The sequence below is a fragment of the Shinella zoogloeoides genome, assembly GCF_033705735.1.
Taxonomy (GTDB): Bacteria; Pseudomonadota; Alphaproteobacteria; order Rhizobiales; family Rhizobiaceae; genus Shinella; species Shinella zoogloeoides_A.
Genome location: NZ_CP131130.1, coordinates 594577 through 650993 on the forward strand (window position 1 = coordinate 594577; position 56417 = coordinate 650993).

Sequence of the window (56417 nt, forward strand, 5' to 3'; positions counted from 1 at the left end):
CACGCCGCAGCTCGGGGACCTGCGCTTCTTCCAGCCGCAATCCGGCTGGTACTGGATCGTCGAGCCGATCGGCGGGGCGCTGGAGGGCGAGGCACTGACCTCCTCCTCTCTCGGCACCGGCAGCATCCCGATCCCCGATACCGACAGCATCCCCTTCGACACGCGCTACGAGCGCTTCTACACCACGGTCGATTCCTTCGGGAACGAGGTGGAGGTGGGCGAGACGGAAGTGGTGCTCGACGACGAGGGGCGCACGGCGCGCTTTCGCGTCGTCGGCAATCGCGACGTGCTGGAAGCGGACATCAACGATTTCTCCGGCAGCCTCTATCTGGCGCTCGCCGGCTTCGGCGTCGGCAGCCTTCTCCTCAACGCGGCGGCGATCCTCATCGGCCTGAAGCCCCTCGACCGCGCCCGCAAGGCGCTGGAAAAGATTCGGGCCGGCGAGAGCGAACAGCTCGACGGCGATTTCCCGAGGGAAATCCTGCCCCTGGCGAGCGAGGTGAACGCGCTGATCGACAGCAACCGGCGCATCGTCGAGCGCGCCCGCATGCAGGTCGGCAATCTCGCCCATTCGCTGAAGACACCGATCGCCGTGCTGCTCAACGAATCGCGCCTCATCGCCGCGCCGCAGGGCGACCTCGTGAAGACGCAGGCCGAGGCCATGCAGGGACAGGTGCAGTCCTACCTCAACCGCGCCCGCATCGCCGCCCAGCGCGAATCGGTGCTGGCGCGCACGGAGGCGCTCCCGGTGCTGGAGCGGCTGGTGCGCGTGATGCGGCGGCTGAATGCCGAGATCCAGTTCCCGCTGGCGGTCGATCCGCCCGGCCTCGTCCTGGCCATGGAGCAGCAGGACGTCGAGGAAACCGTGGGCAATCTCCTCGAAAACGCGGCGCGCTATGCCCGCACGGCGGTTGCCGTCCGCGTCACCCCGGCGCCGGCCGATGTGCGCGGCAACGACGACGGGCGCAAGGGCTGGATCGTGATCGAGGTGGAGGACGACGGTCCGGGCCTCGAACCCGACCAGATTCGCGAGGCGATGAAGCGGGGAAAGCGGCTCGACGAAAGCAAGCCGGGCACCGGCCTCGGCCTTTCCATCGTCAGCGAGATCACCTCGGAATACCAGGGGACCTTCGGGCTTTCGCGCGGGGCGGGCGGCGGGCTGCTGGCGCGGCTCGTTCTGCCGGCTGTCACAAAGGATGTTGCCTGAGGCGGCGGACAATGCAACAAGGAAAGGGCTCGCGACGATGAGGATCGCGGATGTGGATGGTTATGGCGCGGCTTGCCGCCCCTTGCGTGTAGAGAGACGGTCCCAGCGGATGAAGACGGGTTTGCGCGGCGCCTTTTTCCCCCTGCTTCTGGCAACAGTGACGGTTTCGGGATGCACCACCACATCAGGCGGCAAGGGTATGGCCGGCGGTGTGCTGCCGTCCGGCTCGCGTGGCGCCGCCGTCTATATCACCGCGCTTCAGGGCGGTCTCGTGAGCCGCAATGCGGCGACGCAGCTCTCCAAGGCCGACATGCAGCGGGCGCTTGAGGCGGAATACCGCGCGCTCGAGGCGGCCCCCGGTGGCCAGCCTGTCGTCTGGCAGGGCAAGGGCGTCAGCGGCTCGGTCGTCGCGGCCGCGCCCTATCAGGTCGGCTCGCAGAACTGCCGCCAGTACAGCCATACGCTGACGGTCGAGGGGCGCGACACCACGACCCGCGGGGCCGCCTGCCGCAATGCCGACGGCGCCTGGACGCCGCTTTCCTGAACGCCCGGACCTGAACAGGCATAAACTTGCGGCGAAACGCCTCAATTTTGCGTCATTGCGCTGGGGGGAATTGGAAACGCACCGGTGTTCCAGTATTTGAACGGTCATGTTCTTCTGGATTCTCGTCGCCATCCTGACGGCCGCTGTCGCCGTCGTCCTGCTCCTGCCGCTGCTGCGCCATCCCGCGGAGGCGGCGGACGATGCCGGCTATGACGTCGAGGTCTATCGCGACCAGCTCGAGGAATTGAAGCGCGACGAGGCGACGGGCCTCATCGGCGTCGGCGAGGCCGAACTTGCCCGCGCGGAGGTCGCGCGCCGGCTGATCGCCGCCCGCAAGGCCGAAGCGAAGGAGCGGGCGCATCCCGCAAGCCGCCGCAACCGGCTGGCGCAGGCTTTCGTCATCGTGCTCCTGCCCGCCATCGGGCTCTGTCTCTACATCGCGACCGGCCGGCCGGACCTTCCGGCCCAGCCGCTCGCCGAACGCCTCGCCAATCCCGGCAACGACATCGGCATCCTCGTCGCCAAGGCGGAGAACCATCTGGCCCGCAATCCCGAGGACGGGGAGGGCTGGGACCTGCTTGCGCCGATCTATTACCGCAGCGGCAGGATGGAGGATGCGGCGAACGCCTTCTCCGAGGCGATCCGCCTGCTCGGCGAAACGCCCGACCGGCTCGACGGCTATGCGGAGACGCTGATCGCCCTTGCGAACGGCATCGTCACCGCGGATGCGCGCAAGCATCTCGAAGCATCGCTGAAGCTCAATGCCGACAATCCCCGCGCCCGCTACTATCTCGCGCTGGCGCTGGAGCAGGAAGGCAAGCGCGAGGAGGCCCGCGCGGCCTTCGAGGCGATGGCGAAGCAAGCGCCGGCCGATGCGCCCTGGCTGCCGCTCGTCAACAAGCATATCGCCGCGACCGCGACGGGTGAGGGCGGCGGCACGGCCGGCCAGCCGGGCAACCCGACGGCAGAGGACGTTGCCGCCGCCGAGGACATGTCGGCGGGCGACCGCCGGCAGATGATCGGCGGCATGGTCGAGGGCCTTGCGGCGAAGCTTCAGGAAAATCCCGACAATTTCGAAGGGTGGATGCGCATCATCCGTTCCTATGTTGTGCTGGATCAAAGGCCGAAGGCCGAGGCGGCGCTAATGACGGCGCTGAAAACCTTCCCGGCGGACAGCGAGAACGGAAGACAGCTTCTCGCGCTGGCGCGGGAACTGTCGATTTCGGTTGAGGGCAGCGGACAATGACACGCAAACAGAAACGTCTGGCGGTGATCGGTGGCGGCGTCGCCTTCCTCGTCGCGGCAGTGCTGCTGGTCATGTTCGCCTTCAGCCAGTCGATCGCCTATTTCTACGTGCCGGGCGACCTCGCCAAGGCGAACCTCGCGCCGGGCACCCGCATCCGCCTCGGCGGCCTCGTGGAGGCCGGCACGGTCAAGCGCGGCGAGGGCTCCACCATAACCTTCACGGTGACCGACACGCTCGCCAACGTGCCGGTGACCTATACCGGCATCCTGCCGGACCTCTTCCGAGAGGGGCAGGGGGTCGTCGCCGAGGGGGCCTTCGGCACGGATGGACTTTTCGTCGCCGACACGGTTCTCGCCAAGCATGACGAGACCTATATGCCCAAGGATGTGGCCGACCGCCTGAAGGCGCAGGGCGTCGAGCTTTCCGGTAAGGAAACGATCAAATGATCATCGAGCTTGGACATTATGCTCTCGTGCTGGCGCTGGCGACGGTCGTCGTCCAGTTCGTCCTGCCGCTGGTCGGTACGCTTCGCAACGACCGCTCGCTGATGGCCGTGGCTCCTGCCGCGGCCCTTGCCGGCTTCATGCTCGTGCTCTTCTCCTTCTCGGTGCTGACCTTCGCCTATGTCGTCTCCGACTTCTCGGTCGCCAACGTCTTCGAGAACTCGCATTCGCTGAAGCCGATGATCTACAAGATCTCCGGTGTCTGGGGGAACCACGAGGGCTCGATGATGCTCTGGCTCCTCATCCTCTCCTTCTTCAGCGCGATGGTCGCAACCTTCGGCGCCAACCTGCCGGAGCGGCTGCGCGCCAACGTGCTGGCGGTGCAGGGGCTGATCTCGGTGGCCTTCGCCCTCTTCATCCTGCTGACGTCCAATCCGTTCCTGCGCCTTTCGCCGGCGCCGCCCGAAGGGCGGGACCTCAATCCGGTGCTGCAGGACATCGGCCTCGCCATCCATCCGCCGCTGCTCTATCTCGGCTATGTCGGCTTTTCCGTCTGCTTCTCCTTCGCCATTGCGGCGCTGATCGACGGGCGCATCGATGCGGCCTGGGCGCGCTGGGTGCGGCCCTGGGCGCTCGCCGCCTGGTCCTTCCTCACGGCGGGCATCGCCATGGGCTCCTACTGGGCCTATTACGAGCTCGGCTGGGGCGGCTGGTGGTTCTGGGACCCGGTGGAGAACGCTTCCTTCATCCCGTGGCTCGCCGGCACGGCGCTGCTGCATTCCGCGCTCGTCATGGAAAAGCGCGAGGCGCTGAAGATCTGGACCGTGCTGCTCGCGATCCTCACCTTCTCCATGTCGCTGCTCGGCACCTTCCTCGTGCGCTCGGGCGTGCTGACCTCGGTGCATGCTTTCGCGACCGATCCGACGCGCGGCGTTTTCATCCTCGGCATCCTCGTCTTCTTCATCGGCGGGGCGCTGTCGCTCTTCGCCTTCCGCGCCGCGACGCTCAAGGCCGGCGGCCTCTTCGCGCCGATCTCGCGCGAGGGCGCGCTCGTCCTCAACAATCTTATCCTGACGACAGCGGCGGCGACGGTGCTGACCGGCACGCTCTATCCGCTCGTGCTGGAAGCGCTGACGGGCGAGAAAATCTCCGTCGGCCCGCCCTTCTTCAACCTCACCTTCGGCCTTCTGATGCTGCCGCTGCTGCTGGCCGTGCCCTTCGGGCCGCTGCTCGCCTGGAAGCGGGGCGATATTCTCGCCGCCGGCCAGCGCCTCTTCGCGGCGGTCGGCATCGGCCTCGTCGTGGCGGCGGCTGTCGTCTATGCGCATGACGGCGGCCCGGTGCTCGCCTATTTCGGCCTCGCCATCGGCTTCTACATGATCGCGGGCGCGATCACCGATCTGTGGCTGCGCGCCGGCATCGGCAAGGTGGCCGGCAATGTCGCCTTCCGCCGCTTCATCGGCCTGCCGGGCTCGGCTTTCGGCACGGCGCTCGCGCATATCGGCATCGGCGTCACGGTCGTCGGCATCATCGCGGTCACCGCCTTCGAGACCGAGCACGTGGTGGAGATGAAGCCCGGCGCGCAGGTCGAGGCCGGCGGCTACACCCTGACCTTCGACGGCATGCGCCGCGGGCAGGGGCCGAATTATACGGAAGAAGCCGGCCACTTCACCGTAGCGCGCGGCGGCGTGATCGTCACCGAGATCTGGTCGTCGAAGCGCCTCTACATGGCGCGCCGCATGCCGACGACGGAAGCGGGTATCCGTACCTTCGGCTTCAGCCAGCTCTATGTCTCGCTCGGCGACGCCATGGCCGACGGCGGCATCGTCGTGCGCGTCTGGTGGAAGCCGATGATCCTGTGCATCTGGATCGGCGCGCTGATCATGATGGCGGGCGGCGCGGTCTCGCTCTGCGACCGGCGCCTGCGCGTCGGCGCGCCGCAGAAGGCCCGCAAGGTGAAACCCGTGCTGGAGGCGGCGGAATGATGCGCCGCCTGCTCATCGCCGCTCTCTTCCTGCTTTCGGCCTTCCCGGCCTTCGCCGTCAATCCGGACGAGGTTCTCTCCGATCCGGCGCTGGAGGCACGCGCTCGAGCCCTTTCGGCCGAACTGCGCTGCATGGTCTGCCAGAACCAGTCGATCGACGATTCCAATGCGGAACTAGCCCGCGACCTTCGCCTCCTCGTGCGCGAGCGGCTGAAGAACGGTGACAGCGATGAGGCGGTGATCGACTATGTGGTCTCCCGCTACGGCGAATTCGTGCTGCTTAGCCCGCGTGTGCGCGGCGAGACGCTGCTGCTGTGGGGCGCGCCGCTGGTGCTCTTCCTCGCCGGCGCGACCGCGATGATCCTCTTCGTGCGCCGGCGCAGCGGCCAGCCGACGGGCACGCCGCTTTCCGAAGCGGAAAAGTCCGAGCTCGAACGCGCCCTGAAAAACGACTAGCCGAATTCCCAACATTACGAAAAATTCATGCGGCGGATAGTGCCATGTAATGTGCGCCGGCCTATCTCTTTCCCATCGGCTGCCGGGCGCAGCCATGAGAGAAGAGAAAAAAGGTGCAAAGAATGTCCAAGATCTCCGCATTCCGTCCTGGCCTCAAGACCGTGCTGCAGACGACCACCGTCGCCGGGCTTGCGGCCGTCATGCTTGCGACCGGCATTCCCGCGCGCGTCACCGAAAGCCACGCCGAGGCCGTCGCCGTCCAGGCGCCCCAGGTCGCGAGCTTCGCGGATGTCGTTTCGGCCGTCTCCCCCGCAGTGGTTTCCGTCCGCGTCCAGTCCGATGTGAAGCAGGCCAATGACGAGAGCAATTTCAGCTTCAACTTCGGCGGCCGCGGCTTCGACGATCTTCCCGACGATCACCCGCTGAAGCGCTTCTTCCGTGAATTCGGCGGTCAGGACCAGTTCCATGGCGATCGCGGTCCGGATCGCCGCTTCGGCGACCGTCGCGGCCCGAACCGCAAGCCGCATCTGCGCCCGACCGCGCAGGGTTCCGGCTTCTTCATCTCCGAAGACGGCTATATCGTCACCAACAACCACGTCGTCAGCGACGGCTCGGCCTTCACGGTCGTCATGAACGACGGCACCGAACTCAACGCGACGCTCGTCGGCAAGGACAGCCGCACCGACCTCGCCGTGCTGAAGGTCGCCGAGAAGGACAAGCGCAAGTTCACCTATGTCAGCTTCGCCGATGATAACCAGATCCGCGTCGGCGACTGGGTCGTCGCCGTCGGCAATCCGTTCGGCCTCGGCGGCACGGTGACGGCCGGCATCATCTCGGCCCGCGGCCGCGACATCGGCTCCGGCCCCTATGACGACTACCTCCAGGTGGACGCCGCCGTGAACCGCGGCAATTCGGGCGGCCCGACCTTCAACCTCTCCGGCCAGGTCGTCGGCATCAACACCGCAATCTTCTCGCCCTCGGGCGGCAATGTCGGCATCGCCTTCGCCATCCCGGCTTCCGTCGCCAAGGGCGTCGTCGCCGACCTGATGAAGGACGGCAAGGTCGACCGGGGCTGGCTCGGCGTGCAGATCCAGCCGGTAAGCCGCGACATCGCCGACTCGCTCGGCCTTGCCGATGCCGCCGGTGCCCTCGTCGTCGAGCCGCAGGCCGACTCCCCCGGCGCCAAGGCCGGCATCAAGAAGGGCGACGTGATCACCGCGCTCGACGGTGAACCCGTCAAGGACCCGCGTGACCTTGCCCGCCGCGTCGCCGACATCGCGCCCGGCAAGAAGGTCGATATCTCGGTCTGGCGCGATGGCAAGTCGCAGAATGTGTCGGTCGAGATCGGCACGCTGGCCGGCGAGCAGATCCAGGCCTCGGCGACGCCCGACGAAGCGGCTCCGGCCGAGGAGAACAGCGAGCAGGCGCTCGCCGATCTCGGCATTTCGGTGACGCCGGGCGACGACGGCCTGACGGTCTCCACCGTCGATCCGGACTCCGACGCCAGCGACCGGGGCCTCAAGGAAGGCGACCGCATCACCTCCGTCAACAACCAGACGGTCAAGTCGGCCGACGACGTGATGAAAGTGATCGAGGGCGCCCGCAAGGACGGCCGCACCAAGGCGCTGTTCCAGATCGAGACCAAGGACGGCAGCCGCTTCCTGGCGCTGCCGATCGATCAGGGCTGACCGGCTCCGTTGTTCCCTGCCCACGGCGCCGCGAGATCGAAAGGTTTCGCGGCGCTGCCGTATGGGGGGCGGCTTCTAGCCAAGACCCTCCGAACATGCTGTAAGGTCCCTACGATGAAGATATTGATTGTTGAAGACGATCTGGAGGCGGCGGCCTATCTCTCGAAGGCCTTTCGCGAGGCGGGCATCGTGCTCGATCATGCCAGCGATGGCGAAAGTGGGCTCTTCCTTGCCACCGAGAACACCTATGACGTCCTCGTCATCGATCGCATGCTGCCGCGCCGCGATGGCCTGTCGTTGATCTCGGAGCTGCGCCGCCGCAATATCCACACGCCGGTGCTTATCCTCTCGGCCCTCGGCCAGGTCGACGACCGCGTGACGGGTCTTCGCGCCGGCGGCGACGATTACCTTCCCAAGCCCTATGCCTTCAGCGAGCTTCTGGCGCGCATCGAGGTGCTGGGCCGCCGCAAGGGCACGCCCGAGCAGGACATGGTCTACCGCGTCGGCGATCTCGAGCTCGACCGGCTCTCCCACACCGTCAAGCGCGCCGGCAAGGAAATCCTCCTCCAGCCGCGTGAATTCCGCCTGCTCGAATATCTCATGAAGAATGCCGGGCAGGTGGTGACGCGCACCATGCTGCTCGAAAATGTCTGGGACTATCATTTCGACCCGCAGACCAACGTCATCGACGTCCATGTCTCGCGGCTGCGCTCGAAGATCGAGAAGGACTTCGACCAACCGCTGCTGCGCACGGTGCGCGGCGCCGGATACATGATGAAGGACGAGGCGGCAGGCTGACCCCATGAACCGCATGCTCGGCAGGCTGACCGCCCTCTACCGCACCACCGCCGTGCGCCTCTCCGCCGTCTATCTGCTGCTCTTCGCCGCCTGCGCGGCCTTCCTCGTCTTCTACGTTTCCTCCATGTCGGAGGGGCTGCTCCAGCAGCAGATGCGCGAGGCGGTGGCGCAGGAGGCCGACCAGATCGAGCGGATCTTCGACAACAACGGCATGAACGGCCTCTTGCGCACGCTGGAGCGCCGCTCCCGCCAGCCCGGCGCGAACCTCTACATCATCGCCAGCCCCACCGGCGAGGTGCTGGCCGGCAATGTCGCCTCCCTCCAGCCCGGCGTGCTCGACACCGAGGGCTGGACGGAGATGCCGTTCCGCTACCAGCGCTACCAGGAGGAGGCGCGCGGCAACAGCCGGCCGATGGCCTATGCGCAGGTGATCGTGCTCTCCAACGGCCTTCGCGTGCTGGTCGGCCGCGATCTTGGCGAGCCGGAGAATTTTCGTGTGCTGGTGCGCCAGGCGCTGATGGTGGCGCTCGGCGTCATGGGCGTCGGCGCGCTCGCCATCTGGTACCTGATCGGCCGCAACGCGCTGAAGCGCATGGACCGCATGTCAGACGCCAGCCAGCGCATCATGGCCGGCGACCTCTCGCAGCGCCTGCCGACCAGCGGCTCCGGCGACGAGTTCGACCGCCTGTCGGAATCGCTGAACACCATGCTGGGTCGCATCGAGAAGCTGAACGAGGGCCTGAAGCAGGTCTCCGACAACATCGCGCACGATCTCAAGACCCCGCTGACGCGCCTGCGCAACAAGGCGGAGGCCGCGCTTGCCGGCGGCGAAGCGGCGGAACATCGTACGGCGCTGGAGGAGATGATCGGCGAATCCGACCAGCTCATCCGCACCTTCAACGCGCTCCTGATGATCTCCCGCGTCGAGGCCGGCCAGGCGCCCGCCGAGATGAGCGCCGTCGATATCAGCGAGATCGCCCATGACAGCGCCGAGCTCTACGAGCCCGTCGCGGAGGATTGCGGCCTGCGGCTCGTCACCGAGATTGCCGACGGCATCGAGGTCAAGGGCAATCGCGAGCTGATCGGCCAAGCGCTCGGCAATCTCATCGACAATGCCGTCAAATATGCCGAGGGCAGCGAGGGCGAACCGGAGATTCGCGTCTCGCTCGCGCGGCGCGAGGGCGACGTCGTCCTTTCCGTTGCCGACAGCGGCCCCGGCGTGCCGGACGACAAGCGCGACGACGTGGTGCAGCGCTTCGTGCGCCTCGACGCGAGCCGCTCCAAGCCGGGCACCGGCCTCGGCCTCTCGCTTGTCGGCGCCGTGATGGAGATGCATCACGGCCGGCTGGAGCTCGACGCGACCCATCCCGAGCGGGAAAACAATCGGGGGCTGACCGTCAGGATGGTTTTCCCCATCCTCCCGGACTGATACACCTCCTCGAAACGGCGAGGAGACATCATGAGCGTGACGGAAGCGACGCGGTTTTCCGATCTTTCGGCATCCCCCATCCGGCCCCTGAGCCAAACGGAAGTCAAATCGGTCCTGTCCGACCTCAAGGATTGGGGCAGGGAACACGCCGGCATTGCGAAGCTTCTTGCCGAGGATGGCCCGCTCAAGGATTTCATCGTCGCGGCCTTCACGCTCTCGCCCTATCTGCGCGATACCGCCCGTATCGATCCGGCCCTTCTCGTCCGCGCGCTGGAGGAGCCGATCCTTCCCGCCATCGAGGCCGCCGTCGCCCGCACCCGCAAGGCGTGGGAGCCGGGGGAGGGCGGCGAGGTGACGGAAGCGATGCTGATGACGCGGCTGCGCGTCGCCAAGCGCGAGGTCGCCTTCCTGACGGCGCTCGCCGATCTTGCCCGCATCTTCGACGCCCGCAAGACCACGGCGCTCCTGACCGGGCTTGCGGAAGCGGCGACATCGGCGGCCATCGACCATCTCCTTCTTTCGGCGCATGCGAGCGGCAAGCTGAAGCTGCCTGATCCCGCCCGCCCGAGCGAGAAGTCCGGCCTCATCGTGCTCGGCATGGGCAAGCTCGGCGCGGCCGAGCTCAACTATTCCTCGGATATCGACCTCGTCGTCTTCTTCGATCCGATGGCGGACGTGGCGGTCGATCCGAGCGAGGCGGTCGAGACCTTTTCGCGCCTCGTGCGCCGGCTGATCCGCATCATGCAGGAGCGCACGGCCGACGGCTATGTCTTCCGCACGGACCTGCGCCTCCGGCCCGATCCCGGCGCGACGCCGCTCGCCATCTCCTTCGATTCGGCCATGCTCTATTATGAGGGGCGAGGCCAGAACTGGGAGCGCGCCGCCTTCATCAAGGCCAAGCCCATCGCCGGCGATCTCAAGGCCGGCGAAGCCTTCCTCAGGGGTCTCGTGCCCTTCGTCTTCCGCAAATACCTCGACTATGCGGCGATCGCCGACATCCATTCGATCAAGCGGCAGATCCATGTGCACAAGGGTCATGGCGAGATCGCCGTGAAGGGCCACAACGTCAAGCTCGGCCGCGGCGGCATCCGCGAGATCGAGTTCTTCGTGCAGACCCAGCAGCTCATCGCCGGCGGCCGCGTGCCGGCGCTGCGCCTGCGCGCCACCGAGCCCATGCTGGCCGAGCTTGCGAAAGCCAACTGGATCGACGAGGCGACGGCGCGGGAGCTGACGGACGCCTACTGGTTCCTGCGCGACGTCGAGCATCGCGTGCAGATGGTGCGCGACGAGCAGAGCCACATCCTGCCCGAAACCGAGGCCGAGCTGAAGCGCATCGCCTTCATGATGGGTTTTGCCGACACCGCCGCCTTCTCCGCAAAGCTGGTCGAAGTGCTGAAGACCGTCGAGCGGCGCTATGCGGCGCTCTTCGAGCAGGAGGCGAAGCTCTCCTCCGAGACGGGCAACCTCGTCTTCACCGGCCAGAAGGACGACCCGGATACGCTGGAGACCCTGAAGCGTCTCGGCTTCGAGCGGCCCGCCGACATTTCCCGCACCATCCGCACCTGGCATTACGGCCGCTACCGCGCCACGCAATCCGTCGAGGCGCGCGAGCGGCTGACGGAGCTGACGCCACAGCTGCTGCGCGTCTTCGGCGAGAGCAAGCGGGCGGACGAGGCGCTGCTGCGCTTCGACAGCTTCATCTCCGGCCTGCCGGCGGGCATCCAGCTCTTCTCGCTGCTCGGCAACAATCCGGCGCTGCTCTCCCTCATCGTCAACATCATGTCGTCCGCGCCGAAGCTGGCCGAGGTGATCGCGGCCAAGCCCCATGTCTTCGACGGCATGCTGGACCCTGGCCTCCTCGCGGAGTTGCCGACCCGCGCCTACCTATCCGAGCGCATCGAAGGCTTTGTCTCCGGCGCGCGGCACTATGAGGAAATCCTCGATCGCCTTCGCATCATCGCCGCCGAGCAGCGCTTCCTCATCGGCATCCGCCTGCTGACCGGCGCGATCACCGGCAAACAGGCCGCCCGCGCCTTCACCCATGTCGCCGACCTCATCGTCGCGGCGGCGCTGAAGGCGGTGCTGGAGGAGATCGAGGCGGCGCACGGCAAATTCCCCGGCGGGCGCGTGGTGCTGGTCGGCATGGGCAAGCTCGGCAGCTTCGAATTGACCGCCGGCTCCGACATCGACCTGATCCTCCTCTACGACCACGAGAGCGACGCCTTCGAATCGGACGGTCCGAAACCCCTCGACAACGTCAAATATTTCACCCGCATCACCCAGCGGCTGATCGCGGCGCTCTCCGCGCCGACGGCCGAGGGGGTGCTCTATGAAGTGGACATGCGCCTGCGCCCCTCAGGCAACAAGGGGCCGGTGGCAACCCGCATCACCTCCTTCGCCAAGTACCAGGCCGAGGAGGCCTGGACCTGGGAGCACATGGCGCTCACCCGCGCCCGGGTTCTCTGCGGCGAGGAGAGCCTGATGACGGAGGCGGAAAGCATCTTCCGCACCGTGCTCGCCCGCAAGCGCGACACGGCGAAGATCGCCAAGGACGTCGCCGAGATGCGCGATCTCATCGATCAGGAAAAGCCGCCCAGGGACATCTGGGACCTGAAGCTCATCGCAGGCGGGCTGATCGACATCGAATTCATCGCCCAGTTCCTGGCGCTGGTCGCGCCGGCCCGCGGCGCCCCGCAGCCGGAAGAGGTCATGCCGACCGCCGATGCGCTCGCCGTCCTTGGCGCCGGCATGATGGACCCCAACGACCTCGATACGGTGCAGAAGGCGCTGTCGCTCTATACGGAGATCTCGCAGATCGTCCGCCTCTGCGTCGACGGCGGCTTCGACCCCAGGGAAGCCCCAGCCGGCCTCATCGACCTCGTCTGCCGGGCCGGTGACTGCCCGGACTTGCGCACGCTGGAGGCGGAAATCCGCCGGATATCGAAGGCTGTGCGGAAGATTTTCCAGGGGGTGGTGAAGGGCTGAGGCGTTTCCCTTGCGCTCTCGCCATCATGTTCGGGACTGGGATGGCATCGGGTACAAGCGTGATTGGCCGCAAGGTTGCTTGCCCTTCACCCTAACCCACTCCCCGCAAGCGGGGAGGGGGGACGTGCCCCACATGAACGCTGATGGTTTGGGAAAGCGGTTCGGCATCTCACCTTCTCCCCCTTGCGGGAGAAGGTGGCCGGCAGGCCGGATGAGGGGCAAGCCACCGTCGAGATCGATTGCCTCAAGCCGCCGCCAGATGCAACCCCGCCAGCCGTTCGCGATCAGGGATGCGCACCGAGATGATCGTGCCCTTGCCCTCGACGGAATGGATGCGCATGCCGCCGCCGTGGAGATGGGCGAGGGAGCGGGAGATGGCAAGGCCAAGGCCCGAGCCGCCCTTGCTCTTGGCGTACTGGCTCTGCACCTGCTCGAAGGGCTGGCCGATCTTCTGGAGGGCGGATTTCGGGATGCCGATGCCGGTATCGGCGATGGTCAGCGTGATCGCGCCGTGGACCTTGCGCGCCCGCACCTCCACCTTGCCGCCCGCATTGGTGAACTTCATGGCGTTGGAGAGCAGGTTCAACAGGATCTGCTTCATGGCCCGGCGATCCGCGACGGCAAGGAGATTGTCCGGGCAGGTCTGCCGCACGGCGATGTTCTTCTTCTCCGCCTGCAGCATGGTGAGCCGCATGGTCTCCTCGATCAGCGGCGCGAGGTCGACCGTCTCGCAGCTGATGCGCATGTGGCCGGCCTCGATCTTCGACATGTCGAGGATGTCGCTGATGACGTTGAGCAGGTGCTTGCCGCTCTCGTGGATGTCGCGGGAATATTCGCGGTACTTGTCGGAGCCGATCGGGCCGAACATCTGGTTCTGCAGGATTTCCGAAAAGCCGAGGATGGCGTTGAGCGGCGTGCGCAGCTCGTGCGACATGTTGGCGAGGAATTCCGACTTGGCGCGGTTGGCCGCCTCGGCGCGCTCCTTCTCCGCCTGATAGTTGGCATTGGCGAGCGAAAGTTCCGTCTTCTGCCGCTCCAGCGTGGCGCGGGAGGCCGAGAGGTCGCCGATGGTCGCCATCAGCCGGCGCTCGGATTCGCGCAGGCGCACCTGATGCCGCTTCATCATGGTGATGTCGGTGCCGACGGAGACGCAGCCGCCGTCTCGGGTGCGCCGCTCGTTGATCTGTAGCCAGCGCTCGTCGGCAAGCTGCACCTCGCTGGTCTGCGAAATGCCGGTGCCGTCCGCATCCGCGATGCGCCGCTCGATGACCGGACGGGCCGCCGCGGCATGCACCGTCGCGCGCTCCGTGCCGGGCACCAGCACCTCGTCGGGAAGGCCATAGGCCTGCTGGTAATGCGCGTTGCACATGACGAGCCGGTCGTGCTTGTCCCAGAGGACGAAGGCCTCGGAGGTGCATTCGATGGCGTCGGCGAGGCGCTGGTCGGCCTCCTGGTAGCGCTGGGCGAGCCTGTGCTGCTCGGTCACGTCCATGGCGATGCCGATCATGTGCAGCCGGCCGGAGGCCATGCGGATGAGCTGGGCGCGGGCGCGCAGCCAGACGTAATGCCCCTCGGCATGGCGCATGCGGAAGACCTGGTCGACCTGCTTGGCCTCGCTACGCGCGACCGCGCGCGCGACCTGGTAAATGCCGTCGTCGTCGGGATGCATCAGGCGCGCGGCATCGCCGAAGGAGAGCACGCTGTCGCGCGCCGGCATGCCGAGCATCTCGTACATGGAGCGCGACCAGAACAGCCGGCGGTTGGTGAGGTCGAAGTCCCACAGGCCGCAGCGGCCGCGGGCGAGCGCCGTCTCCACGCGCAGGTTGGACTCCGCGAAGATCGCATCCGCGTCACGCGCGCGCTTGGCCTGGATATAATAGGCATAGAGGATGACGAGCAGGATCGCCGAGATGCCGGCGAAGAGCGTGACGTTCAGCGCCACCTCGTCGCGCCAGAAGAGGGCGAGGTGCCCGAGCGGATTGGCGACGACGATGAAGCCGCCCTTCTTCGGCATCTGCACGAGCGAGGCATAGTATTCCTCGCCGCCGATGCGGGTGTGGAAGACGCCGCCCGCCTCGCCGAAATACTGCGCGGCGGCAAGCTCGGAGGAAAAGCGCGCCAGCGACTGGCCGACGAAGCGCGCGGCCGCCAGCGAGGCGCCGAAGACGCGGCCCTCCTCCTCGACGAAGAGCACGATGCCGCCCGGCTGCATGCGGTCCTGCGGCAGGTTGAGCGAGAGCGCGGCCTCGACGGCCATGCGGTCGGAATTCGCCAGGCTTTCGGCCAGCGTGCCCGAAAAGACCGCGCCGACGGCCATCGCCGTCAGCGAGGTCGTGTCGCGCACGCTCGCATCCATACGGTCATGCTCGGCGATGATGCCGACCATGCGCGAAATGCCGACCACGAAGAGGAAGGCGATGATCAGGATCGGTATAGACCGTTTCAGCACGGGCTCAGCCCGCGTCAGACGCCGTGCGGCAGGCCCGGCGAAGATCTTCGCCTGCCCCGTCGTCTCGTCTTCCCAGGCCGCCATTCCCGGGAATCTGAGACGAGTCCATCCGCCGGCTGCGCGTCCTCGTTGCGCGTCCGCCATAGTCATAAACCTTGTAACCCTCTCGTGATTCGGCGCGCCGCTCGCCCGAATCTGCCCTAATGAATCAATTGTGATTCGGCTTGTCCATAGAAAAAGGTAAAAGTTTTTTAACCATTTCTCATAGTTGGGAAATTGCACTTGCCGGGCATGGCTTTACGCTTGGCGCGCCCGTCGCGGTCCCGCGTCCGTCTCGCGCCATTCCTTCAGCATCGCGGCGCGGCGGCGGGGAAAGCGCTCCTCCAGAAGCGCGATCGCCGCCATGCGCTCCGTACGGAAATGCCGGTAGCCCTGCCGCCATTCGCACCAGGCGACCAGCATGCGCGTCTCCTCGAAATAGCCGAGCGCGACCGGCCAGACCACGCGTTCGCTGCGTGCGCCCGACGCGTCGCAATAGGACAGCCGAAGCTTGCGCTCCCGGCGGATCGCCGCACGGATCACGGCAAGATCGACGATCTCGCCGTCGACGATCCTGCGCGGCCCGACCAGCAGCGCCGTGTTCTCCAGTTCCGCGGCAAGCTCGGCCGGCAGCACGGCGGAAATCTTGGCGAGCGCGTCCGTCGCCGCCTTGGTCACGGGCGCATCGGCGAATTTCTGCACCCAGCGGAAGCCGAGCACCAGCGCTTCCAGCTCGCCTTGCGAGAACATCAGCGGCGGCAGCATGAAACCGGGTCGCAGCACATAGCCGACGCCCGGCTCGCCCTCGATATCGGCGCCCTGCGCCTGCAGCGTGGCGATGTCGCGGTAGAGCGTGCGGATGCTGACGCCGAGCTCGCCGGCAAGCGTTGCGCCGCTCACCGGATGGCGGTGGCGGCGCAGAAGCTGGAGGAGCGCGAGCAGTCGTTCGGAGCGGGTCATGCGACGATACTGCCATTTTCTGGCAGTGGTGTCGCCTAGGATCGTCCCGTCAAAGCAACGAAAGGACGATCCCCATGATCTCTCCCAATCTCCTGATCCTCTATGTCGGGAACCCGGCGGCAAGCGGCCGCTTCTACGAGCAGCTTTTCGGCCGCGCACCGGTGGCCCAGTCGCCCGGCTTCGTCGCCTTCCGGTTCGAGAACGGCCTCGGTCTCGGCCTGTGGTCGACCAGCTCGCCGGAATTCGTCTCCTCGGGCACCGGCCATCGTTCCGAGATCGCCATCGTCGTCGATGACGACGCTGCGATCGACGCGCTGCACGAAACGTGGAAGGCGGCCGGCGTCGTCATCGAGCAGCCGCCGTTCACGGCCGTGTTCGGCCGCACCTTCGTCGCGCTGGACCCGGATGGCCACCGGATCCGCGTCTGCCCGCCGGACAAGTGAGCGAAGGGCTCAGCCCTTCAGCATGCGCTCCACGATGTCGGACACGTCGGAGGAGAGCTTTTCGCCCGCGGCGATGGTGCGCAGCGCGTTGCGGGCGTGGTCGGAGCGCACCTCCTCCAGCGCCCGCCAGGAGCGCATGGAGGTAAGGATGCGCGCGGCGAGCTGCGGGTTCTTCGGGTCGATCTCGAGGATCTGCTCGGCAAGGAACCGGTAGCCCGCGCCGTCCGCCCGGTTGAAGCCGGTCGGGTTGGAGAAGGCGAAGGTGCCGACAAGCGCGCGCACGCGGTTCGGGTTCGCCTTGTTGAAATGCGGGCTCGTCATCAGCGCCTTGACGCGTTCCAGCGCGCCGTCGCCGGGAATGGTCGACTGGATGGAGAACCATTTGTCGATGACCAGCGCATTGTCGGCAAAGCGGGCGCGGAAGGTCTCCAGCGCCGCCGCGGTTTCCGGCGCATCGGGGAAGCGGTGGGCGAGCACGGTCAGCGCCGCGCTGAGATCCGTCATGTTGTCGGCGCTTGCGAAGGCCTGTGCCGCGCGGGCCGGCGTGCCGTCGGAAACGGCGAGATAGGCGAGCGCCGCGTTGCGCAGCGCGCGCTGGCCGGCGCTTGCCGCATCCGGCGTGAAGGCGCCTTCGGTGCGGTTGGTGTCGAACAGCTTCGCGAAGGCGGCGGGATCGCGGTTCGCGACGAAGGCGAGCACGGCTTCGCGGCCGGTGCGGATGGCGTCCGGGTCGTTGTTGCTGCCGAGCTCGCGGGCGATGTCGGATTCGGAGGGCAGGGCCAGCGCCTGCGCGCGGAAGGCCGGCTCCAGCGCCTCGTCGCCGGCAATGGCGATCAGGGTATCGGCGAGAACCGCATTGGTTTCCACCGGCTCGCCCGCCCGCGCCTTGCGCGCAGCCTCGACGAGGTTCGGCAGGGCAAGATCGTTCAGCGCCTGCCAGCGGGAGAAGAGGTCGCTATCGTGGCGGGCGATCTGGGCGAGGTCGGCCGGAGCCTGCTCGAAATGCAGGTTGATCGGCGCGGAGAAGCTGCGGTTGAGCGAGACCACCGGGCGCGAGGCGATGCCGGAGAAGGTGACGGTCTGGCGGCGCTCCTTGAGGTGCAGCACGTCGCCGGTCACATCCGCGCCGCTGACGGCGCTGGGTGTGGCTTCCGACCCGTCAACCAGCAGCAGGCCGAAGCGCAGCGGAATGTGCATCGGCTCCTTGGTCGCCTGGCCGGGCGTCGGCGGGATCATCTGCTCCAGCGACAGGGTGAATTCGCCCTTCGCCTGGTCGTAGCTGCACGAGACGCTGACGAGCGGCGTGCCGGCCTGATGATACCAGAGCGAGAACTGCGAAAGGTCGACGCCGTTCGCGTCTTCGAAGCATTTGACGAAATCCTCGATCGTCGCGGCATCGCCGTCGTGCCGCTCGAAATAGAGGTCCATGCCCTTCTTGAAGCCGTCGGTCCCGACGATGGTCGCGATCATGCGCGTCACCTCGGAGCCCTTCTCGTAGACGGTCGTCGTGTAGAAGTTGTTGATCTCGCGGTATTTCGTCGGGCGCACCGGATGGGCGAGGGGGCCGGCATCCTCCGGGAACTGCTCCGACTTCAGGTGCCGCACCTCGGCGATGCGCTTGACGGCGCGCGAGCGCTGGTCGGCGGAGAATTCGTGGTCGCGGTAGACCGTCAGGCCTTCCTTCAGGCAGAGCTGGAACCAGTCACGGCAGGTGACGCGGTTGCCGGTCCAGTTGTGGAAATATTCGTGGGCGATGATCGCCTCGATATTCGCATAGTCCTGGTCGGTCGCGGTTTCCGGGTCGGCGAGGACGTATTTGTCGTTGAAGACGTTGAGCCCCTTGTTCTCCATGGCGCCCATGTTGAAGTCGGAGACGGCGACGATCATGAAGATGTCGAGGTCGTATTCGCGGCCGAACACCTCCTCGTCCCATTTCATCGAGCGCTTCAGCGCATCCATCGCATAGGCCGCGCGCAGCTCCTTGCCGTGCTCGACATAGATCTTCAGCGTCACCTCGCGGCCGGACATCGTCGTGAACGTGTCCTCGACCACGCCGAGATCGCCGGCAACGAGCGCGAAGAGATAGGAGGGCTTGGGATGCGGGTCGAACCAGGCGGCGAAATGCTTGCCTTCGCCGTAGCCCGCGCCGCCGAGGAAGTTGCCGTTGGAGAGCAGGAGCGGGCAGCTCGCCTTGTCGGCGATGATGTTGACCGTGTAGACGGCGAGCACGTCCGGTCGGTCGGGGAAATAGGTGATGCGGCGGAAGCCCTCGGCCTCGCACTGCGTGCAATAGACGCCGTTCGTGCGGTAGAGGCCCATGAGCTGGGTATTGGCCTCGGGATTGATCATCGTGGTGATCGTAATCTCGAAGGGCTCGCTCGCCGGCAGGTCGCGGATCGTCAGGCTGTCGGGCTTGGCGTCGTAGCGGGCGGCGTCCATCTCCATCTGGTCGAAGAGGAGGCCGGTCATGACCAGCTCGTCGCCGTCGAGGACGAGCGGCGCGGCAAGGTCGGCGCCTTCGCGGCGGTGGAAGATGAGGCGCGCCTCGACCTTGGTTTCCGTCGGGTCCAGTTCGAAGGTCAGATCGACGCGCTCGAGAACGAAGTCAGTCTGGCGATAGTCCGCCAGGTGGATGATCTGGCCGTTCTCTGTCCGCATGGATATGTCCTGCTCTATGCCGCCCGGCCCCTCGTGCCTGTGCATGGCGGAAGGAGCGCCGGGACGGTCTGCCCCCAAGTTCAACGAATTGATAGGACGATTGGCTTAACATCTCATTTCCAAGGGAAAGCTGAAATCACAAAATCGTGCCGTCCCGGCACAGCATTTCTTTGGTCCGGTCCGATCAAAATTATCCGCAATGTATCACGAGAATTCATCGTACCCGGCCAGCAATGCGGCTAGACTTGCGATCGTCTGAATCGGTTCTCCGATCATCCTCAGTTCCCGAAGCCACGGCCGGCCCGCCGTGACGAGTTCCCGCATGGACGTCCAGTCTCCCGATCCCATGAAGGGGATTTGCCTGAAGGTCGCCTCGGTGGTGACGTTCCTGTGCATGTCGACGCTCATCAAGGCAGCCGGCAAGGACATTCCGGCGGGCCAGATCACCTTCCTGCGCTCCGCCTTCGCCATGGTGCCGATCCTCGTCTTCCTCGGCCTGCACGGGCAGTTGCGCGACGCCTTCCGCACGAAGGACATTTTCGGGCATTTCAAGCGCGGCTTCGTCGGCATCCTCTCCATGGGCTTCGGCTTCTACGGGCTCGTGCACCTGCCCCTGCCGGAATCCATCGCGCTCGGCTATGCGCTGCCGCTCTTCACCGTCATGATCGCCGCCGTCTTCCTCAAGGAGCGCGTCGGCCTCTATCGCTGGACGGCCGTTCTCGTCGGCCTCGTCGGCGTCGCGATCATCAGCTGGCCGCGCCTCACGCTGTTCCGCAGCGGCGGCATGGGCTCGTCGGAGGCGATGGGCGTGCTCGCCATGCTGGCCTTCGGCGTGCTCGGCTCCTGCGCCATGGTGCTGGTGCGCAAGCTGGTGCAGACGGAGCGCACGCCGACCATCGTGATCTATTTCTCGCTCTTCGCCTCGCTCTTCTCGCTCGGCACGCTGCCCTTCGGCTGGATTGCGCTCGGTTGGCAATCGCTCGTCCTGATGGCGCTCGCCGGCTTCTGCGGCGGCATCGCGCAATTGCTGCTGACGTCGAGCTACCGCTATGCCGACGTCTCCACCATCGCGCCCTTCGAATATACGTCCATCGTGCTCGGCCTGGTCATCGGCTACGTCCTGTTCGGCGACGTGCCGACGCGCACCATGCTCCTCGGCACCGCCATCGTCGTCAGCGCCGGCATCTTCGTGATCTTTCGCGAGCATCGGCTCGACCTGAAGCGCCGCGCCGAATTGCGGCACAAGCTTCCTCAGGGCTGACGCCATTCCGGCGTCGTCGTATCCTCCACCAGTTCCTCGGGCACCGCATCCGGCTGGAGCGCCGCCGCCGCGGCATCGGCGGCGAGCGGCTGCGCCGCCATGGCCTGGAAATCCGTCTTGGCGACGAGGCCGTCGTTTTCCTCGCGCCGGCGGATGCGCCAGGCGGCATAGGCGCCGTAGAGCAGGAAATAGACGGCGAGCACCGCAAAGAGCGAACCGGGGCCGAAGCGATCCATGATGGGACCGACCATGATGGGGCCGGAGATCGTCCCGACGCCGTAGACGATCATCATGCCGGAGGAAACCTCGACATATTCGTCCGGCTGCGCCCGGTCGTTGGCATGGGCGACATTCAGCGCATAGATCGGGAAGATCACCGAGCCGACGCAGGCGGCGACGATATAGAGAAGGACCGGCGGCCCGCCGGCCACGAGCGCCATGACGAGGCAGGAGACCGTTCCCACCGCGCCGCAGGCGACCATGACGAGGCGGCGGTCCATCCGGTCGGAGGCCCGGCCGATCGGGATCTGCGAGAGGGAGCTGCCGATGAGCACCGAGGCGAGCAGCGTCGCGCCCTCGGCGGTCGTCAGCCCGCTGCGCTGCGTGAAGACGCCGCCGAGATTGAGCCAGGCGCCGGAGAGCGCGCCGGCGAGGAACGCCCCGACCACGGCGACGGGCGAGCGGCGATAGAGCGTCGGAACGTTGAAGCGCACCTGCGTCGGCGCCGCCGGCAGCGGCGAGGAGGTGAGGGCGGTCGGCAGCAGCGCGACCGAGAAGATGATGCCGCAGAGGATGAAGAGCGTCGTGTTGGACGGATCGCCGAGCGGCACGAGATATTGCCCGCCGATCGTGCCGACCATGGTCGTGATCAGGTAGATCGAGAAGACCGAGCCGCGATTGTCGTTGGTCACCTTCTCGTTCAGCCAGCTTTCGATGATGAGATAGCTGCCGGAAATGGCGAAGCCCGATATGGCGCGGAACAGCATCCAGGCCGGCCAGTCCACGACGAGCGCGCAGAGCAGGATGGCGATGGCGAGCATCGTGGTCAGCGCGACGAACACCCGCACATGGCCGACAAGCAGCACGAATTTCGGTGTGACGATGCAGGAGAGCGTGAAGCCGATCGTGTAGCCCGTCGCGATCATCGAGATCGTCTGCGTCGACCAGCCTTCCGCGACCGCGCGCACCGGCACGACATAGCTCTGGAGGCCGAAGGCCACCATCATCAGGAGGGTGGACAGCATCAGGCTGAGGATCGGCACGAGGCTCGCCAGCATGGGGGCTCCGGAAAAGGCGGGATGCGTTCGCTTGCGACTGTTGCTCTATTGCGCCGCCCGCGCGCTGTCCACTGCGACAACGGCTGGCGTAAAGAGATGGTCATGAAAAGGAGAGGGTTGCAACTTCCCGGAAGGGTCGTACTGAAAGGAAGCGTCGGGCAAATGCCCGGCAAAAAGAAAGAAGGTGAGACGTTTGAAAATCCGGCTTACGCCGGTCATCAGATCCAGGACTTGGCGCTTCACCCTGACGACCAGCCAAGAAACGGGAACCGGCCTTCGGCCCGGTCTCCACCGGAGGAGAGGTGTCTCACCTCCTCACGATGGCGATCATATCGCGGCCCGGGGGCCGCTTTCAAAGCGGCCTCAGTTGGGCAGGAAGGCCTTGAGCGGATCGCGGCGCTGCACGGCGTCGCGGGGCAGGGAAGCGAGCACCGAATATTCCCGCGCGGCGTTCACGGCGGCGCGGATATCGGCGATATCGGACATCAGCTTGCGGATCGTGGCCATGGCTTGCTCCTGCGGTCGTCTGGAGAGGGCATGGACGCGCCCTCGCATTCGCTCAGCGCGTGATGAACTCGGAGAAGAGCTGGGCGGGGCGGTTGATGCGGGCAAAGCCGGCGGCCGTGAGCTGCTCGTTGGCCGGGGCAGCGATGCCGCCGAAGCCGCGGCCGGCGCGAAGACCGGAATGGCGGAGCGTCTCGAAGCTCGAATGAATGGGCCGAAAACGGGCGGTCATGGGTCGATTCCTTAAATCCTGTCCTCCCGTTTGTTTATATTGCACCGCAACATTGATTTCGCAATGCGACATTCTGCCCGGCAGATATGTGCAATTCGCATGGCTGCTGAAATATTTTGTTCATGCTTGAGGCAGATTCGCGGCAAGGCGCTTGAGGGTTGGCAGGAGGTTGCGGCCAAGTCCTTGAAAAGACTGATTGTCCTTTCCCGTGTCAGCCCTTGAGCCCTGCGCGGAAGGCAAGGAGGTCCTGCCAGGCCAGCCGCTTGCTGATCGGCGCCGTCACGAGATCCTGTGGATGGAGCGTCGCGAAGGCGGGGACCGTGCGGCCGGCAACCTCGATGTCGCGCCATTCCCCGCGCAACTGGTGGATCGTATCGTTGGAGCGCAGGAGGAAGCGCGCGGCGAAATTGCCGAGGATCAGCAGGTGATTCGGCTCGGCAAGCGCGATCTGCCGCTCGATGAAAGGCCGGCAGATATCGGCTTCGCGCTGCGACGGCGGCCGGTTGCCCGGCGGGCGCCACGGCACGACATTGGTCAGGAGCAGGTCGGCGCGGGCGAGCCCGATGCCGGCGAGCATGCGGTCGAGCATCGCGCCCTGCCGGCCGGAGAAGGGCTGGCCGTCGCGGTCATCCTCGGCATTCGGCATGGCGCCGATCACCATGACGGAGGGTTTCGCATTACCCTCAGCAAAGACGAGGCAGCGCGCGCTGGTCTTGAGGTTGCAGCCGTTGAAGCCTTCCATCGCCGTGCGCAGCTCGTCCAGCGAACGGGCGCTGGCGGCGGCGAATTCCGCCTCCGCCACGGCCTGGCTGTCCGGGATCGAGACATTCGGCATCGGGGCAGGGGTGGCGGGCCGCGCTTGCTCTTGCCGCGCGGGGGCCTGCCGGGCCGGTGCCTGAACCGCGGGTGCGGCCTCCTGTCGGGGCTGTGCGCCCCGCGCCGCGCGCATCGCCTCGAATTCGGCGATGCGGTCGACCGCCTCCTCCTCCAGCAGCCATTCCACGCCCGCATCCGCATAGAAATGCAGAAGCGAACGGAGCTGTTCGGGATGGAGGTCTCTGGCGGCGTTCATGCGGCGCACCTTAGCGAAGCGACGGACGGGAGGAAAGCGCCCGCGTCACGCCGCCCACTGCGCGACGTCCTCGCTTTCGCCGATGAGCGCAAGGCCGTGGGCGATGGAGAGGAGTTCGCCGCCCGTCTCGATCTTTCCGGCATCGAAGCGGCGGTTGAAGATGTTCCGCACGGCCGGCACGAAGGAGGTGCCGCCGGTGAGGAACACCTTGTCGACCTCCGCCGGTGCCGTATGGGTCTTTTCCAGCACCTCGTCGAGCGCGCCCTCGATGCGGGCGAGGTCCGGCGCGATCCAGCCTTCGAAATCGGCGCGCTTCACCACCTTGCGGCCGGCGGCGCCGAGCGGGGCGAAGTCGAATTCCGCTTCGTCGGAGGAAGAGAGCGCCATCTTGGTCGCGGAGATCGCCTGGTAGAGCGGATAGCCCTCGTCATGCTCGACGAGGTCGATGAAGAGCTCCAGCTTTTCCGGCTCCAGCGCCGAACGCACCAGCGACTTTAGGTCGGTGAATTCCCGCGTCGTCTTGAAGATCGAAAGCTGGTTCCAGCGCGCGAAATTGGCGTAGTAGCCGCTCGGCACCTCCAGCACCTTGTCGAAGCTCCTGAAATGCGTGCCCTTGCCGATTTCCGGCGCCACGAGATGGTCGATCATGCGCGCATCGAAATGGTCGCCCGCAATGCCGACGCCCGAATGGCCGATGGGCCGTGCCGCCAGCCGGCCCGCCTGCCGCTCGAAGCGGATCAACGAATAGTCCGTCGTGCCCCCGCCGAAATCGGCGACCAGCACCGTCGCGTCGCTCTTCAGCGTCTGCGCGAAATAATAGGCCGCCGCGACCGGCTCGAAGACATAGTGGATCTCCGGAAAGCCGAGCCGTGTCAGCGCGGCGTTGTAGCGCTCCAGCGCAAGGTCCGGGTCCGGGCTTGCGCCGGCGAACTGCACCGGCCGGCCGGCGATCACCCGCGAGACGTCCCCCGGCCATTCGTCGCCGGCATAGGCCTTGAGGCGACGCAGGAAGATTTCCATCAGGTCGTCGAAGGCGTGCCGGCGGGCGAAGATCAGCGTGCCCTGGAAGAGGGCGCTGGCCGCAAAGGTCTTGATCGATTGCAGGAAGCGGCAATCGCCGGGATTGTCGATGAACTGGCGGATCGCCGCCTGCCCGGCCTCGACCTTCAGCGCCTGCGCGCCGACGACCGGATCCTTCATGAAGGAAAGCGCCGTGCGCATCGTGTCGGTGACGCCGACGCTGCTTTCGAAGTGCATCGACTGCGTGTCGCTGCCGCCTGTCGCAAGCGCCAGAACCGTGTTGGTCGTGCCGAAATCGAGCCCGAGTGCCCGTGCCATCGCCGTGCCCCTTTGTCCGCTGGTATGGGTTGAACCGGAGCGAAGGGCTCCGCGCGCGAAAGGGCGCGTCAGGCGTGCCCCGCAATTTGAGAGCGCGCCAGATCGCACAGGCGGCGGCGGATGGCAAGGGCGGAGGCTGGCCTCAGACCGAATGCGCCGCCCCGCCGTCGCAGCGGACGAGGCTGCCGGTCACGTAGCTTGCCGGCGTGCTGCAGAGGAAGGCGGCGGTCGCGGCGAATTCCTCGACGGTGCCGTAGCGGCGGGCGGGGATCGCCTTTTCCGAGGCCGCGCGCACGTCCTCGACGCTCCTGCCGCTGCGCTCGGCGGCGGCGGCATCGAGGCTCTTCAGCCGGTCGGTCATGATGCTTCCCGGCAGCAGCATGTTGCTGGTGATGCCGTATTGCGCGACCTCGCCCGCCAGCGTCTTCGACCAGCCGGCCAGCGCCGGCCGCAGCGTGTTGGAGAGCGCAAGGCCGGGGATCGGCTCGATTACGCCGGAGGAGGCGACGGTGAGGATGCGGCCCCAGCCACGCTCCTTCATGCCCGGCAGCAGGCGGTTGGTGAGCGTGATGATGCGCAGCACCATGGAATTGAAATAGGCGGCGAGCTTCTCCTCGCTCATGTCCTCGGTCGAGCCCGGCGTTGGCCCGCCGGAATTGTTGACGAGGATATCGACGCCGCCGAGCTTTTCCGAAACCGCTTTGACCAGCGTCTCGACGAAGCTCTCGTCGCCCAGATCGGCCTGGACCCAGTCCGCCCGGCCGGGGCCTTCCGCGTTGATGGCCTTGCAATTGGCCTCCAGCACCTCGGTGCTGCGGCCGCACAGGAGCACATGCGCGCCCTCGCGGGCGAGCGCGACGGCAATACCCTTGCCGAGGCCGCGGGAGGAGGCGAGGACGAGGGCGCGTTTGCCCGCGATGGCGAGATCCATGGTGAGGTCCTTCCTTTCGGGTTCAATCGGCGCGGTAGGGCACCTTGCCGGGATTGAACAGGTTCTTCGGGTCGAGCGCGGCCTTGATCGCCTGCGCCAGAGCGCGGCGGGCCGGATTGCCATAGGTGAGATAGGCGCGGCGCTTCTCCGTGCCCACCCCATGCTCGGCGGAAAAGCTGCCGCCGGCTTCCGTGACGCCGGTATAGACGGCATCCTCGATGGCGTCCTTCACGGCCGGGGCCGCCGCGCCCTCGCCGATGACGGAAAGATGCAGGTTGCCGTCGGCGACATGGCCGTAGACATAGGCGTCGAAGCTCGGATGCACCGCCTTCAGCCGGGCGCCGAGGTCTGCGACATAGGCGTCCAGCGCGCCGGGCGGCAGCGATACGTCGTAGGAGGGCGCGGCGGGGTGCAGGCGATAGATGAAATCGCTTTCCTCCCGCAGCGCCCAGAAGCGCCGTGCCTGGTCGAGCGAGGCGGCGACGATGCCGCTGGTCAGCCCGTGCTGCTCCCAGAGTCCGGCAAGGCCCTCTTCCAGCGCGGTGCGGGCCTCCGCCTCGCTGGCGGCGGAAACCTCCATCAAGAGGACCGCGGCCGTGCCGTCCTCCAGCCAGTCGAGGTCGAAGCCGCGCTCTCCGGCGCTGTCGAGGAAATAGCGCCGCCACATCAGTTCGGCCCCTTCGAGCTGCAAGGCGGGCAGGGAACGGAAATGGGTGATCACGGCAAGCGCGGAGGCCGCGTCCCTGACGCCGACGAGCGCGGTGGCGCGCATCGGGTTGAAGCTTTCCAGCTTCAGCACCGCGCGGGTGACGAAGCCGTAGGCCCCTTCCGAGCCGATGAGCAACTGCTTGATGTCCGGCCCGGCGCTGACCTTGAGCACGCGCGTCAGGTCGCTGAAAAGGCTGCCATCCGGCATCACCGCCTCGATGCCGAGCACCTGATGGCGCATCACGCCGTTGCGGAAGGCGAGGATGCCGCCGGCATTGGTGGCGATCATGCCGCCGATGGTGGCGCTGCCGCGCGCGGCAAGGTCGATGCCGGGGGTGAGGCCGAACGCGGCGGTCGCTTCCTGCAGCGCCTGCAGCGTCACGCCCGCGCCGACCGTCACCGTGCGGGCGAGGGGATCGATGTCCTCGATACGGTCGAGCCGCGCCGTCGAGAGGATGAGGTCACCCGGCCGGCTGATGCCGCCGCCGACAAGCCCTGTGCGCCCGCCCTGCGGCACGATGAACACACCGTTCTCCGCGCACCAGCGCACGACCGCTGCCGCCGCCTCCGGCGTCGCCGGCATCGCCATCGCGCCGGCGCCGAAATTGTCCGGATGCTCGCCGGGATGCCGGCCGCCGAGCATGTCGGCTCCGATAAGGTGGAGGTCCCCGCCGAATTCGTTCAAGTCGCGCTGGAGGGATCGGATAATCTCGGACATGGCGCTTCCTCTCGGGCAGGCATTCGGGCTGGCCGAATGCGTAGTCCCGGGGACAAGCGGAATCAAGCGCGTAGCCCATCGGCAGGGCCGACAATAGATTGACGTTTACGTTAAAGTAAACAATACTTCGGGCCCATGTCATGAGGTCATGCGCAAATGCGGGGAAAGTCTGTCGCAGAACGGCTCGACAAGATTTACCGTATTTGTCATGACAGGCCGATACGAGGGACTTTCCGCGGCTTTTGAGGGGGCGCGGGTGGAGAGATGAATGAGCGAAGAAATGGAACTCCCCGAACGCGAATCGATGGAATTCGACGTGGTGATCGTCGGTGCGGGACCTGCCGGCCTTTCGGCGGCGATCCGGCTGAAGCAGGTCAATCCGGATCTGACGGTCGTCGTCCTGGAGAAGGGCTCGGAAGTCGGCGCGCATATCCTGTCGGGCGCGGTCGTCGATCCCATCGGCATCGACCGCCTGCTGCCCGGCTGGCGCGAGGATGAAAGCCATCCCTTCAAGACCGAGGTGACGGACGACCAATTCCTCTTCCTCGGCCCGGCCGGCTCCGTCCGCCTGCCGAACGCCTTCATGCCGCCGCTGATGAACAACCACGGCAACTACATCGTCTCGCTCGGCAATGTCTGTCGCTGGCTGGCGGCCAAGGCGGAAGAGCTTGGCGTCGAGATCTATCCGGGCTTCGCCGCGACCGAAGTGCTCTACAACGACGAAGGCGCGGTGATCGGCGTCGCCACCGGCGACATGGGCATCGAGCGCAATGGCGAACCGGGCCCGAACTATACCCGCGGCATGGCCCTTCTCGGCAAGTACACGCTGATCTCCGAAGGCGTGCGCGGTTCGCTCGCCAAGCAGCTCATCGCGAAGTTCGATCTCCAGAAGGACCGTGAGCCCCAGAAATTCGGCATTGGCCTCAAGGAGCTCTGGCAGGTCAAGCCGGAGAACCACAGGCCCGGCCTCGTGCAGCACTCCTTCGGCTGGCCGCTCGGCATGAAGACCGGCGGCGGCTCGTTCCTGTACCACCTCGAAGACAACATGGTCGCCGTTGGCTTCGTGGTGCACCTCAACTACAAGAACCCCTATCTCTTCCCCTTCGAGGAATTCCAGCGCTTCAAGACCCATCCGGCGATCCGGGGAACCTTCGAGGGTGGCAAGCGCCTCTCCTATGGCGCGCGCGCCATCACCGAGGGCGGCTACCAGTCGGTGCCGAAGCTGTCGTTCCCGGGCGGCGCGCTGATCGGCTGCTCGGCCGGTTTCGTCAACGTGCCGCGCATCAAGGGCAGCCACAATGCGGTGCTGTCCGGCATGCTGGCTGCGGAGAAGCTGGCGGATGCCATTGCCAACGGCCGCGCCAATGACGAGCCGATCGAGATCGAGCAGGGCTGGCGCGACAGCGCCATCGGCTCGGACCTCAGGAAGGTGCGCAACGTCAAGCCGCTCTGGTCGAAGTTCGGCACGGCGGTCGGCGTGGCGCTCGGCGGTCTCGACATGTGGACGAACACGCTGCTCGGCTTCTCCTTCTTCGGCACGCTGAAGCACGGCAAGACCGATGCCGCCTCGCTGGAGCCGGCGGCCAAGCACCAGCGGATCGATTATCCCAAGCCCGATGGCGTTCTGACCTTCGATCGTCTCTCCTCGGTGTTCCTATCGAACACCAACCACGAGGAAGACCAGCCGATCCATCTCCAGGTGAAGAACCCGGAACTGCAGAAGACCTCGGAACTCGACGTCTATGCCGGCCCGTCGACGCGCTACTGTCCTGCGGGCGTCTACGAATGGGTGGAGAAGGACGGCAAGGACGTGTTCGTGATCAACGCGCAGAACTGCGTGCACTGCAAGACCTGCGACATCAAGGACCCGAACCAGAACATCAACTGGGTGCCGCCGCAAGGGGGCGAAGGGCCGGTCTACCCCAACATGTAATGTTGGGAGAGGCTGGGCCGCACGGACCCCGGAAAAGGGAAGAGCCGGCGAAGGGCCGGTCTACCCCAACATGTAGTGTTGGGAGAGGCTGGGCCGCACGGACCCCCGGAAAAGGAAAGAGCCGGCGAAGGGCCGGTCTATCCCGATATGTGATGCCGGAGCGGCAGCAGACAAAAAAGGCCGGTGGAGCGATCCACCGGCCTTGCTCTTTCTAGAGCAGTGTCCCACTGAGGATCACCAGCGCGACGCTGAAATAGATCACCAGCCCGCTGACATCGACCAGCGTGGCGACGAAGGGGGCGGAGGCGCTGGCGGGGTCGAAGCGCAGCCGCTGCAGCAGGAAGGGCAGCATGGAGCCCGCCATCGAGCCGAAGGCGACGATGCCGATCAGCGCGGCGAAGACCGTCAGGCCGATGAGGACCCAGTGCGGCCCGTAGTCGTAGAGGCCGATCTGCTGCCAGAGCGTGATGCGGGCGAAGCCGACGAGGCCGAGCATGGCGCCGAGCGCGATGCCCGTCGGAAGCTCGCGCAGCGCGACCCTCCACCAGTCGGAAAGCTTCAATTCGCCGAGCGCCAGCGCGCGGATGATCAGCGAGGTTGCCTGCGATCCCGAATTGCCACCCGAGCTCATGATCAGCGGCACGAACAGCGTCAGCACGATGGCCTTTTCCAGCTCCGCCTCGAAATGCTGCATGGCGCTCGCCGTCAGCATCTCGCCGAGGAACAGCGCGGCGAGCCAACCGGCGCGCTTGCGGATCATCCCGCCGAGGCCGATCTGCATATAGGGCTTGCCGAGCGCTTCCATGCCGCCGAACTTGTGCGCGTCCTCCGTCGTGTCGGCGATCATCGTGTCGATCACGTCGTCCACGGTGACGATGCCGAGGACGTTGCGCTTGTCGTCGAGCACGGGGATGGCCAGCAGGTTGTGGCTGCGGATCTGCCGGGCGACCTCCTCCTGCGGCGTCAGCGGGGTGACGCTGACGACGCCGGCCTGCCGGGCGACGCTCATGATGCTGGCTGCGGGATCGCCCATGATCAGGCGGCGCAGGGTGACGACGCCGCTGAGCGCGCGGCTTTCCGGCTCCAGCACATAGATGGCGTAGATGGTCTCGCTCGACTTTTCCACGGCGCGCACGTGGTCCAGCGCCTCGGCGACCGTGATGTCCTCGAGCACGCTGACGAATTCCGGGGTCATCATGGCGCCGGCGGTGCGCTGCGGATAGGCCATGAGATGGGAGACGGCCTGCGCCGTCGCCGGATCGAGCCGGGCGAAGATGGCGGAGCGCCGTGCGCCGTCCTCCATGGCCTGGAAGAGGTCGGCGACCCGGTCGTAGGCGGTGTCCTTGAGGAGCCGCGCGGCATGGTCCGTCGGCAGGGCCGCGACGATGTCGGCCGCCCCGTGCAGCTCGGGCCGGGAGATGACGGCGAGAGCCTTCCCCTCGGGCAGCGTGGCGAGCTGGCGTGCGGCTTCGCGCACGTCGAGCCGGTTGAGCTGCTCGATGCGGTCCGCGATGGTGGGGGCCTTGCGGCCGGTATTCAGAAGGTCGCGTGCGGCGCGGCCGGCGGTTGCGGGGAAACGCTGGATGTTCATGTTGCTCGCCTTTCCGTCGATCGGCCCTTGCGGCCGACCGGGCGAGCTGACGGAAACGTCAGTGCACGATATGCCGCTCGGGCGTCCTCGATCGACTGCTACTGTCGCTTGGCATCGTGATGATGGCTCCGTTGAAATCCGCGCGGGAGGAGTGAAATCCCGCACGTTCGTTTGTGATGTGCCCGTTTCCCGCGAATGTCAAGATGGAGATGGCTGCGGGCGCTGCGGCCTTTCGTCCGTTAACCGGCCATTAACCATACCTCCATAAATCTTTGAGGAATGGCAAATGGTTAGGGGGCCTCATGTCGATCTCACGCCGCGGATTCCTCATCGGCGCGTCTGCATTGCTGGCAGGCTGCGCGACGAACGGCACCAGCGATCGCGCCAATTACGGCGACCGCCTGGACGAGAAGCATCCGCTCCGGGCGATGCCGCTCGACAAGATCAAGCCTGAGCTGCGTCGCCAGGAAGTCGCCTACGATACGTCGCACGCCGCCGGCACCATCGTCGTCGATACGCCGGCGCGCCGTCTCTACTACGTGCTCGGCAACGGCCGGGCGATGCGCTATGGCATCGGCGTCGGCCGGCAGGGCTATTCGCTGGCGGGCAGCGCCTATATCGGCCGCAAGGCCGAATGGCCGAGCTGGACGCCGACGCCCAACATGATCCGCCGCGATCCGAAGAAGAACCTGAAATATGCCGCGGGCGTGCCCGGCGGCATCAATAACCCGCTCGGCGCCCGCGCCATCTATCTCTACCAGAACGGCCGCGACACCATGTTCCGCATCCACGGCACCAACCAGCCGTGGTCCATCGGCCAGGCCATGTCGAGCGGCTGCGTGCGCATGCTCAACCATGACGTGATCGATCTCTACGAGCGCGTTCAGGTCAGCGGCCGCGTCTTCGTCATCCAGGGCCGCCGCGAAGCCTGATCTGAGGCGCTTTCGGCGCCCATGTCGCATCGGATCAAGGCCGGCTTCGCGCCGGCCTTTCGTTTGCGGGTTGAAAAAGCTGAATTGTATCATACCATTGCCGCCGGAGCCCCACGCGCGGACAATGTGGGGACGGTTCTGCGAATTTGATGTCGCCATGACGCATCGGGGTCAATTCCAGACGCATTCGTACCGGCATTCGACTTTGTAGCTGCAAAAGTCGAGGATGCGGTATCGCGGATCCAGGAGGGCTTCCGGTCCCTTCGGGAACGTTCCGTGGAGGATTACGGGCCTGGCGGCGGCGGTGCGGCGGGGCTCGGACAGACACAACGACACCGCCGCAAAATGAGGGAACGGATATGAAACATCTTCTTGCTTCCACCTGCCTCGTCGCCGGCCTCATGGCCATGACGGGCGCTGCACGCGCCGAATGCGGCGACGTGACCATCGCCAGCATGAACTGGCAGAGCGCCGAGGTCCTCGCCGCACTCGACAAGTTCATCCTGAACGAAGGCTATGGCTGCAATGCCGAGGTCATCGTCGGCGACACGGTCCCGACCATCACCTCGATGATCGAGAAGGGCGACCCGGATCTCGCGCCGGAAGGCTGGGTGGACCTCCTGCCAGACGTCGTCAAGCGCGGCATCGACGAGGGCAAGCTGGTCGGCGCGGCCGTCGCGCTGTCCGACGGCGCTGTCCAGGGCTGGTGGATTCCGAAATACGTCGCCGATGCCCATCCGGACATCAAGACGATCGACGACGCGCTGAAGCACCCGGAACTGTTCCCGGATCCGGAGGACAAGAGCAAGGGCGCCGTTCATAACGGCCCGCAGGGCTGGGGCGGCACGGTCGTGACCGGCCAGCTCTACAAGGCCTATGGCGGGGAAGCCGCGAACTTCACGCTGATCGATACCGGCTCTGCCGCCGGCCTCGACGGCTCCATCGCCAAGGCCTACGAGCGCAAGGAAGGCTGGGTCGGCTACTACTGGGCCCCGACCGCGCTGCTCGGCAAATACGACATGGTGAAGCTCGAGCACGGCGTTCCCTATGACGCGGCCGAGTGGAAGCGCTGCAACACGGTTGCCGATTGCCCGGATCCGAAGAAGAACGACTGGCCGAAGGACACCGTCCAGACGCTCGTGACCAAGCCGTTCTCCGAACGCGCCGGCGAAGACGTCATGGCCTATCTCAACAAGCGCGCCTGGACGAACGCGACGGTCAACAAGCTGATGGCCTGGATGACCGACAACCAGGCGAGCGGCGACGACGGCGCCAAGCACTTCCTCGAAGAGAACGAGGCGCTCTGGAAGGACTGGGTCTCGCCGGAAGCGGCCGAAAAGATCAAGGCCGCGCTCTGAGCGGCTGAACAATCGGGGCGGCGTGTCGCAGGGCACGCCGCCCTTCTTCTTCGTTTTAGCGCATGTCGTTGGCGCAAATCGCCATGCAATTTCCCGCGGCATGCTTCAGGGTTTGGTTCGCAAGCCGGCACAAGACCGGACGGAACCGGAAGGGGATCGACATGGACTGGTTTACGAAATTTCCGACGATGGACGCGAACTCGCTGCGCGACCTCAAGAAGGCGATTGACGAGGGCTTCCGCGCCTTCACCCGCGCCTATGGCGACAGCATCGAAGGTCTCTTCGAGCCGCTGCAGCACTTTCTCATCTGGTCCGAGCGCTTCATGACGAAGACGCCCTGGCCGATCATCCTCCTGCTCATCGCGCTGGTCGCCTGGTTTGCCAGCCGCAACTGGAAGATCGTCGCCGGCAGCATCGCCACGCTCCTCGTGATCGGCTATTTCGACATGTGGGACGACACGATGAAGACGGTCTCGATGATCTTCGTCTGTACCGTCCTCTCCATCGTCATCGGCATACCGATCGGCATTCTCATGTCGCGGTCCGACCGGGTGCAGAACGCCATCAACCCGATCCTCGACGTGATGCAGACCATGCCGAGCTTCGTCTATCTGATTCCCGTGGTCATGCTTCTCGGCATCGGCAAGGTTCCGGGCCTCATCGCGGTCGTCATCTACGCCATTCCGCCGATGATCCGTCTCACCAATCTCGGCATCCGCCTCGTCGACAAGGACGTGCTGGAAGCGGCCGACGCCTTCGGCTCGTCGAGCTGGCAGAAGCTGAAGAACGTGCAGATGCCGCTGGCCCTGCCCACCATCATGGCCGGCATCAACCAGACGATCATGATGGCGCTCGCCATGGTGGTCATCGCCTCGATGATCGGCGTGCAGGGCCTCGGCCAGCCGGTGCTGAAGGCGATCTCCAACCAGTATTTCACGCTCGGCATCTTCAATGGCCTCGCCATCGTCGGCATCGCGATCATCTTCGACCGCGTCAGCCAGGCTTTTGGCGCACGGCTACAGAAGCACCGCGAGATCATCCACGGCTGATCCGGGCAGGAAGCAAGGAAAAGGGCGCCCCGGCGAAAGCCGTGGGCGCCCTTTTCGTTTCCGCGTTCGGCGATTACTCCGCCGGGCAGACCGGCGTTGCGGCGCGATCCATCTTTTCCAGCGACAGCGAGAGCAGGAAGACGCCGAAGCCGACGACGGCGGTGGAAGCGCCGACGAAACCCATCGAGGCGTAGCCGTAGCCGGCGCTGATCGACAGGCCGCCGAAGAACGCGCCGAGCGCATTGGCGACGTTGAAGGCCGAGTGATTGAGTGCGGCGGCGAGCGTCTGGGCATTGCCGGCGACGTCCATCAGGCGCGTCTGGAGGGCAGGGCCGACGACGAAGCTGCAGCCGATCAGGAAGCAGCAGAGGCCGAGCAGCACCGGATTGTGCGCCGTCAGCGACAGGCTGACGAGCACGAAGAAATAGAGCACCAGCGACCAGCCGATCGTGCGCATCAGCGACATGTCGGCAAGCTTGGCGCCGAAGATGTTGCCGACGATCATGCCGCCGCCGAAGATCGCCATGAAGACCGGCACCATGCCGACATTGAGCCCGGCGACGTCCGTGACGATCGGCGAGATATAGGTGAAGACCGCGAACATGCCGCAGAAGCCGGTCGCCGCGATGCCGAGCGTCAGCCAGACCTGCCTGCGCCCGAGGGCGCTAAGCTCCGTCAGCGCGTTGATGCCCTTGGGCGCCTTGTCGCGCGGCAGGAAGAGGGCGATCAGCGCGACCGTCAGAAGCCCCGTGATGCCGACGGCGATGAACATGAACTGCCAGTCGAACACCTGGCCGAAGAAGGCGGCGAGCGGCGTGCCGATCAGGGTGGCAACCGTAAGCCCGAGCATGACCTTGCCGACCGCCTGCGTGCGCTTGTTGACCGGCACCATCGACGCGGCGACGAGCGCTGCAACGCCGAAATAGGCCCCGTGCGGCAGGCCGGAGAGGAAGCGGAACAGCATGAAGCTCTCGAAGGTCGGCGCGGCGGCGCTGGCAAGGTTGCCGGCGGCGAAGACGCCCATCAGCACCAGCAGCAGGTCGCGGCGGCGGTAGCGCGCGCCGATGACGGCGATGACCGGCGCGCCGACCACCACGCCCAGCGCATAGGCGCTGATCACGTAGCCGGCCTGGGCGGTCGTCACGCCGAAGGTGCCGGCGACGTCCGGCAAGAGGCCCATGATGGCGAACTCGCCGGTGCCGATGCCGAAGCTGCCGACGGCGAGCGCCAGGATGATGAGGGTGACGGTGAGCGCCGGAAGCGGTGGCTGCCCGGAGGAGAGGGCGGCGTTCGGCAGGGGATGTTCGGACACGGGGAGGCTCCGCAGATATGGCCCACACGGCAAACCGGCGACGAACCCTCACAAGGGCGGCCACTCCTCCTGGCTGCGAATGCGATCTGGTCCGGCCGAAATGGCCTGGATGGGAAAGGGTAAGAATCGATCGGACGGCGTACTCCCGACGCCAGGCGACCGGATTGCACTATATCAAAGTGCCGCGCGCTGCCTACTGCCAATTTTGGCCGAAAATGCAATTGCCGGCGCCGCCGCTTTTCACGAATTGTTGCACTGCCTTTCACCCCCGCCTGTGAATCGCCGCTTTCTCCGTTATCTAATGGAGGACACAGGCGTTCTCGGCCATAAGCGGAGTATGCGAATGAGAGTACAGGCGATTTTCAACAGGGACGGGGGGACGTTCCGCACCACCGACATGGAGGCCTATGCGCGTCATGCGGAAAGGGTCTTCGCGGCGGCAGGGCATCACCTCGACTGTGATATCGTCGAAGGGGCCGATATCGAGATGGCGCTGCACCGCTGCGCCGAGCGCACCGACCTCGACGCGATGCTGGCGGGCGGCGGCGACGGCACGGTGTCGGCGGCGGCGGGCCTTGCCTGGCAGAGCGGAATGCCGCTCGGCATCGTTCCGGCCGGCACGATGAACCTCTTCGCCCGCTCGTTGAAGATCCCGCTCGACATCTGGCAGGCGATCGAGGCGCTGGCCGATGGCGACATCGCCGCCGCCGATATCGGCACGGCCGACGACCGGGCCTTCGTGCACCAGTTCTCGGCCGGTCTGCACGCCCGCATGGTGCGGCTGCGCAACGGGATGACCTACCGTTCCCGGCTCGGCAAGATGGCCGCCAACACCCGCGCGGCCCTCGGCGTCATCTTCAACCCGCCGGAATTCGAGGTGGAATTCAATGTCGACGGCGTCGAGGAGCACCGCAAGGTCTCGGCGATCAACGTCTCCAATAACCGCTTCGGGGAAAACGGCCTGCTCTATGCCGACGACCTGACGGGTGGCCATCTCGGCTTCTACACCACCAATCCCCTGAAGCCCGCGGGCGTGGCGAAGCTCGCCTTCGACATCCTGCGCGGCAAGCTGCGCGAGAATGCCGACGTCACGGAAATGACCGGTACAGAGGTGGAACTGCACTTTCCCAATGTCGACCGATCGATCAACTGCGTGATCGACGGCGAACTCCTGCCGATGGACCGCGACGTCTCCATCCGCCTCCATCCGGGCGAGCTGAAGGTCATGGTGCCGAAGGTGCAGGCGGAGAACATGGCGACCACCGAGCCGGCCGCCGCCTGAGGCGGTGCGGAAGCTTGCCCCTCACCCTAGCCCTCTCCCCGCAAGCCGGGAGAGGGGACTTGCCCCACGCGACGTTGAAAGTTTGGGAAACCGGTGCGGCATATCTCCTTCGCCCCGCTTGCGGGGAGAAGGCGGCCGGCAGGCCGGATGAGGGGCACCCGCCCCTAACCGTCAAATCCGCGGCAGATAGGTCTGGTAGTCGAAATCCGACACCGTGCGCAGGAAGGTGATCGCCTCCTTGCGCTTGGTATCGCCGTAGAGCTTCTGGTAGGCCGCACCGAAGGCGTCCGCGATGAAGGGCGAGGCGGAGAACTCCTCGACGGCCGTCAGGAAGTCGTGCGTCAGGCGCCTGGCGTCGGCCACGTCCTTGCCCGGCTCCGTCACCGGGCCCGGATCGAGGTCGTTTTCGAGGCCGAGCAGGATGCCGCCGAGGATCGCCGTCAAAAGCAGATAGGGATTGACGTCCGCGCCCGCCACGCGATGCTCCACGCGTGCCGCCGGGCCGTCCTTGTCCGGGATGCGGATGGCGGTGCCGCGATGGCCGAAGCCCCAGGTAAGGTCGACCGGCGCGAAGGAGCCCGGCTGGAAGCGGCGGTAGGAGTTGGCGAAAGGCGCGAAGACGAGCTGGGCGTCGCGCATGGTCTGCAGCATGCCGGCGGTGATCGACTTCAGCTTCGTCGGCTCGCCGCCCTTTGCGTCGAGGATGTTGCGGCCGTCCCTGTCAATGATGCTGCAATGGACATGCAGGCCCGAGCCCGCATGCTCGGCATAGGGCTTGGCCATGCAGGTGGACTTCAGGCCGAAGCGGGGCGCGGCCAGTTCGGCGATGCGCTTGAGATAGATGCAGTCGTCGGCGGCCGCCATGGCGTCCGGCCGGTGCAGCAGGTTGATCTCGAACTGGCCGGGGCCGAATTCGGCGGTCGTCGCATCGGCGGGAAGGTCCATCGCCTTCGCCCAGCTCCGCACGGTCTGGAGATAGCCGTCGAGCGCATCCGTCGCGCGCATGTCGTAGAGCTGGAAGCCGTTCGGCTCGCCGCGATACATCAGGGCTGCCGGCGGGCGCGGCTTGCCGGTCTCGCGCCAGTCGTCCTCGACCACGTAGAATTCGAGCTCGGTCGCCACGACCGGCGTCAAACCCTTGTCTTCGAAACGCTTCAGCATGCGCCCGAGAATGGCGCGCGGATCCATGAAGGAGGCGCTGCCGTCGAATTCGTGCATGGTGGCGAGCACCTGGCGCGAGCCTTCCGGCGCCCAGGGCATGGCCGCCAGCGAGCGGCGGTCGGGAATGCACAGGCCGTCCGGATCGCCGACGGAGATGGAAAGGCCGGTGATGTCGTCATTGTCGTCGCCCCAGATATCGAGCGACTGGGTGGAGGAGGGCAGGCGCACGGAACCGTCCCAGATCTTCTTCTCGCCTTCCAGCGGAACCTGCTTGCCGCGCAGGTCCCCGTTCATGCCGACGAGGAGGATTTCGATACGGGCCGGGGCATCGATAGGGGCGTTGGCGCGCGGCGAACCGGCTGCCGTCTTGTCGTTTGTCATGGTGCCTGCTTTTGGTTTGGCGGGAAGCAAGGACAGGAAATTTTGCGTGCGCTCGATCTCTTGCCAAATGCCTGTTGTATGGGCATTTTCGTAGCCCATTCTGTCTCGCCGTTCAATAAGGCGGGGCCTACCCCCAAGGATGTAGTCAAATGTCGAACAGCAGTGCAGCAGCCGCTTCCAACCTCGGTGCCCTCGATGCCGCTCATCATCTTCATCCCTTCTCGGACATGAAGAAGCTGAACGCGACGGGCACGCGCATCATCGAGCGGGGCGAGGGCTCCTATATCTTCGACAATCACGGCAAGCGCTATCTCGACGGCTTCGCGGGCCTGTGGTGCGTCAATATCGGCTATGGCCGCAGGGAGATCGCCGACGCGGTCGTGCGCCAGATGAACGAGCTGCCCTATTACAACACCTTCTTCGGCACCACGACGCCGCCGGCCGTGCTGCTCGCCCAGAAGATCACCTCGCATGCCGGCCCGAACATCAACCGCGTCTTCTTCACCGGCTCGGGCTCGGAGGCCAACGACACCTGGTTCCGCATGGCCCGCGTCTACTGGGGCGCCATGGGCAAGCCGACCAAGAAGGCGGTCATCGCCCGCAAGAACGGCTATCACGGCTCGACGGTCGCCGGCGCCTCGCTCGGCGGCATGAAGTGGATGCACGAGCAGGGGGATCTGCCGATCGCCGGCGTCCACCATATCGACCAGCCCTTCTGGTACGGTGAGGGCGGCGATCTTTCGTCCGACGAGTTCGGCCTGAAGATGGCCCGCCAGCTGGAAGAGAAGATCGACGAGCTCGGCGAGGACAATGTCGCCGCCTTCGTCGCCGAGCCGATCCAGGGCGCGGGCGGCGTCATCGTGCCGCCGGCCACCTACTGGCCGGAGATCGCCCGAATCTGCAAGGCGCGCAACATCCTGCTCGTGACGGACGAAGTGATCTGCGGCTTCGGCCGCACCGGCCACTGGTTCGGCCACCAGCATTTCGGCGTCGAGCCGGACCTGGCCCCCATCGCCAAGGGCCTTTCCTCCGGCTACCTGCCCATCGGCGGCGTCATGGTCTCCGACCGCGTCGGCAATGTGCTGGTCGAGGAAGTGGGCGACTTCAACCACGGCTTCACCTATTCCGGCCACCCGGTCTGCGCGGCTGCCGCGCTGGAGAACCTGCGCATCATCGAGGACGAGAAGCTGGTCGAGCGCGTCCACGACGACATTGGCCCCTATCTCGCTGCCGGCCTCAAGTCGCTGGAGGACCTGCCGATCGTCGGCGAGGTCCAGCAGGTCGGCCTGATGGCCGCCGTCCAGCTCGCCGAGGACAAGGCGACCCGCAAGCGCTTCGAGGACAAGGAAAAAGCCGGCGTCACCGTCCGCAACCATTGCCTGGAAAACGGCCTGGTCCTGCGCGCCACCGGCGACCGAATGCTCTTCTCCCCGCCGCTCGTCATCACCCATGCCGAGGTCGACCAGATGATCGACATCACGCGCAAGGGCTTGGAACATGCGTGGAAGGTAATGGCGGGCTGAGGAATCGGCCGGCAATTCCATAAGGATGGAGGACAAGGGATGACAGGCAGGGTTTTGCTCCTTCTCGCCGGCGCCCTGATGGGCGCGACGGCCGTGATCGGCCCGGCGGGCGCCGCCGGCAAGTCCACATACGAGCAGCTTGCCATCTTCGGCGAGGTGCTCGAGCGGATCGAGCGCGAATATGTGACGCCGCCGAAGGAAGACGAGCTCATCGAGAACGCCATCAACGGCATGCTCACCTCGCTCGACCCGCATTCCTCCTACATGAACGCCGAGGCCGCCGAGGATGCGCGCACCGAATTGCGCGGCGAGTTCGGTGGCCTCGGCATCCAGGTGACGATGGAGGACGGGCGGGTCAAGGTCATCGCTCCCATGGACGATACGCCCGCGGCGAAGGCCGGCGTTCTGGTCGGCGATTATATTTCCGAAATCGACGGCCAGTCCCTGAGCGGCCTGAAGCTCGACGAGGCGGTGGAGAGGATGCGCGGTCCGGTCGATACGCCGATCACGCTGACGCTCATCCGCGAGGGCGCCGACAAGCCGATTACGCTGACCATCGTGCGCGATATCATCGCCGTGGAGGCCGTGAAATCCCGCGTCGAGAACGATGTCGGCTACCTGCGCGTCATCTCCTTCACCGAAAGGACCTATGACGACCTGGAGGCTGCAATCGCCAGGATCAAGGAAGACGTGCCGGCCGACAGGCTGAAGGGCTACGTGCTGGACCTCCGTCTCAATCCCGGCGGCCTGGTCGATCAGGCGATCGCCGTCTCCGATGCCTTCCTGGAGCGCGGCGAGGTCGTCTCGACCCGCGGCCGCAACGAGGGCGAGACCCGCCGTTACAATGCGACTGAAGGTGACCTCACCGATAGCAAGCCCGTCGTCGTGCTGGTGAACGGCGGCTCGGCCTCGGCTGCGGAAATCGTCGCCGGCGCATTGCAGGACCTGCGCCGCGCCACCGTCGTCGGCACCCGTTCCTTCGGCAAGGGCTCGGTCCAGACCATCATCCCGATGGGCGATGCCGGTGCCCTGCGCCTGACGACGGCGCTCTACTACACGCCGTCCGGCAAATCGATCCAGGGCACCGGCATCACGCCGGACATCACGGTCGAGCAGCCTCTCCCGCCCGAGCTTCAGGGCAGGGATGAGACCGCCGGCGAATCGAGCCTGCCCGGTCATATCCAGGGCCAGAGCGAGACGGATGCCGGTTCGGGCTCGTCCGCCTACGTTCCGCCGGAAGCCAAGGACGACGTCCAGCTCCAATACGCGCTTGAACTCCTGCGCGGCGAGAAGACGGATCCGTCCTTCCCGCCGGATCAGGAAAGGGCGTTCTCCCTCAGGTGAACGGCTCCGCCTACTGGAACGCCGTCTCGAAGAAGCTTCTCAGCTTGCGGGAATGCAGCTTTTCCGTCGGCATGCCGGCGAGTTTTTCCAGCGCCCGGATGCCGATCCTCAAGTGCTGGTTGACCTGGGTTCGGTAGAAGGCCGTCGCCATGCCGGGCAGTTTCAGCTCGCCGTGCAGCGGCTTGTCGGAAACACACAGCAGCGTGCCGTAGGGCACGCGGAAGCGGAAGCCGTTGGCGGCGATGGTCGCCGATTCCATGTCGAGCGCGATGGCGCGCGACTGCGACAGCCGCTTCACCGGTCCGCGCTGGTCGCGCAGTTCCCAGTTGCGGTTGTCGATGGTCGCGACGGTGCCGGTGCGCATGATGCGCTTGAGATCGTAGCCCTGGAGGCCCGTGACCTCCTCCACCGCGCTTTCGAGCGCCACCTGCACCTCGGCGAGCGCCGGGATCGGCACCCAGACGGGCAGGTCGTCGTCGAGCACGTGGTCCTCGCGCACATAAGCATGGGCGAGCACATAGTCGCCGAGCGTCTGGCTGTTCCTGAGACCCGCGCAATGGCCGAGCATCAGCCAGGCATGCGGGCGCAGCACGGCGATATGGTCGGTGATCGTCTTGGCGTTGGAGGGGCCGACGCCGATATTGACCAGCGTGATGCCGCCATGGCCCTTCTTCTTGATGTGGTAGGCCGGCATCTGCGGCAGGCGGCCGGGGGTGATGTTGGGCTCCGGCTTGTCGGAACCGGCCGGGGTGATGATGTTGCCGGGCTCGACGAAGGCCGTGTAGCCGTTGCCGCCTTCCGCCATCTGCTGGCGCGCCCATTCGCAGAATTCGTCGACATAAAACTGGTAGTTCGTGAAGAGCACGAAATTCTGGAAATGATTGGCCCTGGTCGCCGTGTAGTGGCTGAGGCGGGCGAGCGAGTAATCGACGCGCTGCGCGGTGAAGGGCGCAAGCGGCGAGGGCTCGCCCGGGCCGGGCTCGTAGGCGCCATTGGCGATCTCGTCGTCGGTATTGGTCAGGTCCGGCGCGTCGAAGAGGTCGCGCAGCGGAAGCTCGATGCCTTCGGCGACCTCCGCCTCCACATGGGCGCCCTCGCCGAAGGCGAAGTGCAGCGGGATCGGCGTCGCCGATTCCGAGACGATGACACGCACCCCGTGATTGCGCATCAGGAGGCCGAGCTGTTCCTTGAGGTAATGCCGGAAGAGCTTTGGCCGGGTGATCGTCGTCGTATAGACGCCGGGCGAGGCGACATAGCCGTAGGACAGGCGGGAATCGACATGGCCGAAGCTCGTCGTCTCGATGCTGACCTGCGGATAGCAGGCGCGGAAGCGCGTTTCCGGCGTGCCGGTCCGGCCGAGCGAGACGAAGGCGTTGGTGAGGAATTTCGTATTGCGCTCGTAGAGCGCCTCGAGGGCATCGACGGCGGCGACCGGATCGTCGAAGGAGCGCGGCTCGTAAGGCTCGGGCGTGGCGAAGGAAAGCGGTTTCGGCGAGAAGGTTCGTTTGCTCATGAATCACTATAGTTGTTGTTATTTGACAAGCAAACGACAAGTTCCGCGCGCCCGCAAGCCCCGGGGTAAGGACGCTGCGGCGCCATGCCCATAGCGGCGTGAAAACAGGAGGATAGGAGGGCCGGCACCCCTATCGCGGGGCGGCGAGAACGATGCCCGCGCCTACCAGCGCAAGCGTCGCGCCGGCAAGGTCGAAGCGGTCGGGGCGCATGCCCTCGGCAAGCCAAAGCCAGAGCAGCGAGGCGGCGATATAGACGCCGCCATAGGCGGCATAGGCGCGGCCCGCAAAGGCGCTGTCGACCTGCGCCAGCAGCCAGCCGAAAAGGGCGAGCGAGGCCATGCCGGGGATGAGCCACAGGATGGACTTGTCGAGCCGCCACCAGGCCCAGAAGGCGAAGCAGCCGGCGATCTCGGCAAGGGCGGCGGCGGAAAAGACGAGAAGGGATTTCATCCGGTGCTCCGGGCTGGCGGCGAGAGGCCGGCCCGGTTTAGCACGGAACGGGAAAAGACGAAGCCTGCCTCAGCTCATCGACTGGCGCTGGAGTGTGACGAAAAGCACGAGGCCCGCTCCCTGCTTGGTGATGCCGAGGCCGCCCGCATTGCTCCAGGCGAGCGCCCCGACCGGGGTGATCATCATCGCGCAAAGCGTCAGGATGCGCAGCAGCATGGTCGAGGTGTGGGCGAGGGCGGCGATCATCGGGTTTCGTCCGGCAGGCGAGGTCGGGTCAGAGCGAGGCGCGGCACATGCTCGGCGTGGAGCAGGCGATGAGCTTGCCGGTGCCGTTGTGCGTGCTGCGGCGATAGTCCGTCTCGACGGCGGCGGCCAGCATGATGGCGAAGACGGCCATCAGCAGGGTGATGATCGTGAGGCGGCGTGCGAGGATGTCCATGGTGATGTCCCTCATCCAGATGTTTCGGTGTAGCCGTTTTCGCACCTCAGGACTGAACGGTCCCTGAGAGGCCGGTTCATCTCCCGTTCAGGAAAGGTGTGATTCGGTTTTCGGGGATGGACAGGACGTCGATGAAGCCTTGAAATCAGCGGCTTGAGCGAAGGCGCGCGGCCGAAATGGACAAAATGCGCCGGCTCGGCTTGCTGACGAACCTCGCCTCACGCACCGCCGTCATCCTCGGCCTTGTGCCGAGGATCTACCAACGTATCGAGAAACGGAGGCGTTTGCAGATGCTCGGGACAGGCCCGAGCATGACGGAAGAGAGGGTTTCACACTTTATCGGCAGTATGAGCCGGCGCGGTGCGCCGGCTTTAGCATGGCTTCAGGAATGTGTGCCGAAAGCCGCGGCCTGGCCGTTCACAGCCGCGTCCAGGTCTGCGACTTGCAGAGAACGGCTAGGACGCAACCCTTCATGCGCAGGGAATTGCCGCTGACGGCGCCGGAGCCGCTATAGGTCTTGTCCGTCTCCGGGTCGGTGATCGAGCCGCTATAATCGGCGCCCGTGCCGTCGAGCTTGCCGATGCGCTTTCCGGCATGCTTGCCCGTCTTCAGCGTGATGCAGAAGCTGCCGCCGCATTTGGCGATGGCGGCGGTGGCGCCGCTCGCCGTCTTCCAGTTGCCCTCGATCGGTTCGGCGGCCAGCGCGATGCCCGGCGCCGCCAGAAGCGCGGTGGCGATCCATGTCCTCAGTTTCATTCTCTTCCTCCTCCGGAATGACGGCCGAAAGATATCTTACGGGCACGTAAAGGTAAATATGCCTTTCGTACGGATTTCAGGCGTCTTGAAGGGGCATAGACCGGCGAAAAATCGCGGGGGTGAAGGATGCGGTCGTTTGCCGTGGTTAGCGAAGGGTTGAAATCGGCGGTTGAACAATCGGTAAATTTTTATGCGAATGCCGCCGTTTCCAGGGGATGCGATGTTTAACGAAAATCCAATTTTACCAAGCGTTTGGATTTTGTTCGTCTCAAATTAAGCATGCATTTTAAGCGCATTTTGAAAGGCCCGCGGCATAGTGGAGCCATAAGACGAGCACGGAAAACCGGGCCGCAAAACTCCGAAGGAAGACCGAGCCGCAGAAGACGGCAGGCGCCTAAGGAGGCCCGAAAAGGGCGACAAAACAGGGCAATACGGCAGTAAACCAAAGAAGACAGGGACAATCGAAATGGCACGCTTTGACTTTCAGACCATCGAAACGGCCGCCACGATGGGCGGCGAGAACCGCGCCGAAATCTTCTGCGACATGGGCCTCATGTATGCGACGGGCCGGGGCTGCGACATCGACCTCGTCCAGGCGCACAAGTGGCTGAACATCGCCGCCATCAAGGGTTGCGACCGCGCCGCGGAGCTGCGCGCCGACCTTGCGGCGACGATGACGAAAAGTGACCTCGTAGAGGCGCTGCGCGCCGCCCGCGAATGGATGACGGTGCATTGAGGGGATGAGGCAGTAGGCAGTAGGGGGGCGGCTGGCATGTCCCTAATGCCTACTGCCTAATTGCCTACTGCCTCCAGAACCCGCGGCAATGCCGCCTCCAGCAACGCCATGTCCTCCGGCGTCCCGACGCTGATGCGGATGCATCGGTTGAGGGGCGCGATGCCGGGCATGCGGATGAAGACGCCGTGCTCCATCAGCCCGTCGACGATGGCCTTGGCACGGGTGCCGTCCCGGCCGCAATCGACGGTGACGAAATTGGTGGCGGAGGCGAGCGGCAGAAGCCCGTTGGCCCGGGCGATCCCCGCGATGCGCTCGCGGGATGCGGCGATGCGGGCGATGACGTCCGCCAGATAGGCCTGGTCCTTGAGGGCGGCGAGCGCGCCCTGCACCGATATCCGTGACATGCCGAAATGGTTGCGGATCTTGTCGAAGGCCTGTGCGTTGCCGAGCGTGCCGATCGCATAGCCGATGCGCGCGCCGGCAAGGCCGTAGGCCTTGGAGAAGGTGCGCATGCGCAGCACGTTCGGCTGGCCGATCAGCGTGCCGATGGGCGGGATGGTCCCGGCCGGCGCGGTTTCCCCATAGGCTTCGTCGAGGATGAGCAGCGTCGTTTCCGGCAGCGCCCGCGCGAAGGAGACGACGCTGTCGGCATCCCACCAGCTTCCCATCGGATTGTCGGGATTGGCGAAATAGACGAGCGGCGCGTCTTCGCGGCGCACCGCGTCGAGAAGGCCGCCGAGGTCTTCCCGGTCGCCGGCATAGGGCACGGTGACGAGCCGGCCACCGAAACCGTTCACATGGTAGTTGAAGGTCGGATAGCCGCCGAGCGAGGTGACGACCGGCGCGCCCGGCTCGATGACGAGCCTTGCGATCTCGCCCAGCAGGCCGTCGATGCCGCCGCCGACGGCGATGTTGTCGCGCGAGATGCCGTGGGCAAGGGCCAGCGCCTCGCGCAGCTCGAAATTCTCCGGATCGCTGTACATCCACGTGGTTTCAGCCGCTGCGCGCATCGCCTCCAGCACGGAAGGGGCGGGGCCGAAGCCGCTTTCGTTCGCCCCGATGCGCGCCTTCACGGCAAGGCCGCGATTGCGCTCGATGGCCTCCGGCCCGACGAAGGGAACGGTGGCGGGCAGGGACTGGGCGAGGGCGGTGAAACGGGAGAATGCGGACATGAATGAAGGCGCCTGGTATCGATGAACGGGGGAACCGGCTGCCGGACGGAGAAATGCCCGCCGGAATCGGTCTTCCACGGGCACCCTATCCAATAATGGCGGAAGGCGAAACGCTCAGGTGGCCGCCGAGCCGAGGCCGGCTCTTTCGACGCCCGCCATGTAGCGGCGCTCCTCCTGCTTAGGGCGGGTGTTGTTGACGCCGCCGGTAAAGTAGTCGGAGCGCACGATGGTGTGGAGCAGCTCCTCGTCGATTTCCTTGATGAACTGCACGCCGATGCGGCTGTCGTTGCGATAGACCTCGGCGCAGCCGATGCGCGAGGCGACGCCGACGACGGAGAGATAATAATGCAGCGGAAGGCCGATCGTGGTGGACACGACGAAGCTCGCGCCGCCCTGCGAAATGTCGATGAGCTTGCAGCTGCGCAGCTTCGGCGCCGCGAGGTCGAAGCCGACCGTCATCAGCATGCCCTGCCGGTTCACGGCAAAGCGCTCCCACTTGCGCTCGTAAAGTCCCGCGGTGGAGCGCGGATCGGCACCCAAACTCATTGCCATACTCCCGGTAGGGGGACATCATGTCCTGAAGATGGGCGAAGTGTCGCAGGGGACCGTTTTGTTTCGCTGAAACAAATGCTTAAAAATTTATCGGCCCGGATTTTTGCTGAAGGCCGCTTCAGTCGTCCTGCGCGGGGACCGTCCGGCCGAGCACCAGATTGAGGAAATCCGTGTCGAGGAACATGTTGAAGCGCACGGTCATATCCTCGCCCTCGCGCTTGAATTCCGTGCAGGGGATGCCGTCCCGGATGCCCTGGATCTCCAGATAGAAATTCTCGGGCAATTCCAGCGCCTTGTTGATCGAGATCGCCGCGCCGGCGCTCGAAATGCTGCGCACGAGGCAGGTATAGCGCTGCGCCGTGCTGAGGTGATGGCCGATCGGGGTGATGAAGCCGGGCTTGTCGAGGCGATACGGGACGAAACTGCGCTTGGGATGGCGCAGGCGAAGCTGCTCGTGGACGGTTTCGAGGGGCATGGTTCCCTCCCGCTTCTGTTGCCGGGTTTCGACTGTATCGAAACGGGATGGATAAAAGATGAAAACGGCCGCCCGCATTTTAGCGGGCGGCCGCCGGAAACCGTAAAGGCGGGAAAGACTTACTGGAACGCCTGAAGCCCCGTCTGCGCGCGGCCGAGGATCAGCGCGTGGATGTCGTGCGTGCCCTCGTAAGTGTTGACGGCTTCGAGGTTCATGACATGGCGGATGACGCCGTATTCGTCGGAGACGCCGTTGCCGCCGTGCATGTCGCGGGAAACGCGGGCGATATCGAGCGCCTTGCCGCAATTGTTGCGCTTCATCAGCGAGATGAGTTCGGCCGGGGCGCGGTGCTCGTCGAACAGGCGGCCGAGGCGCAGCGCGCCCTGCAGGCCGAGCGCGATCTCGGTTTCCATGTCGGCCAGCTTCTTCTGGATGAGCTGGGTGGCGGCGAGCGGCTTGCCGAACTGCTTGCGGTCGAGCGTGTACTGGCGCGCGGCGTGCCAGCAGAATTCGGCGGCGCCCATCGCGCCCCAGGCGATGCCGTAGCGGGCGCGGTTGAGGCAGCCGAACGGACCGGCAAGGCCGGCGACTTCCGGCAGCAGGTTCTCGTCGGGAACGAAGACGTCCTGCATCATGATCATGCCGGTGACGGAGGCGCGCAGCGAGAACTTGCCCTCGATCTTCGGCGTCTCGAAGCCCTTCATGCCGCGTTCCAGCACGAAGCCCTTGATCTTGCCGTCATGCGCGTCGGACTTGGCCCAGACGACCGCGACGTCGGCGATCGGCGAATTGGTGATCCAGTTCTTCGCGCCCGAAACGAGATAGCCGCCGTCGACCTTCTTCGCGCGGGTGATCATCGAGGAGGGGTCCGAGCCATGGTCCGGCTCGGTGAGGCCGAAGCAGCCGACCCATTCGCCGGAGGCGAGCTTGGGGAGGTACTTCCTGCGCGTCTCTTCCGTGCCGTAGGCGAAGATCGGGTGCATGACCAGCGAGGACTGCACGGACATGGCCGAGCGGTAGCCGGAATCGACGCGCTCGACTTCGCGGGCGACGAGGCCGTAGGAAACGTAGTTGGCGCCGACGCCGCCGTATTCCTCCGGCACGGTCGGGCCGAGCAGGCCGAGTTCGCCCATCTCGCTCATGATCTCGCGGTGGAACACTTCATGACGGTTCGCCTCGGTGACGCGCGAGGCCAGCTTGTCCTGGCAATAGGCGCGGGCCGTATCGCGGATCATGCGCTCTTCGTCGGTCAGCTGGTCCTCAAGGAGGAAGGGGTCGGCCCAGTCGAAGGGCGCCATCTTGGCGCGGGCCTGTTCCGGAGTGACGCCGTGGTGCTCGCTCATTGCTTCCATCCTGTCGCGGTTTTGTCGTTGCAGAAGTGCTACATCAGCTTGCCTTCATCCGAAAGGGCGGGAACGAAAGCGAGGGGCGAACGCTTTGGCTATTTATGAATGCCCTCATGAGCCCGGAGAATGAGCCATCCCCCGTAAATTCGCCCCTTCTGCCTTGATCCTGTCCTTCACGAGGCGCATGTAGCCTGACGATGAGCAATTCCACGAAAGAGAGGCCGGGCATGCGAGACCGCTTCAAGAGGTCGGTCGAGCGGCTGGTGCCGACCGAGGCGCGGCTGGGCGACCTGCTCTGGCCCTTCCAACGTACACCCGAGCGCAAGACGCCCGCCACCCGCCGCCGTCCGGCAGGTGGCTCGCCGCTTGTCGAGGTCACGGATTTCGGCAGCAATCCCGGCTGTCTGCGCATGTTCGCGCATATTCCCGAAGGCCTGCCCGCCGGGCGGCCGCTCGTTCTGGTGCTGCACGGCTGCCAGCAGGATGCCGAAAGCTACGACCGCGCCGCCGGCTGGGCGTCGTTTGCAGACGAGCGCGGCTTTGCCGTCGTCTATGCCCAGCAGCGCGAGGCGAACAATCCGCGGCTCTGCTTCACCTGGTTCCGCCCGAGCGAGGTGACGCGCGACCGCGGCGAACTGATGTCGATCCGCCAGATGGTGGCGCATGCCGCCGAACAGGCGGGCAGCGACCCGCAGCGCATCTTCATCACCGGCCTTTCCGCCGGCGGGGCGATGACGGCCGCGATGCTGGCGAACTATCCCGAGCTTTTCGCCGGCGGTGCGATCATCGCGGGTCTTCCCTTCGGCGCGGCGCGCGACGCCACCCGCGCCTTCGACGCCATGAAGGAGGCTCCGGAGCGCACCGCCCGCGAATGGTCCGACCTCGTCCGCAAGATTTCTCCCCGCATCCCCCGCAAGCCCGCCATCTCGATCTGGCACGGCACGGCCGACGAAACCGTCTCCCTCTCCAACGGCCTCGCCCTCGTCGAGCAATGGCGCGATCTCTATCGCCTGCCGAAGGACGCCTTCGTGGAAAAGCGCATGAAGGGCCGCCGCACGCGCATCTGGCCCGACAAGGACGGCAAGCCCCTCGTCACCTTCCACGAGATCGACGGCATGGGCCACGGCACGCCGGTGCTTCCCGGCGAGGGCGGCGGCCATGCGGTATCCGCCGAGCCGTTCATGCTGGAGGCGGGGTTCTCGTCGACGCTGGAGATCGCCAAGGCGTGGGGTTTGACGCGGAAGTGGAAGCGGTAGGCGGCGCTGCGCCATTCTTTTCCGTTCGCTCCTCATCCTAACCCTCTCCCCGTAAGCGGGAAGAGGGGACTTGCCCCACGCAACGTTGGAGAGTCGGGAAAACGGCCCGGCATATCCCTTCTCCCCGCTTGCGGGAAGAAGGTGCCGGCAGGCGGATGAGGGGCAACCGGCACCGGCGGCGTGATGTGTTGAATATCGGGCCGCTCCGCTCCAAGGGAGGCGGTCAGGCAACGGCCCTGCCAGGGCTCACCCCAGCAGCCACTCATGCTCCTTCGCGTTGTGGAACTTCCACACCCGCTTCGGCCCCGCCATCACGTTGAGATAGTAGAGATCGTAGCCGTGGATGGTGGCGCAGGGGTGGTAGCCCTTCGGCACCAGCGTCACGTCGCCGTCCTCCACCGCCATCGCCTCGTCCAGCGAGCGGTCGTCGGTGTAGACGCGCTGGAAGGCGAAGCCCTGCGGCGGGTTGATGCGGTGGTAGTAGGTCTCTTCCAGCAGGCTTTCGTTCGGCAGGTCGTCCCGGTCGTGCTTGTGCGAGGGATAGGACGAGGTGTTGCCGCTCGGGGTGATGACCTCGACCACGAGCAGCGAATGGGCCGAATTATCGTCTTCCGGCATAATGTTGTAGACGTGGCGGACATTCGAGCCCTTGCCGCGCGAAAGCTTCGGATGGGTGCCCGGCGGAATGGCCTTCGCCTCGTGATCGCCGCCGCCCGGTGCCGAGCAGACGGCGAGCTCCAGGTCGGTCTCCGCCGTCACCGACCAGTTGGAATCGGCGGGGATGTAGAGCGCATGCGGCGCGCCCTCGAAGGGGTTCATGCGCTCGCCGAGGACGCCGAAATCCTTGCCGCCCGCGGTCGCCTTGCCCTTGCCGGAGATCCAGACGAGGCAGACCTCGCGGCTTCCCGTTTCCGCCGCGACGATCTCGCCCGGCTTCATGCGGTGCAGATCGAAACCGACATAGGTCCAGCCGGCGCTTTCGGGCGTTACATGGCTGACGCGGCCATGGGTGCCGTTCGGTTTTACGAGGAGGTTCGGCATGGGCATGTTCCTTTCATTCGGCGTCCGGGACGGTCAGCCCTTCGGGAAGCCTTCCGTCTCCACGGTATAACCCGCGGCGGTCATGACGCGCATCAGTTCCTTATGACCGATCTCGGCCATTTTCTGCGGCGGCGCCTTGCGCGGGTCCTGCTCGGCTTCCACCACGAACCAGCCTTCATAGCCGTAATCGGCCAGCTTCTGCACGATGGCGCCGAAATCGAGCGAGCCGTCGCCCGGCACGGTGAAGGCGCCGAGCGCCACCGCGTCGAGGAAGGACTGCCGGCTGCGATCGAGGCCGTCGACCACGGACCGGCGGATATCCTTCACATGGACATGGTTGATGCGGGCATGGTGGTTGTCGATGGCGCGCAGCACGTCGCCGCCGGCAAAGGCGAGGTGCCCTGCGTCGAGCAGCAGCGGGATGCCTTCGCCGGACGCCTTCATGAAGGCGTCGAGCTCCGGCTCGGTCTCCACGACGGCGGCCATGTGGTGATGGTAGGAGAGGGGCATGCCCTGTTCCGCGCACCATTCGCCGAATGCCGTGAGCTTGCGGCCATAGGCCTTCATCTCGTCGTCGGAAAGGCGCGGCTTGGTGGCGAGCGGCTTCGAGCGGTCGCCCTGGATGGAGCGGCCGACCTCGCCGTAGACGATGCAGGGTGCATCGACGGCCTTGAACAGCTCGATCATCGGCGCGATGCGGTCCTTGTTGGCGGCAAGCTCCTCGTCGACCAGCGTGCCCGAGAACCAGCCGCCGCACAGCGTCACGTCGGCCGCGCGCAGGATCGGCAGCATCTCCTCGGGCGTGCCGGGGAAGCGGCGGCCCTGCTCCATGCCGGTGAAGCCGGCGCTGCGCGACTGGCGAAGGCATTCCTCGAGGGAGACATCGTCGCTGAGTTCAGGAAGGTCGTCGTTCCACCAAGCGATGGGCGACATGCCGAGTTTGGCTTTCATCTGGGTCTCCTTGGGGAAGGCAAACGGCCTTCCGATATCATTATCTCCCTGCCTTCCTCCGTTGTCCTCGGGCTTGATCCGAGGATAACGGAGAGGAAGGAGAGGGGCTTTGTTCGTATCCTACCCGAGGCTCTGCGCCGCGCGGGCCTTCACATAGGCCTCGCGCGCCTTGTTGACCTCGGCCCGGGGGCTCACCTCCGGCACGGCGACGTCCCACCAGTGGCCGCCTTCCTGCGTGGTCACAAGCGGATCGGTGTCGATGACGATGACCGAGGTACGGTCGTTCGCCTTGCTCTCCTCGATGGCCGCTTCGAGGTCGGCGATGGAGGAGACCTTGACGGCGACGGCCCCCATGCTTTCGGCATGCGCGCGGAAGTCGATATCCGGCATGGTCTCGATCATCGCGTCCTTGAGCAGGTTGTTGAAGTTGGCGCCGCCGGTGCCCATCTGCAGGCGGTTGATGCAGCCGTAGCCGCGATTGTCGAGCACGACGACGGTCAATTTTTTGCCGAGCATGATCGAGGTGGAAAGCTCGGAATTCATCATCATGTAGGAGCCGTCGCCGACCATGACGACGACATCCGCCTCCGGCCGCGCCAGCTTGACGCCGAGCGCCCCGGCGATCTCGTAGCCCATGCAGGAAAAGCCATATTCCATGTGGTAGCCGCCGGGCTTCACCGCCTGCCAGAGCTTGTGCAATTCGCCCGGAAGGCCGCCGGCCGCGCAGACGAGCACGGAATTCTCACCGCCGATGCTGCGCTGCACCGCGCCGATGACCTGCGCATCGGAAGGAAGGTCGGCATTGGTCGGCGCGGTCGCCCGGTTCGCCGCCGCCATCCATTCGGCCTTGCGGGCCTTGGCCGAGGCTTCCACGGAGGCCGGGGCCTTCCAGCCTCCGAGCGCTTCGGAAAGCAGCGTCAGGCCCTCGCGGGCGTCGGAAACGAGTGGCCGGCTGTCATGCTTGGTAGCGTCGAAGGCGACGGTGTTGAGGCCGATCATCTTCAGTTTTTCATTCTTGAAGAGCGCCCAGGAACCGGTCGTGAAGTCCTGCATGCGCGTGCCGACGGCGAGGATGACGTCCGCCTCCTCGGCAAAGGCATTGGCGGCGGAGGTGCCGGTGACGCCGATGGAGCCCATGCAGAGCGGATGATCGTCCGGGATCGCCGACTTGCCCGCCTGGGTGACGGCGACGGGAATGCCATGCATGCCGGCAAAGGCCTTCAGTTCGGCGGTCGCCTGCGAATAGAGCACGCCGCCGCCGGCGAGGATCAGCGGCTTTTCCGCCTTGCGCAGCGTCTCGATGGCGGCGTCCAGCTCGTCGCTGTCCGGCCGCGGGCGGCGCTGCGTCCAGACCTTCTCTTCGAAGAGGCTCGCCGGATAATCATAGGCCTCGGCCTGCACGTCCTGGCAGAGCGAGAGCGTCACCGGGCCGCAATCGACGGGATCGGTCAGCACCTGCATGGCGCGCTTCAGCGCCGGGATGATCTGCTCGGGGCGGGTGATGCGGTCGAAATAGCGCGAGACGCAGCGGAAGGCGTCGTTGACCGAAACGGTGCCGTCGCCGAAATCCTCGATCTGCTGGAGCACCGGGTCGGGAATGCGGTTGGCGAAGACGTCGCCGGGCAGGAACAGGACGGGAAGGCGATTGACATGCGCAACACCCGCGGCCGTCACCATGTTGAGCGCGCCGGGGCCGATGGAGGTCGTGCAGGCCATGAAGCGCTGGCGGAAGCTCGCCTTGGCGAAGGCGACGGCGGCATGCGCCATGCCCTGCTCGTTATGGGCGCGCAGCGTCGGCAGCTCCTCGCGCACCTGGTAAAGCGCCTCGCCCATGCCCGCGACGTTGCCATGGCCGAAAATGGCCCAGACACCGGCGAAGATCGGCACCTTCCTGCCGTCCACGACGGTCATCTGCGCCTTCAGGAAATGCGCGACGGCCTGCGCCATCGTCAGCCGGATCGTCTTGCCCATGGTCTTCCTCCCAAATTCTCTGTCTTACAGTCCGCGCGTGCCGAGCCAGGCGTCGGTCAGCGTGCGGAAGCGGCCGGCCATGTCGGCGATGGCCGCCTCGTCGTCCATTCTGCCGGCCATCCAGGCGCGGGCGGCGTCCGCGAAGATCGTGCGGCCGACGGCAAAGCCCTTGACGGCCGGGGCCACCTTCGTCGCCTCGAAGGCCTTGATGAGGTCCTCCGTCGGTGCCTCCAGCCCGAGCAGCACGATACCACGGCAATAGGCATCGTTCCGGGCGATCACCGCCTCGATGTTCCGCCATGCCTCCGGGGAGGCCTGCGGTTCCAGCTTCCACCAGTCCGGCTTGATGCCGAGATCGTAGAGCTCCTGCAGCGCGGTGGAGATCGTATCGTCCTTGAGCGGCCCGTTCTTGCCGGCGATGATCTCGACCAGCAGCTCACGCCCGACGCGGCGTGCGGCCTCGAAGAGCGTGCGCAGCTTCTCCTGCTGCTCCTGCTTGAGCGCGGCCGGATCGTCGGGATGGTAGAAGCACAGGCACTTGATGCAATGGTCGAGCGGCCATTCCACGAGCTGCGAGCCGATATCCTGGCTGAATTCGAAGCGCAGCGGCTTGGAGCCCGGCAGCTCGACCGGCCGGCCGAGCCAGGAGAAATTCTTGGTGGCAGCGTCGAAGAAGGCGTCGCGCCCGAAGCGCTCGTCGATCAGCATGCCATAGCCGGGCCGCCCTTCGGCCACCCGCGCGGCGGCTTCGACGGTGAGGCGCTTGAACTGCGAGATCTTCTCGTGCGGCACGCCGAGTTCGTCGGCGACGTCGACGAGTTGCATGCGGTGGTCGCAGGCGAGCGCCATGAGCAGCGGAATGTCGCCCTGCTTGCGGTTCGTCGCCCAGTGAATATGGTTGATCGCCTCGTCCTTGCGCAATGCCCGGTGCTTGCTGCCGTTCTTCAGGAAGAATTCCAGCTCCTCCCAGCTCGGATATTCCGGCGAGCAGAGCAGGCGTGAGACGGCAAACGCGCCGCAGGCATTGGCCCAGGTCGCGGAGGTCGCATGGTCCTCGCCGGTAAGCCAGCCGCGAAGGAAGCCCGACATGAAGGCATCGCCCGCGCCGAGCACGTTATAGACCTCGATGGGAAAGCCCTGACCCACCACGCCGTCTTCCAGGTCGTCGGAGATCGGGCCGTCATAGACAATGCAGCCCATCGCGCCGCGTTTCAGGACGATGGTGGCGGCGGAGACCGCGCGGATCGCCTTCAGCGAGGCGAGCACGTCGTCCGCGCCAGAGGCGATCATGATCTCCTCCTCGGTGCCGACGATCAGGTCGCAATCCGGCAGCACGGATTTCATGATGGCCGAGACGCGGTCGGACTTCACATAGCGCTCGAAACCCTCGGCATGGCCGGCAAGGCCCCAGAGGTTCGGGCGGTAGTCGATGTCGAAGACGACCTTGCCGCCGCTCTCTTTGGCGATGCGGATCGCCTTGCGCTGCGCGGCCTCGGTGTTGGGGCGGGAAAAATGCGTGCCGGAAACCAGCACGGCGCGCGAGGAGCGCACGAAGGCCTCGTCCACGTCGCCCTCGTCGAGCGCCATGTCGGCGCAGTCGGTGCGCACGAAGATCATCGGCGAGACGCCCTCGGATTCGATGGCGAGCAGCACCAGCGCCGTCAGCCGCTCCCTGTCGGTTCGGATGCCCTCGACATTGACGCCCTCGCGGGCGGACTGCTCGCGGATGAAACGGCCCATCTGCTCGTCGCCGACGCGCGTGATGAGCGCGGACTTGAGGCCGAGACGGGCGGTGCCGATGGCGATGTTTGCCGGGCAGCCGCCGACCGATTTCGCGAAGGAGGCCGTGTCTTCCAGCCGCGTGCCGAGCTGCTGGCCGTAGAGGTCGACGGACGAACGGCCGATCGTGATGACGTCCAGCGTCTTCGTCTGGTCGGTATGGGGCATGTCTTCCTCCCGGTCTTGCGGCGCCGTCGTGGATGCGCGGCGGATTTCGGGAAAATGAAACATGAATTCCATTATTCTGTCAATTCGGAATATACATTCCGTTTCTATTCCACAGCATTCCCTTTGGGCGAGCGCTTGAGGCTGCGCCGCCGCTCGGCGATGGCGACCGGCAGCGCCATGGCGAGCGCGATGGAGGCGGAAAGCGAGCGGAAGCCGGCATAATCGGCCTCCGACACCTCGAACCAGTGGGTGGCGGAGGCGGCGAGGGGGGAGAAGACGGAATCGGTGATGGCGACGATGGGTACGCCCCGGGCGGCGAGCTCCTGCGCCTGCGTCAGGCTCTCGGCGGCATAGGGCGCGAAGCTCGCGGCGATCACGGCGTCCCGGGTCGTTGCGAACTGCGTCATTTCGGGGTCGATGCCGTTCGGCGAGGCGATGATCTGGTGGCGGATGCCGAGCTTGCCGAAGGCATAGGCGATATGCGCCGTCAGCGGATAGGAGCGCCGCTTGGCGACGAGATAGATGGTCTCGGCCCGGGCGAGCAGGTCGACGGCCTTGGAGAAGGTCTCGCCGTC

The 56417-nt window shown here is 65.9% G+C and carries 48 protein-coding genes (2 of these 48 only partly in view); 21 read left to right on the plus strand and 27 right to left on the minus strand.

From position 1 onward, the window contains the following. The 10 genes from ShzoTeo12_RS02960 to ShzoTeo12_RS03005 all read left to right on the plus strand — a co-directional run. Positions 1-1207, plus strand: partial view of a HAMP domain-containing sensor histidine kinase gene (locus ShzoTeo12_RS02960; RefSeq protein ID WP_318911231.1) — the 3' portion only. The gene continues 212 nt to the left of window position 1, outside the view; 1207 of the gene's 1419 nt are visible here — the last part of the coding sequence; the start codon falls outside the window, past its left edge; the stop codon is at positions 1205-1207. Positions 1208-1316: 109 nt separating this feature from the next. Continuing rightward, positions 1317-1751, plus strand: coding sequence for a hypothetical protein (locus tag ShzoTeo12_RS02965; RefSeq protein ID WP_119258892.1), 435 nt, complete (start codon positions 1317-1319; stop codon positions 1749-1751). Positions 1752-1857: 106 nt separating this feature from the next. Beyond that, positions 1858-2997, plus strand: coding sequence for a c-type cytochrome biogenesis protein CcmI (gene ccmI / locus ShzoTeo12_RS02970; RefSeq protein WP_119258891.1), 1140 nt, complete (start codon positions 1858-1860; stop codon positions 2995-2997). Beyond that, positions 2994-3443, plus strand: coding sequence for a cytochrome c maturation protein CcmE (ccmE, locus tag ShzoTeo12_RS02975; protein WP_119258890.1), 450 nt, complete (start codon positions 2994-2996; stop codon positions 3441-3443). Before ccmI ends, ccmE begins: the two co-directional genes overlap by 4 nt. Then, on the plus strand, positions 3440-5425 hold the full coding sequence (locus ShzoTeo12_RS02980; protein ID WP_318911232.1) for a heme lyase CcmF/NrfE family subunit: 1986 nt from the start codon (positions 3440-3442) through the stop codon (positions 5423-5425). The genes ccmE and ShzoTeo12_RS02980 overlap by 4 nt, the downstream gene beginning before the upstream one ends. Continuing rightward, the gene (locus ShzoTeo12_RS02985) at positions 5422-5880 is read left to right on the plus strand and encodes a cytochrome c-type biogenesis protein (RefSeq protein ID WP_318911233.1); all 459 of its coding nucleotides are present in this window, start codon (positions 5422-5424) and stop codon (positions 5878-5880) included. Before ShzoTeo12_RS02980 ends, ShzoTeo12_RS02985 begins: the two co-directional genes overlap by 4 nt. Before the next feature lie 122 nt (positions 5881-6002). Further along, positions 6003-7568: a Do family serine endopeptidase gene (locus tag ShzoTeo12_RS02990; protein WP_318911234.1), complete on the plus strand. Its 1566-nt coding sequence runs from the start codon at positions 6003-6005 to the stop codon at positions 7566-7568. A gap of 114 nt (positions 7569-7682) precedes the next feature. Further along, on the plus strand, positions 7683-8366 hold the full coding sequence (locus ShzoTeo12_RS02995; RefSeq protein WP_119258886.1) for a response regulator transcription factor: 684 nt from the start codon (positions 7683-7685) through the stop codon (positions 8364-8366). 13 nt (positions 8367-8379) lie between these two features. Further along, positions 8380-9795 (plus strand): sensor histidine kinase, encoded by a 1416-nt coding sequence (locus tag ShzoTeo12_RS03000; RefSeq protein WP_318912362.1) that lies wholly within the window; start codon positions 8380-8382, stop codon positions 9793-9795. 30 nt (positions 9796-9825) lie between these two features. Then, positions 9826-12780 (plus strand): bifunctional [glutamine synthetase] adenylyltransferase/[glutamine synthetase]-adenylyl-L-tyrosine phosphorylase, encoded by a 2955-nt coding sequence (locus tag ShzoTeo12_RS03005; protein ID WP_318911235.1) that lies wholly within the window; start codon positions 9826-9828, stop codon positions 12778-12780. A 244-nt stretch (positions 12781-13024) separates the two neighbouring features. Here the strand turns inward: ShzoTeo12_RS03005 and ShzoTeo12_RS03010 are convergent, their stop codons facing one another. Both ShzoTeo12_RS03010 and ShzoTeo12_RS03015 read right to left on the minus strand, forming a co-directional pair. Then, entirely contained in the window at positions 13025-15373 is a 2349-nt protein-coding gene (locus ShzoTeo12_RS03010; protein ID WP_318911236.1) for a PAS domain-containing sensor histidine kinase, read from the minus strand. A gap of 153 nt (positions 15374-15526) precedes the next feature. Beyond that, the gene (locus tag ShzoTeo12_RS03015; RefSeq protein ID WP_318911237.1) at positions 15527-16228 is read right to left on the minus strand and encodes a YafY family protein; all 702 of its coding nucleotides are present in this window, start codon (positions 16226-16228) and stop codon (positions 15527-15529) included. Between the two features lie 74 nt (positions 16229-16302). On the opposite strand from ShzoTeo12_RS03015, the gene ShzoTeo12_RS03020 reads away from it, so the two are divergent. After that, a complete protein-coding gene (locus ShzoTeo12_RS03020) occupies positions 16303-16671 on the plus strand; it encodes a VOC family protein (RefSeq protein ID WP_318911238.1) in 369 nt (122 codons plus the stop codon). A 9-nt stretch (positions 16672-16680) separates the two neighbouring features. On the opposite strand, the gene pepN is transcribed toward ShzoTeo12_RS03020, so the two are convergent. Continuing rightward, entirely contained in the window at positions 16681-19329 is a 2649-nt protein-coding gene (pepN, locus tag ShzoTeo12_RS03025; protein WP_318911239.1) for an aminopeptidase N, read from the minus strand. A 322-nt stretch (positions 19330-19651) separates the two neighbouring features. Here pepN and ShzoTeo12_RS03030 point away from each other — a divergent pair, with 322 nt between their 5' ends. Further along, entirely contained in the window at positions 19652-20590 is a 939-nt protein-coding gene (locus ShzoTeo12_RS03030; RefSeq protein WP_318911240.1) for a DMT family transporter, read from the plus strand. Here ShzoTeo12_RS03030 and ShzoTeo12_RS03035 read toward each other — a convergent pair. From ShzoTeo12_RS03035 to ShzoTeo12_RS03065, 7 genes are all read right to left on the minus strand, one after another. Further along, the gene (locus ShzoTeo12_RS03035; protein ID WP_318911241.1) at positions 20581-21867 is read right to left on the minus strand and encodes an MFS transporter; all 1287 of its coding nucleotides are present in this window, start codon (positions 21865-21867) and stop codon (positions 20581-20583) included. The two genes, ShzoTeo12_RS03030 and ShzoTeo12_RS03035, sit on opposite strands and share 10 nt — an antisense overlap. Positions 21868-22230: 363 nt before the next feature. Further along, on the minus strand, positions 22231-22374 hold the full coding sequence (locus tag ShzoTeo12_RS03040; RefSeq protein ID WP_162911530.1) for a hypothetical protein: 144 nt from the start codon (positions 22372-22374) through the stop codon (positions 22231-22233). 52 nt (positions 22375-22426) lie between these two features. Then, positions 22427-22603, minus strand: a complete 177-nt coding sequence (locus tag ShzoTeo12_RS03045) for a hypothetical protein (RefSeq protein WP_162911529.1) — start codon at positions 22601-22603, stop codon at positions 22427-22429. A 211-nt stretch (positions 22604-22814) separates the two neighbouring features. Beyond that, a complete protein-coding gene (locus ShzoTeo12_RS03050; protein ID WP_318911242.1) occupies positions 22815-23675 on the minus strand; it encodes a uracil-DNA glycosylase in 861 nt (286 codons plus the stop codon). Positions 23676-23720: 45 nt separating this feature from the next. After that, the gene (locus ShzoTeo12_RS03055) at positions 23721-25013 is read right to left on the minus strand and encodes an Hsp70 family protein (protein WP_318911243.1); all 1293 of its coding nucleotides are present in this window, start codon (positions 25011-25013) and stop codon (positions 23721-23723) included. Positions 25014-25155: 142 nt separating this feature from the next. Beyond that, a complete protein-coding gene (locus ShzoTeo12_RS03060; RefSeq protein WP_318911244.1) occupies positions 25156-25944 on the minus strand; it encodes an SDR family oxidoreductase in 789 nt (262 codons plus the stop codon). A gap of 22 nt (positions 25945-25966) precedes the next feature. After that, positions 25967-27370 carry an FAD-binding oxidoreductase gene (locus ShzoTeo12_RS03065; RefSeq protein ID WP_318911245.1) on the minus strand — a complete coding sequence of 468 codons (1404 nt, stop codon included), beginning with the start codon at positions 27368-27370 and terminating at the stop codon, positions 25967-25969. A gap of 268 nt (positions 27371-27638) precedes the next feature. On the opposite strand from ShzoTeo12_RS03065, the gene ShzoTeo12_RS03070 reads away from it, so the two are divergent. Further along, positions 27639-29303 (plus strand): electron transfer flavoprotein-ubiquinone oxidoreductase, encoded by a 1665-nt coding sequence (locus ShzoTeo12_RS03070; RefSeq protein ID WP_318911246.1) that lies wholly within the window; start codon positions 27639-27641, stop codon positions 29301-29303. Between the two features lie 211 nt (positions 29304-29514). On the opposite strand, the gene mgtE is transcribed toward ShzoTeo12_RS03070, so the two are convergent. Beyond that, positions 29515-30894, minus strand: coding sequence for a magnesium transporter (mgtE, locus tag ShzoTeo12_RS03075; RefSeq protein WP_318911247.1), 1380 nt, complete (start codon positions 30892-30894; stop codon positions 29515-29517). A gap of 302 nt (positions 30895-31196) precedes the next feature. Between mgtE and ShzoTeo12_RS03080 the strand changes: the two genes are divergently transcribed. From ShzoTeo12_RS03080 to ShzoTeo12_RS03090, 3 genes are all read left to right on the plus strand, one after another. After that, on the plus strand, positions 31197-31826 hold the full coding sequence (locus ShzoTeo12_RS03080; RefSeq protein WP_119258872.1) for a L,D-transpeptidase: 630 nt from the start codon (positions 31197-31199) through the stop codon (positions 31824-31826). A 359-nt stretch (positions 31827-32185) separates the two neighbouring features. Then, positions 32186-33184: an ABC transporter substrate-binding protein gene (locus tag ShzoTeo12_RS03085; RefSeq protein ID WP_119258871.1), complete on the plus strand. Its 999-nt coding sequence runs from the start codon at positions 32186-32188 to the stop codon at positions 33182-33184. Positions 33185-33345: 161 nt separating this feature from the next. Further along, positions 33346-34233, plus strand: coding sequence for an ABC transporter permease (locus ShzoTeo12_RS03090; protein WP_119258870.1), 888 nt, complete (start codon positions 33346-33348; stop codon positions 34231-34233). A 73-nt stretch (positions 34234-34306) separates the two neighbouring features. Here the strand turns inward: ShzoTeo12_RS03090 and ShzoTeo12_RS03095 are convergent, their stop codons facing one another. After that, complete coding sequence (locus ShzoTeo12_RS03095) at positions 34307-35545, minus strand: MFS transporter (RefSeq protein WP_119258869.1); 1239 nt, start codon at positions 35543-35545, stop codon at positions 34307-34309. A gap of 343 nt (positions 35546-35888) precedes the next feature. Between ShzoTeo12_RS03095 and ShzoTeo12_RS03100 the strand changes: the two genes are divergently transcribed. Next, positions 35889-36827 carry a diacylglycerol/lipid kinase family protein gene (locus tag ShzoTeo12_RS03100; protein WP_119258868.1) on the plus strand — a complete coding sequence of 313 codons (939 nt, stop codon included), beginning with the start codon at positions 35889-35891 and terminating at the stop codon, positions 36825-36827. A 171-nt stretch (positions 36828-36998) separates the two neighbouring features. On the opposite strand, the gene ShzoTeo12_RS03105 is transcribed toward ShzoTeo12_RS03100, so the two are convergent. Further along, a complete protein-coding gene (locus tag ShzoTeo12_RS03105) occupies positions 36999-38369 on the minus strand; it encodes a glutamine synthetase family protein (RefSeq protein ID WP_318911248.1) in 1371 nt (456 codons plus the stop codon). Positions 38370-38518: 149 nt separating this feature from the next. On the opposite strand from ShzoTeo12_RS03105, the gene ShzoTeo12_RS03110 reads away from it, so the two are divergent. Then, complete coding sequence (locus tag ShzoTeo12_RS03110; RefSeq protein WP_318911249.1) at positions 38519-39892, plus strand: aspartate aminotransferase family protein; 1374 nt, start codon at positions 38519-38521, stop codon at positions 39890-39892. A 39-nt stretch (positions 39893-39931) separates the two neighbouring features. Beyond that, a complete protein-coding gene (locus tag ShzoTeo12_RS03115) occupies positions 39932-41236 on the plus strand; it encodes a S41 family peptidase (protein WP_318911250.1) in 1305 nt (434 codons plus the stop codon). 10 nt (positions 41237-41246) lie between these two features. Here the strand turns inward: ShzoTeo12_RS03115 and ShzoTeo12_RS03120 are convergent, their stop codons facing one another. From ShzoTeo12_RS03120 to ShzoTeo12_RS03140, 5 genes are all read right to left on the minus strand, one after another. Continuing rightward, the gene (locus tag ShzoTeo12_RS03120) at positions 41247-42749 is read right to left on the minus strand and encodes an AMP nucleosidase (protein ID WP_318911251.1); all 1503 of its coding nucleotides are present in this window, start codon (positions 42747-42749) and stop codon (positions 41247-41249) included. Positions 42750-42879: 130 nt separating this feature from the next. Continuing rightward, a complete protein-coding gene (locus ShzoTeo12_RS03125; RefSeq protein ID WP_119258864.1) occupies positions 42880-43200 on the minus strand; it encodes a YnfA family protein in 321 nt (106 codons plus the stop codon). A gap of 69 nt (positions 43201-43269) precedes the next feature. Further along, positions 43270-43446: a hypothetical protein gene (locus ShzoTeo12_RS03130; protein ID WP_318911252.1), complete on the minus strand. Its 177-nt coding sequence runs from the start codon at positions 43444-43446 to the stop codon at positions 43270-43272. A gap of 28 nt (positions 43447-43474) precedes the next feature. Further along, a complete protein-coding gene (locus ShzoTeo12_RS03135) occupies positions 43475-43639 on the minus strand; it encodes a hypothetical protein (RefSeq protein ID WP_162911522.1) in 165 nt (54 codons plus the stop codon). A 417-nt stretch (positions 43640-44056) separates the two neighbouring features. Then, positions 44057-44395, minus strand: coding sequence for a DUF2147 domain-containing protein (locus tag ShzoTeo12_RS03140; RefSeq protein WP_318911253.1), 339 nt, complete (start codon positions 44393-44395; stop codon positions 44057-44059). 466 nt (positions 44396-44861) lie between these two features. On the opposite strand from ShzoTeo12_RS03140, the gene ShzoTeo12_RS03145 reads away from it, so the two are divergent. After that, positions 44862-45131 carry a sel1 repeat family protein gene (locus tag ShzoTeo12_RS03145; RefSeq protein WP_119258861.1) on the plus strand — a complete coding sequence of 90 codons (270 nt, stop codon included), beginning with the start codon at positions 44862-44864 and terminating at the stop codon, positions 45129-45131. Between the two features lie 56 nt (positions 45132-45187). On the opposite strand, the gene ShzoTeo12_RS03150 is transcribed toward ShzoTeo12_RS03145, so the two are convergent. From ShzoTeo12_RS03150 to ShzoTeo12_RS03165, 4 genes are all read right to left on the minus strand, one after another. Then, positions 45188-46303 carry a pyridoxal phosphate-dependent aminotransferase gene (locus ShzoTeo12_RS03150; RefSeq protein ID WP_318911254.1) on the minus strand — a complete coding sequence of 372 codons (1116 nt, stop codon included), beginning with the start codon at positions 46301-46303 and terminating at the stop codon, positions 45188-45190. A gap of 114 nt (positions 46304-46417) precedes the next feature. Next, positions 46418-46849, minus strand: coding sequence for a PilZ domain-containing protein (locus tag ShzoTeo12_RS03155; protein WP_205536231.1), 432 nt, complete (start codon positions 46847-46849; stop codon positions 46418-46420). A gap of 124 nt (positions 46850-46973) precedes the next feature. Continuing rightward, on the minus strand, positions 46974-47330 hold the full coding sequence (locus ShzoTeo12_RS03160; RefSeq protein ID WP_245424920.1) for a hypothetical protein: 357 nt from the start codon (positions 47328-47330) through the stop codon (positions 46974-46976). 119 nt (positions 47331-47449) lie between these two features. Then, positions 47450-48673: an acyl-CoA dehydrogenase gene (locus tag ShzoTeo12_RS03165; protein ID WP_119258859.1), complete on the minus strand. Its 1224-nt coding sequence runs from the start codon at positions 48671-48673 to the stop codon at positions 47450-47452. Between the two features lie 230 nt (positions 48674-48903). Here ShzoTeo12_RS03165 and ShzoTeo12_RS03170 point away from each other — a divergent pair, with 230 nt between their 5' ends. Further along, positions 48904-49932 carry a PHB depolymerase family esterase gene (locus ShzoTeo12_RS03170; protein WP_318911255.1) on the plus strand — a complete coding sequence of 343 codons (1029 nt, stop codon included), beginning with the start codon at positions 48904-48906 and terminating at the stop codon, positions 49930-49932. Positions 49933-50178: 246 nt separating this feature from the next. Here the strand turns inward: ShzoTeo12_RS03170 and iolB are convergent, their stop codons facing one another. From iolB to ShzoTeo12_RS03195, 5 genes are all read right to left on the minus strand, one after another. Further along, positions 50179-50973 carry a 5-deoxy-glucuronate isomerase gene (gene iolB / locus ShzoTeo12_RS03175; RefSeq protein WP_234188614.1) on the minus strand — a complete coding sequence of 265 codons (795 nt, stop codon included), beginning with the start codon at positions 50971-50973 and terminating at the stop codon, positions 50179-50181. 33 nt (positions 50974-51006) lie between these two features. Further along, positions 51007-51924 (minus strand): myo-inosose-2 dehydratase, encoded by a 918-nt coding sequence (gene iolE, locus ShzoTeo12_RS03180; RefSeq protein ID WP_318911256.1) that lies wholly within the window; start codon positions 51922-51924, stop codon positions 51007-51009. A gap of 120 nt (positions 51925-52044) precedes the next feature. Continuing rightward, entirely contained in the window at positions 52045-53895 is a 1851-nt protein-coding gene (gene iolD, locus ShzoTeo12_RS03185) for a 3D-(3,5/4)-trihydroxycyclohexane-1,2-dione acylhydrolase (decyclizing) (protein WP_318911257.1), read from the minus strand. Between the two features lie 24 nt (positions 53896-53919). After that, positions 53920-55842 carry a bifunctional 5-dehydro-2-deoxygluconokinase/5-dehydro-2-deoxyphosphogluconate aldolase gene (locus ShzoTeo12_RS03190; protein WP_318911258.1) on the minus strand — a complete coding sequence of 641 codons (1923 nt, stop codon included), beginning with the start codon at positions 55840-55842 and terminating at the stop codon, positions 53920-53922. Positions 55843-55946: 104 nt separating this feature from the next. Continuing rightward, positions 55947-56417 carry the 3' portion of a MurR/RpiR family transcriptional regulator gene (locus ShzoTeo12_RS03195; RefSeq protein WP_119258855.1) on the minus strand. 402 nt of this gene lie beyond the right edge of the window, so 471 of the gene's 873 nt are visible here — the last part of the coding sequence; its start codon lies off the right edge, out of view; the stop codon is at positions 55947-55949.

What these genes read in the sequence shown, in the direction of transcription:
- ShzoTeo12_RS02965 (WP_119258892.1), top strand. Translation starts at nt 1,317, where the DNA reads ATGAAGACGGGTTTGCGCGGCGCCTTTTTCCCCCTGCTTCTGGCAACA.
- ccmI (WP_119258891.1), top strand. Translation starts at nt 1,858, where the DNA reads ATGTTCTTCTGGATTCTCGTCGCCATCCTGACGGCCGCTGTCGCCGTC.
- ccmE (WP_119258890.1), top strand. Translation starts at nt 2,994, where the DNA reads ATGACACGCAAACAGAAACGTCTGGCGGTGATCGGTGGCGGCGTCGCC.
- ShzoTeo12_RS02980 (WP_318911232.1), top strand. Translation starts at nt 3,440, where the DNA reads ATGATCATCGAGCTTGGACATTATGCTCTCGTGCTGGCGCTGGCGACG.
- ShzoTeo12_RS02985 (WP_318911233.1), top strand. Translation starts at nt 5,422, where the DNA reads ATGATGCGCCGCCTGCTCATCGCCGCTCTCTTCCTGCTTTCGGCCTTC.
- ShzoTeo12_RS02990 (WP_318911234.1), top strand. Translation starts at nt 6,003, where the DNA reads ATGTCCAAGATCTCCGCATTCCGTCCTGGCCTCAAGACCGTGCTGCAG.
- ShzoTeo12_RS02995 (WP_119258886.1), top strand. Translation starts at nt 7,683, where the DNA reads ATGAAGATATTGATTGTTGAAGACGATCTGGAGGCGGCGGCCTATCTC.
- ShzoTeo12_RS03000 (WP_318912362.1), top strand. Translation starts at nt 8,380, where the DNA reads ATGCTCGGCAGGCTGACCGCCCTCTACCGCACCACCGCCGTGCGCCTC.
- ShzoTeo12_RS03005 (WP_318911235.1), top strand. Translation starts at nt 9,826, where the DNA reads ATGAGCGTGACGGAAGCGACGCGGTTTTCCGATCTTTCGGCATCCCCC.
- ShzoTeo12_RS03010 (WP_318911236.1), bottom strand. Translation starts at nt 15,373, where the DNA reads ATGGCGGACGCGCAACGAGGACGCGCAGCCGGCGGATGGACTCGTCTC.
- ShzoTeo12_RS03015 (WP_318911237.1), bottom strand. Translation starts at nt 16,228, where the DNA reads ATGACCCGCTCCGAACGACTGCTCGCGCTCCTCCAGCTTCTGCGCCGC.
- ShzoTeo12_RS03020 (WP_318911238.1), top strand. Translation starts at nt 16,303, where the DNA reads ATGATCTCTCCCAATCTCCTGATCCTCTATGTCGGGAACCCGGCGGCA.
- pepN (WP_318911239.1), bottom strand. Translation starts at nt 19,329, where the DNA reads ATGCGGACAGAGAACGGCCAGATCATCCACCTGGCGGACTATCGCCAG.
- ShzoTeo12_RS03030 (WP_318911240.1), top strand. Translation starts at nt 19,652, where the DNA reads ATGGACGTCCAGTCTCCCGATCCCATGAAGGGGATTTGCCTGAAGGTC.
- ShzoTeo12_RS03035 (WP_318911241.1), bottom strand. Translation starts at nt 21,867, where the DNA reads ATGCTGGCGAGCCTCGTGCCGATCCTCAGCCTGATGCTGTCCACCCTC.
- ShzoTeo12_RS03040 (WP_162911530.1), bottom strand. Translation starts at nt 22,374, where the DNA reads ATGGCCACGATCCGCAAGCTGATGTCCGATATCGCCGATATCCGCGCC.
- ShzoTeo12_RS03045 (WP_162911529.1), bottom strand. Translation starts at nt 22,603, where the DNA reads ATGACCGCCCGTTTTCGGCCCATTCATTCGAGCTTCGAGACGCTCCGC.
- ShzoTeo12_RS03050 (WP_318911242.1), bottom strand. Translation starts at nt 23,675, where the DNA reads ATGAACGCCGCCAGAGACCTCCATCCCGAACAGCTCCGTTCGCTTCTG.
- ShzoTeo12_RS03055 (WP_318911243.1), bottom strand. Translation starts at nt 25,013, where the DNA reads ATGGCACGGGCACTCGGGCTCGATTTCGGCACGACCAACACGGTTCTG.
- ShzoTeo12_RS03060 (WP_318911244.1), bottom strand. Translation starts at nt 25,944, where the DNA reads ATGGATCTCGCCATCGCGGGCAAACGCGCCCTCGTCCTCGCCTCCTCC.
- ShzoTeo12_RS03065 (WP_318911245.1), bottom strand. Translation starts at nt 27,370, where the DNA reads ATGTCCGAGATTATCCGATCCCTCCAGCGCGACTTGAACGAATTCGGC.
- ShzoTeo12_RS03070 (WP_318911246.1), top strand. Translation starts at nt 27,639, where the DNA reads ATGAGCGAAGAAATGGAACTCCCCGAACGCGAATCGATGGAATTCGAC.
- mgtE (WP_318911247.1), bottom strand. Translation starts at nt 30,894, where the DNA reads ATGAACATCCAGCGTTTCCCCGCAACCGCCGGCCGCGCCGCACGCGAC.
- ShzoTeo12_RS03080 (WP_119258872.1), top strand. Translation starts at nt 31,197, where the DNA reads ATGTCGATCTCACGCCGCGGATTCCTCATCGGCGCGTCTGCATTGCTG.
- ShzoTeo12_RS03085 (WP_119258871.1), top strand. Translation starts at nt 32,186, where the DNA reads ATGAAACATCTTCTTGCTTCCACCTGCCTCGTCGCCGGCCTCATGGCC.
- ShzoTeo12_RS03090 (WP_119258870.1), top strand. Translation starts at nt 33,346, where the DNA reads ATGGACTGGTTTACGAAATTTCCGACGATGGACGCGAACTCGCTGCGC.
- ShzoTeo12_RS03100 (WP_119258868.1), top strand. Translation starts at nt 35,889, where the DNA reads ATGAGAGTACAGGCGATTTTCAACAGGGACGGGGGGACGTTCCGCACC.
- ShzoTeo12_RS03105 (WP_318911248.1), bottom strand. Translation starts at nt 38,369, where the DNA reads ATGACAAACGACAAGACGGCAGCCGGTTCGCCGCGCGCCAACGCCCCT.
- ShzoTeo12_RS03110 (WP_318911249.1), top strand. Translation starts at nt 38,519, where the DNA reads ATGTCGAACAGCAGTGCAGCAGCCGCTTCCAACCTCGGTGCCCTCGAT.
- ShzoTeo12_RS03115 (WP_318911250.1), top strand. Translation starts at nt 39,932, where the DNA reads ATGACAGGCAGGGTTTTGCTCCTTCTCGCCGGCGCCCTGATGGGCGCG.
- ShzoTeo12_RS03120 (WP_318911251.1), bottom strand. Translation starts at nt 42,749, where the DNA reads ATGAGCAAACGAACCTTCTCGCCGAAACCGCTTTCCTTCGCCACGCCC.
- ShzoTeo12_RS03125 (WP_119258864.1), bottom strand. Translation starts at nt 43,200, where the DNA reads ATGAAATCCCTTCTCGTCTTTTCCGCCGCCGCCCTTGCCGAGATCGCC.
- ShzoTeo12_RS03130 (WP_318911252.1), bottom strand. Translation starts at nt 43,446, where the DNA reads ATGATCGCCGCCCTCGCCCACACCTCGACCATGCTGCTGCGCATCCTG.
- ShzoTeo12_RS03135 (WP_162911522.1), bottom strand. Translation starts at nt 43,639, where the DNA reads ATGGACATCCTCGCACGCCGCCTCACGATCATCACCCTGCTGATGGCC.
- ShzoTeo12_RS03140 (WP_318911253.1), bottom strand. Translation starts at nt 44,395, where the DNA reads ATGAAACTGAGGACATGGATCGCCACCGCGCTTCTGGCGGCGCCGGGC.
- ShzoTeo12_RS03145 (WP_119258861.1), top strand. Translation starts at nt 44,862, where the DNA reads ATGGCACGCTTTGACTTTCAGACCATCGAAACGGCCGCCACGATGGGC.
- ShzoTeo12_RS03150 (WP_318911254.1), bottom strand. Translation starts at nt 46,303, where the DNA reads ATGTCCGCATTCTCCCGTTTCACCGCCCTCGCCCAGTCCCTGCCCGCC.
- ShzoTeo12_RS03155 (WP_205536231.1), bottom strand. Translation starts at nt 46,849, where the DNA reads ATGAGTTTGGGTGCCGATCCGCGCTCCACCGCGGGACTTTACGAGCGC.
- ShzoTeo12_RS03160 (WP_245424920.1), bottom strand. Translation starts at nt 47,330, where the DNA reads ATGCCCCTCGAAACCGTCCACGAGCAGCTTCGCCTGCGCCATCCCAAG.
- ShzoTeo12_RS03165 (WP_119258859.1), bottom strand. Translation starts at nt 48,673, where the DNA reads ATGAGCGAGCACCACGGCGTCACTCCGGAACAGGCCCGCGCCAAGATG.
- ShzoTeo12_RS03170 (WP_318911255.1), top strand. Translation starts at nt 48,904, where the DNA reads ATGCGAGACCGCTTCAAGAGGTCGGTCGAGCGGCTGGTGCCGACCGAG.
- iolB (WP_234188614.1), bottom strand. Translation starts at nt 50,973, where the DNA reads ATGCCGAACCTCCTCGTAAAACCGAACGGCACCCATGGCCGCGTCAGC.
- iolE (WP_318911256.1), bottom strand. Translation starts at nt 51,924, where the DNA reads ATGAAAGCCAAACTCGGCATGTCGCCCATCGCTTGGTGGAACGACGAC.
- iolD (WP_318911257.1), bottom strand. Translation starts at nt 53,895, where the DNA reads ATGGGCAAGACGATCCGGCTGACGATGGCGCAGGCCGTCGCGCATTTC.
- ShzoTeo12_RS03190 (WP_318911258.1), bottom strand. Translation starts at nt 55,842, where the DNA reads ATGCCCCATACCGACCAGACGAAGACGCTGGACGTCATCACGATCGGC.